The organism is Weissella viridescens, assembly GCF_003862435.1.
Classification (GTDB): domain Bacteria; phylum Bacillota; class Bacilli; order Lactobacillales; family Lactobacillaceae; genus Weissella; species Weissella viridescens_A.
In genome coordinates this window covers 1-57,671 of record NZ_RHGY01000008.1, presented here as the reverse complement: position 1 = coordinate 57,671, position 57,671 = coordinate 1, and the positions used below count along the sequence as shown (strand labels likewise).

The following is a 57,671-nucleotide window of genomic DNA, read 5'->3' as shown; positions in this document are numbered from 1 at the left end:
TCTGAGCTTTTTGGAGAATCTAAAGTCCGATGCACAGCAACAAGCCCGATGGACTGAACGATTAAGCAACCAAAAAAGTGCATTTTTGGCATTGCCTGAAACATTTGTGATTAGTCCTGATCATATGGAACCAGCGGTCCTTGCCTTAAATGCAACTAATTTTGAAACAACGGTGACGCAATTTGGACAAAAAAAGCATACTGAGTTTTCAGTAGGGGTTAGAATTGAAAAAGGGGATGCCCGGTTCGGAACACCAGCTTTGGATGACGCATTATGTGATGCGTTGAAACAGTTACAAACAGTATATGAACGTATACAAGCCGAACAAGAATAAACGAAAAGGATTGTGAAGATGCCTAAATACCTGATTTTGGCGGAAAAACCGTCAGCAGCTAAAAATTTTGCAAAGGCATTAGGCGGAACGTCAGGTCATTTTTCAGATTTTGATTATCGAATTATGAATTTACGAGGTCATCTGATGACCTTTCGTGAGCCCGATGAAATGGTTCCAGAAACATTGGCCAAAAAGTATAAATCGTGGAAGCTAGCCGACATGCCGTGGCGACTTAATGATTTGAATTGGCAAAGAACGTATATCCGCACGCGAACTAAAGGTGCAACAAATAAGCAGTTGCTTGATCAAATTAAATCAGAGCTCAAACAAGGTTATGATGGGATTATCATTGCGACTGATACAGATCCATCAGGTGAAGGCGATTTATTAGCGTTTGAAGCAATCGACGCGATGAAGTGGCAAGGCCCGGTTTTTCGCGCTAATTTTATGGATGAAACACCACAATCCATTCAGCAAGCGATGCGTCAGCTGGTGCCCATTGCCGATAAATGGCAATATGGCCCATACCTCAAAGGTGAGAGTCGCAGCCGGTGGGATTTTGCATCGATGCAGTTAACACGGATTGCGACCACTTTAGTTAAAGGGGCCGGCTATGCTGTGGTAGCCCGGGAAGGGCGTTTAAAATCGGTCATTATATGGAAGATTTATGAACAATGGCAGAAGATCAATGCCTATGTGCCAATACCATTTTATGAAGTGAAATTTAAAGATCCGGCTGGGCACGTTTTTGCACGTAAGGTTGATCCTAAAATTGAGGGGTTACCTTGGCGGCATGCGCAAAAATCAGCCGGGGAAGCAGATTTAGCGAACTATCATGAGAGCCCAGTGACCAACGAACAACACGTCACTAAGCGACAAGCACCACCTAAGTTAATTGATTTGGCTGGATTAGCTGCGCTTTTGGCGCCACAAGAGCTTTCGGCAAAACAAGTTTTAAGTACGTACCAAAAATTATATGAGGCACAGTATGTGTCATATCCACGAACAGAAGATCGTAATGTGACACCAGAACAATTTAATGAACTATTACCGGTAGTTGACCAAATTGCTGATTTGGTGCAAGTAAATCGACAATTACTGAGTCATCGCCAGCCGCGTAAAACGCACGTAAAACCGCAGGGAAGTCACGGAGCGAACCGTCCTGGAACCAAGGTGCCAGCATCATTGGATCAATTGGATAAGTATGGTCCTGGCGCACAGCAAATTTATACGACGCTTGCGAAAAATTATTTAGCGATGTTAGCAGAAGATTATGTTTATGACCATGTTACGGCTGAGTTGCTCGATTATCCTGACTTTAAGACAGCCTTCAATGTGCCAATCGCGTTGAACTACAAAGCGATCTTCAATGTGGAAACGGATGATACCGAGAGTCAGAGTGCAACACTTGGTCCAAAAGCACAGCCCGATTTAGCTGAAGGTAAAAATCCTAAGCCACAAACGCCGACAACCAAATGGATTATGGCTTATTTGGAAAAGCACAATGTTGGAACGGGGGCAACCCGGGTTTCGACCCTTTCGGATATGAGTCAAGGGACGAAGGGGATGCTCAAAGAAGCGCGGGGAAAACTAACCCCAACGCAAACCGGAAATATTTCTGCAATCATGGTAGAAAATACTTGGATTGCATCGCCCAAAATTACAAAACGGCTCTTTGAAATGATGGATGAGGTTGAACAGTTCAAAATGCCAATGCCGCAGCTATTGGATTCCGTAACGCAAGTAATTGCACATGATATGCCGCAAATGGAAGCGAACGTTGCCAATCTGAATCAACGCCTAGGTCCACCGCCAAAGAAACGTAAGGTTAAGGCAAAGCCAAAAGCTGAGCAAGTGACTGGCATGTTTAAAGGGCAAGAGATTCATTTTGCAAAAACCTGGGGTAACCATACATTTACGGATGCGGAAATTGCTGATTTATTGGCTGGTAAGACAATTACATTTGAAACAACAACTAAACAAAAAAAGCCGTTTACAGCGAAAGGTCAGCTAGGAAAAAGGACATTTCGTGGCAACGAATATGTTGGTTTTAAATTGATAAAAGGTTGAAGACAAAGCTCAAAGTGCTGATATATCAGCATTTTGGGTTTTTTGAAAATTTTATGATTGGCTTTATGAAAACGCTTGCATAAACAATTTTCATGTGCTAATATTATTCATGTACTAAAGAGAACGATTTATAAATTTTGAGGAGAAATGATTATGGCAATTTTAATTGCGTTGATTCCAGCATTGGCTTGGGGATCAACAGGTATTATTACAACAAAGATGGGTGGATCGGCCGCTCAAGGAACATTGGGAATGACTTTAGGGGCCTTGATTTTTGGTCTATCAACTTTGTTATTCTACGTGATTCCTACGGCGGGGCTTGATTTTGCCTTCAATCCTCGTATTTGGATTGTTGGATTTGTTTCAGGTTTGTTCTGGGCCATTGGAACTGCTGGACAGTTCGTTGCCTTTAAGAAGTTAGGGGTATCAGTTGGTAACCCGGTTTCTACTGCTAGCCAAATTGCATTAAATGCTTTGATGGCCGCTTCTGTTTTGGGCGAATGGACTAATGGTAAGATGTGGTTCTTTGGACTATTGGCCATCATTGCTGTGGTTATCGGTGCCGTTTTGACATCATTGCCTGATCCTAATTCAAAGGCTGCTCCAAATCCTGAAGCTGATCCTAAGGGTGGTTACATTGCCATTGCCATTTCATCATTAGGATTCATGATGTATTTCGTATTCCCAAACTTGTTGAACAAGTTTGGCTTCATTTCAGACGCGGTTCACGGCGCACCTCGTGGAAGTGGATTACACTACATGACTGCAATCGTGGGACCACAATCAATTGGTCAAGTTATCGGAGCCCTCATTATTGTGGTATTCGTTATGCACCAAGGTAAGACAATGTGGCAACCTGCAACATTCCGTAACATCCTTACTGGATTGGTTTGGGGTGTTGGTAACATCGCAATGTTCATCTCAGCTGCAAATCCACAAATTGGACAAGCAACTGCTGCAACTTTGTCACAACTTGGTATTATCGTGGGAACTTTTGGTGGAATTTACATCTTGCACGAAAAGAAGACATCACGTCAAATGCTTTATATCTCAATTGGAACAATCTTGGTTGTTGTTGGAGCCGTGATTATCTCAAACTTGAGTAGCTTAGCTTAAACGATTATGGAAGGTACTGAAAATTTTCAGTGCCTTTTTTATTATCCTGAGAATGGTTAGGAATGTGCTAAAATAAAGGATATAAATGGAATTTCTTAGAGGAAAACGGTTTCATTTTAATAAGAACATGTTATAATCGGTATATACCAATTTGAAAAGGAGTGTTAAGACAATATGACGACACTAAAATTTGATGCAAGCAAGTTATCAACCTTCGTAAACGATGATGAACTGCAATTGATTCAACCAATGGTTGATGCAGCTGATGGCCTACTACATAAGGGAACTGGCGCTGGTGCAGACTACTTAGGCTGGCTTGATTTGCCTGTTGATTACGATCAAGATGAATTTTTGCGCATTAAGCAAGCTGCACAAAAGATTCAATCAGATTCAGAAGTCTTGGTAGTGATTGGAATCGGTGGCTCATATCTTGGCGCTCGTGCCGCAAATGATTTTTTGAATGATTACTTTGATTCAGCTTATCCAGCTGACCAACGTAAGATGCCACAAATCGTTTTTGCTGGTAACTCAATTTCACCACAATATGTTAATTCATTAATTAAGTTGATTGGTGATCGTGACTTTTCAATTAACGTGATTTCAAAATCAGGAACAACAACAGAACCGGCAATTGCTTTCCGTGTATTTAAGGAACTGCTAGAAAAGAAGTACGGTGAAGAAGCAGCGCGTGAGCGTATTTATGCCACAACGGATGCCCACAAGGGTGCTTTGAAGCAAACAGCTGATGATGAAGGCTATGAAGAATTTGTTGTGCCAGATAGTGTTGGGGGACGTTTCTCAGTGCTTACTGCAGTTGGATTGCTACCAATTGCAGCAGCTGGACATGACATTGATCAATTAATGGCTGGAGCGGCGCAAGCGCGTGCTGACTACTCAGACACAGATGTTACGAAGAATGATGCCTATGCTTACGCCGCATACCGTAACATCCTTTACCGTAAGGGTTATACAACTGAATTGCTTGTCAACTATGAACCAACGTTGCAACAATTCAGCGAATGGTGGAAGCAGCTCCAAGGAGAGTCAGAAGGTAAGGACGGTAAGGGCATCTTCCCAGCATCTGGAAACTTCTCAACTGACCTACACTCATTTGGTCAATACATCCAAGACGGTCGTCGCAACTTATTTGAAACTTTGGTGCGTATCGACACACCAGTTTCAGATGTCACAATTCCAGTATCTGACGCCGACGACGGCTTGGGTTACCTAGAAGGTAAGACAATGTCATATGTCAATAAGACTGCTTCTGACGGAACGCTTTTGGCCCACGTTGATGGTGGTGTGCCCAATATGATTGTTGAATTAGATCAACAAAATGAGTTTGCACTCGGCTACATGATTTACTTCTTTGAATTAGCTGTTGGTATCTCAGGGTACTTGAATGGGATTAATCCATTCAACCAACCTGGGGTTGAAGCTTACAAGTCAAACATGTTTGCCTTGCTCGGTAAGCCTGGCTATGAAGAAAAGACAGCAGAACTACGTGCCCGTCTCTAAAGCTAAATTATTTGCTTAAACACCCGTTCCATTGGAAGGGGTGTTTATTCTTGATAAAAAATAAGTTCAGGCTGTTCCAAGAAGCACTAACTTATGGTAATATTAATCGAAAGACAAAAATTGAGGAGATTTCAATCATGGCAACTATTGGTATGAATGATTTAAAGACTGGTTTGACAATTTTGTACAACCAATCAATCTGGCGTGTGTTGGAGTTCCAACACGTTAAGCCTGGTAAGGGTGCAGCGTTCGTGCGTTCAAAGTTGAAGAACTTGCGTACTGGAGCTGTTAACGAAGTAACTTTCCGTCCTGGAGATAAGTTTGAAACAGCAAACATTGTTTCAGCTGATATGCAATATTTGTATGCTGAAGGTGATTCACACGTCTTCATGGATACAGAAACTTACGAACAAGTTGCAATTCCAGATGACAAGATTCAAGATGCATTGAAGTTCTTGCTTGAAAACATGGTTGTTCGTGTAACAACTTATGATGGCGAAATCTTAGATGTTGAAGTACCAAAAACAGTTGAATTGACTGTTGCTGAAACACAACCTGGTATCAAGGGTGCAACAGCAAACGGTGGCGGAAAGCCTGCAACAATGGAAACTGGTTTGGTTGTCACTGTACCTGATTTCATTAATGCTGGCGATAAGCTAATCATTAATACTGATGACGGTGGATCATATTCATCACGTGCTTAATTACTGCGGTAAGGTGTACTTGCCCAAAAGCTGAGTACATCGCTGTTGTATGATAAGTGATAGTGCCGACCGGTTGCCGGCCGGCACTTTTATGTTTTAAGGAGGAAATCCATGGCAGAAGAAACTATTGTATTAGACCAACCAACTGGCACTGAAGGAACGACCCGCGTTAACGTACGGGTCTTAGACATCATTGCCGCACTTGCAGCACAAGAAGTTGAAGGTGTTGCAAGTTTGCGTGGTTCATTTTCTGATCGTGCCCAAGAAGCCTTTGGTCGCCGCGTGCGTGGCAAGGGCGTTGAAGTGGTTCAAGACGAATCAGGATTAACAATTGATTTGTATGTGTACCTTACCTACGGGGTTAGCGTACCGAAGCTTGCCGTGCAGATTCAAGAGCGCGTTAAGATGCAAATTGCAGCAATGACTGAACTTAAGGTTAATGCTGTGAACGTACACGTGGAGGGGATGATTTCTCCAAAGACAGCCCGCACAATTGATCCAAATAACTTATTTGGTGAAGAAGATACGCCGGAGGATGGCCAATAGCATGACGACATTAAACCGACACCAAGCCCGTCAAGCGGCATTCCAAACTTTGTATAGCTTGGGAATTAATGCTGATGCAGATATCGATACGGTTCTACGTCAGGTATTATCAGGTGACCCAGAAGTTTTGTGGGAAGGTGATTTGCCACAGGACGTCGTTGACCTTGTTAGTGCTGTGCGCGACCATCAAGATGAACTTGATTTACAAATTTCAGACTACTTGGCTGATGGTTGGACAATTGATCGATTGAATGTTGTGGATCTTGCCTTGTTGCGTTTAGCGCTTTATGAAGGACAGTCAACGGATACGCCAAAGAGTGTTGCGATCAACGAAGCACTCCAGTTGGCGCATGATTTTACAAATGATGATTCACGTAAGTTTATTAATGCCGTCCTGAATAAAGCCTTGACGCAAGACGAATAATCATCTATAATCAATATTTGTTAAGAAATAAAGTAACGGCATCCCGCTGTTCACCTTGGTAAGCGTACTTATCGGGTTAATCATTTATAACTATTCTTAGTTTTGATGTTTACAGCGGGTTATCGTATGCAATATACGGTAAGCCGCTTTTATTATACATTTATTTCATGCCAAGTTTTATCGGAGGTAAGGACCATAGCAAACGCACGTCAACCACAACAACAGCAAAAAGATTTAATCAATGATCGTATTCGCGCTCATGAAGTTCGTTTAATTACGGATGATGGTGATCAAGGAGTTATTCCAAAGGATGAAGCTCAAAAGATGGCCGATGACGCAGAACTTGATTTAGTATTGGTGCAAGCAACTGCTAAGCCACCAGTTGCTAAAATCATGGATTACGGTAAGTTCAAGTTTGATTCTCAAAAGAAGCAACGTGAACAACGAAAGAATCAAAAAACTGTTAGTGTTAAAGAGATTCGTTTAAGTCCAACAATTGATGACAACGACTTTAATACCAAAGAAAAAGCTGCAACTAAGTTTTTGGAAAAGGGTAACAAGGTTAAGGTTTCAATTCGTTTCCGTGGGCGTGCCATCACCCACAAGGAAATCGGACGTGAAGTAATGAACCGATTTGCTGAAGACTTGCAAGGAATTGCAAAAGTTGAAGCAAGAGCAAAGATGGAAGGGCGCAGCATGTCTATGGTGCTTGCACCCAAAGAAACTAAGTAACTAGACCAGTTTGGAGGAAAAATACAATGCCAAAGTTTAAGACACACCGCGCTTCAGCAAAGCGTTTTAAGAAGACTGCTAATGGTGGTTTGAAGGGTGCCAACGCGTACACATCACACCGTTTCCACGGTAAGACAAAGAAGCAACGTCGTCAATTGCGTGGGACTTCAATGATGAACCACACAACTTTGAAGAACTACGTTCACATGATGGGACGTTAATCTGTACTTTTGTACATTTTCGAAATCTAAATTAGCTATTTTATAAAAAGAATTACTGGAGGAATTATCCATGCGAGTTAAAGGTGGAACAGTTACGCGCGCACGCCGTAAAAAGATGATCAAGTTGGCCAAGGGTTACCGTGGTCAACGTAGCATTAACTATCGAGTTGCCAAGGAACGTGTTTGGAAGGGTTGGACGTACGCTTTCCGTGATCGTAAGCAAACAAAGCGTAACTTCCGTAAGTTGTGGATTGCACGTATTAACGCTGCAGCCCGTATCAACGGTTTGTCATATTCAAACTTCATGCACGGTTTGGCTTTGATGGGTACAACTGTTAACCGTAAGATGCTTGCTGACCTTGCTATTACTGATCCTGAAGCATTTGCTGCTTTGGCTGAATCAGCTAAGAAGGCTTTGTCAGAAGCTGGTAAGCACGTTGCCACAAAGACACCTGCTACAACAGAAAAGACTGTTGCAATCAACGTAGCTGCTCCTAAGGCAGCTAAGAAGTCTTCTTCAGATGCAAAGCCATCAGACAAGAACACTGTTGCAGAAATCAAGGAATACTTGACTGCTAACGGTATCGACTTCCCAGCATCAGCTAAGAAGGCTGAATTGTTGGCATTGGTTTAATCAGTAATTAATACACTTACTTTCGAGTGAGTGTATTTTTTTATACATAAATGACGGTTAAGGCCCAACTGATGGATAAACTTGGGACAAACGGGGCTTGGCGTTCACGATAAAATAGGGCTTGTAGGGCAAGTTGAATGAGGCAAGCACAATTTAGCCAACTGAATCCAATGAGATTTGGTGTCAGACATAAACCGCAAGCCAGGACATCTAAATCACCGTTCCCAATCCAACGTTGCTGGTTTAGCTGATTGAGATAAAGGACACATAGATAACTGATCCCAATCAACAAGCAAGTTTGCCAATGAAGGACAGTCGCAATACACCAAAAAGGGAATAATAGAAAAGAATTTATTGATTTAGTTGATAAATCTTGTTGTCCTAAACAAATTAAGACCATTAAAAAGAGGTAAGTGATAAAAATGTACATGTCGCAACTCCTTTCTCGATGCAGATATAGACGGGATTTAGAGATGAAAGTTCATTTTTGACACGCCCGGGATTGTGGGCAAAATGAATGCCTTAACACCGCCTTTAAATTGCACAGAAAAAACTTGCATCTTGTTGGAATAGATGATATATTATTGATTGTGCTTTAAGTGAGCAAGGGTGTTTACGTGTTCAACGTGACGTGCTGAACTCTTAAACGAAAAGTACCATTTATGCATTATTACGTGTATTTAAGCGATACGCCTGGTAATGTGGACTAGACACTATATAGAAAAATTGAAAGGGGACTCTAGGACATGCCTACTATTAACCAATTGGTTCGTAAGTCTCGTAAGTCACAGAGCACAAAGTCAAAGTCACCAGCTTTGAACTTTGGTTATAACTCACAATTAAAGAAGGCCACTCGTGTTTCTTCTCCACAAAAGCGTGGGGTTGCAACTCGTGTTGGAACAATGACACCTAAGAAGCCTAATTCAGCTTTGCGTAAGTATGCACGTGTACGTCTATCAAACTTGATCGAAGTTACTGCATATATTCCTGGTATCGGTCACAATCTTCAAGAACACTCAGTTGTTTTGATTCGTGGTGGTCGTGTTAAGGACTTGCCTGGGGTACGTTACCACATCATTCGTGGTGCCCTTGATACAGCCGGTGTTGAAGGACGTATGACTTCACGTTCTAAGTATGGAACTAAGCGTCCAAAGAAATAAGGGGAGGACATAAATAATGCCACGTAAGAGTTATACAAAACAGGCTGAAGTTTTGCCTGATCCAATTTATAATTCAAAGCTTGTTTCACGTTTGATCAACCGTTTGATGATTGATGGTAAGCGTGGAACTGCTTCAACAATTTTGTACGATGCTTTTGATCGTATTAAGCAAGAAACTGGTGAAGAACCTTTGACAGTTTTCGAAGAGGCTATGAACAACATCATGCCTGTATTGGAAGTTAAGGCTCGCCGTATCGGTGGATCTAACTACCAAGTTCCAATCGAAGTTCGTCCAGAACGTCGAGTAACGCTTGGACTTCGTTGGTTGGTTCAATACGCACGTTCGCGTGGAGAGCACACAATGGACGAACGTCTAGCTAAGGAAATTATGGATGCTGCCAACAACACTGGTGCATCTGTTAAAAAGCGTGAAGACACGCACAAGATGGCTGAAGCCAACCGTGCCTTTGCACATTACCGTTGGTAATATTTCAAAATTTGGCTACAGCCCAACAAAGGCTATAGCCATTTTTGTGTATTTTGCGGTATAATTGTTATAAGACAGATTAACGTCGTGTTTTTGGCGTTGGTCGTTAAATTTAAGGAGATATTATACTCATGGCTAACAAGCGTGAATACCCACTTAACCGTACCCGTAATATCGGTATCATGGCCCACATCGATGCTGGTAAGACGACTACAACTGAGCGTATTTTGTACTACACAGGTAAGATTCATAAGATTGGTGAAACTCACGATGGAGCTTCACAAATGGACTTCATGGATCAAGAAAAGGAACGTGGAATCACGATCCAATCAGCCGCTACAACTGCTGTTTGGCATGGTTTCCATGACCAATACAAGAACGATCCATTCCGTATCAACATCATCGACACACCAGGTCACGTGGACTTCACTATCGAAGTTGAACGTTCATTGCGTGTGCTAGACGGTGCCGTTGCTGTTTTGGACGGTTCTGCTGGTGTTGAACCACAAACTGAAACTGTTTGGCGTCAGGCTGAAACTTATGATGTTCCTCGTATTGTTTTCGTTAACAAGATGGACAAGATGGGTGCCGACTTTGGTATGTCAGTTGATTCATTGAAGGATCGTTTGGATGCCAACGCTAAGGCTGTTCAATGGCCTATCGGTGCTGAAGACGACTTCGCAGGAATCATTGACTTGATTACTAAGGAAGCTTGGTACCCAACCACTGAACTTGGTGAAGAATGGGAAGTTCGCGACATGCCTGCTGACTATGCTGACCTTGTTGAAGAAAAGTACAACGAATTGGTTGAAGCCATCGCTGATGTTGATGATGAAATCATGGACAAGTACCTTGGTGGAGAAGAAATCTCTGCTGACGAATTGAAGGCTGCTATCCGTCGTGCAACTTTGAACTTGGAATTCTACCCTGTCTTTGCTGGATCAGCATATAAGGATAAGGGTGTCCAAATGGTATTGGACGGTGTCGTTGACTACCTACCATCACCTTTGGAAGTTAAGCCATATGTTGCCACAGATCCTAAGACTGGTGAAGAAGTTGACTTGATCGCTAACGACGAAGATCCATTCGCCGCTTTGGCCTTTAAGGTTATGACTGACCCATTCGTTGGACGTTTGACATTCTTGCGTGTCTACACTGGTAGTTTGGAAGCTGGTTCATACGTTATGAACACTTCACGTGACAAGCGTGAACGTGTTGGACGTTTGCTACAAATGCACGCTACTAGCCGTACTGAAATCCCTGAAGTATTCTCAGGTGATATCGCCGCTGCGATCGGTTTGAAGGCAACAACGACTGGTGATTCATTGACTTCACCAGACCGTCCATTGGTTCTTGAATCAATGGAATTCCCTGATCCCGTTATCCAATTGGCTATCGAACCTGCTACTAAGGCAGACCAAGATAAGATGTCAAACGCTTTGCAAAAGTTGGCCGAAGAAGATCCTTCATTCCGTGCTGAAACTAACGAAGAAACTGGTGACACTTTGATCTCGGGAATGGGAGAACTTCACTTGGATATCATCGTTGATCGTTTGAAGCGTGAATTCGGTGTTGACGCCAATGTTGGTGCACCTCAAGTTGCTTACCGTGAAGCCTTCACTAAGACTGTTCAAGCCCGTGGATACTTCAAGCGCCAATCTGGTGGTAAGGGACAATATGGTGATGTTTGGATTGAATTCTCACCTAACGAAGAAGGGGCTGGATTCGAATTCGAAGACGCCATCGTTGGTGGAGCTGTTCCTCGTGAATACATCCCTTCAGTTGAAGCTGGATTGCGCGATTCAATGAACGCTGGTCCTATCGCCGGATTCCCATTGGTTGATTTGAAGGCTAAGTTGTATGATGGATCATACCACGATGTCGACTCATCTGAAGCTGCCTTTAAGATTGCTGCTTCATTGGCATTGCGTGAAGCTGCCAAGACTGCTGGTGCCGTTATCTTGGAGCCAATCATGCGTGTTGATATTACTGTTCCTGAAGACAACTTAGGTGATGTTATGGGACACGTTTCAGCCCGTCGTGGTTTGCTTGAAGGTCAAGAACAACGTGGAAACTCAATGATTATCCACGCCAAGGTTCCTTTGTCAGAAATGTTCGGATATGCAACTACTTTGCGTTCATCAACGCAAGGTCGTGGAACTTTCCAAATGCAATTCGATCACTACGAAGCTGTTCCTAAGAACGTTCAAGACGAAATTGTTAAGAAGTATGGAAAGCATGACGAAGACTAAGCTTTAGCTTAGGGCTTCTCAGCTTTAGATAAAACCCCGTAAGGTTATGCCTTGCGGGGTTTTATTGTGTCTTAAAGTTAAAGCAATCATAATTTTTGCGCTGACGCGCATAAAAACATTTCACTGAAAATAGAATTTTTGTATAATTTAAGGCATGCAAAGAAAGGTGGTGGAGACAAGTGACTCAACCCATAATCGAGTTTAAAAATGTGGCCATGCAATATGGTGATACAACTGTTTTAAAATCCATTGATTTAGAAATTGAGCAAGGAAAATTTTATACTTTGCTTGGTTCATCAGGTTCAGGAAAGACAACAATTTTGCGCTTGATGGCTGGATTTTTAACACCGACTTCTGGTGATATCTACTTTAAGGGTCAACGCATTAACGATGTCCCACCGGAAAAACGGCAAATTAATACCGTTTTCCAAAACTATGCTTTATTCCCGAATATGAATGTTTTTGAAAATGTTTCTTTTGGAATGGTCTTAAAGGGGAAAAGCAAAAGTGATATTAAAGCAAAAGTGTCTGAAATGTTAGCGCTTGTTAAGCTTTCAGGGTACGAGGACCGTGAAATTTCAGAACTCTCCGGTGGGCAACAACAACGTGTGGCGATCGCACGTGCGCTCGCCAACGAACCTGAAGTGCTTGTACTTGATGAACCACTATCAGCGCTAGACTATAAGTTACGTAAAACGATGCAATACGAATTGCGTGATATTCAACAACGCCTAGGCATTACCTTTGTCTTTGTGACCCACGATCAAGAAGAAGCGTTGGCGATGTCTGATTGGATTTTTGTGATGCACGATGGGAAAATTTTGCAAAATGGCACACCAGTTGATATCTATGATGAACCCATCAATCATTACGTCGCTGAATTTATTGGTGAATCAAACATTGTGCCAGGGGTCATGCGTAAGGACTACGTGGTGTCATTTGCCGGTAAAGAATTTGAAAATGTGGATGCTGGTATGCGACCAAATGAACCCGTCGAAGTCGTTTTGCGTCCGGAAGATTTAGATTTGGTCGATGAAGCTGACGGTAAGTTATCTGTTACGATTGACGATGAGTCATTCCGGGGAGATTACTATGAAATCACTGCCCATGATGATGATCAAAATCCTTGGCAGATTCAAGCAACCAATTCGGCGACAATTGGAAAACGCTATGGACTATACTTTGATCCGGAAGATATTCATATTATGCGTTTGAATGAGTCTGAAGAGGACTTTGACGCGCGTTTAGAACACTATGATGAAGAGGAGGAGACAGCCGATGACTAAAAAACGGACGATTAATTTTAGTGTGCCATATTATCTTTGGCTCGTCCTCTTCGTGATTGCCCCAGTCATCTTACTCATTTTTGAATCATTTACAAACCTACATGGTCAATTTACCTTGGCTAATTACAAGAGTTATTTCGGTTCAGGGACGTATTTGCGCATGACGTTTAATTCGGTTTTTTTTGCGTTTATTGTAACTTTGATTACATTAGCAATTAGTTATCCGATGGCGTTTATCATGAGTCGCCTTAAACATGCACAATTCTGGTTAATGTTGGTGATTTTGCCAACTTGGGTCAACTTGCTTTTGAAAGCTTATGCCTTTATTGGTCTATTTGCACAAAAAGGAACGATTAATGATTTCTTGACCTTTGTGGGGATTGGACCACAACAAATCATGTTTACCAATGGTGCATTTATGGCGGTTGCGGCATACCTAGAAATTCCGTTTATGATTATGCCAATTTTTAATTCACTGGTGGAAATGGATCAATCCTTAGTCAATGCTGCGCGCGATTTAGGGGCGACCAAATGGCAAACGGTATGGCGTGTGATTGTCCCCTTATCAATGAATGGGGTTCGAGCTGGGGTGCAAGCTGTCTTTATTCCGACATTATCACTCTTTATGATTACTCGTTTGATTGGTGGAAATCGCGTTATCACATTAGGAACTGCCATTGAAGAACATTTCATGGTCACCCAAAACTGGGGCATGGGTTCCACAATCGGGGTTGTCTTGATTGTAGCGATGGCAATTACCATGTATGTTACCCGTGATCGTAAGGGAGGTGGTAAGGCATGAGTAAGTTAAAACCAAGCTATCTTTACTTAGTGTTTGTCTTTGCGTTGATGTATCTGCCTATTTTTTATCTGATGTTTTATTCTTTTAATTCGGGAAGTTACATGAATGACTTTGCTGGATTTTCACTTAAACATTACGGAACGTTATTCTCAGACTATCGTTTGATGGAGATTCTGGCTAATACCTTTATCATTGCGCTATTAGCGGGGCTGTTTGCGACACTAATTGGCACTTTTGGGGCTTTGGCAATCTATCGAACGCGACGCGTGGGGGTGAAGAATACCCTCTTGTCATTAAACAATATCTTAATTGTGTCACCTGATGTCATCATCGGGGCGAGTTTCTTGATTCTCTTTACCTTGATTGGCTTGAAGCTAGGCTTTTTCTCAGTGCTTTTGGCACACATTGCTTTTTCAATTCCGATTGTGGTCCTAATGGTGCTGCCGCGTCTAAATGAGATGAACCCAGCCTTAATTGATGCAGCACATGATTTAGGCGCAAGTGACTATCAGGTTTTGAGCCGAGTCGTTTTGCCATTTGCGTGGCCAGGGATCTTGGCAGGCTTCTTTATGGCGATTACGTATTCGTTGGATGATTTTGCCGTGACCTTTTTCGTGACAGGGAATGGCTTTTCAACGCTCTCGATTGAAATTTATTCACGTGCGCGTCAAGGAATCGACTTGTCAGTGAATGCCTTATCTACCATCATGTTTTTGATTTCACTGGGCTTAGTGGGGGTTTACTACGTGATTTCAACGCGGACCAGTCGAGATAGTAAGAAGAAACGTCAAATGCGAACGGCGGTGCGTTAAGATGAAAAAATTAATTCATTTAAGTTTAGCCATCCTAGTTGTCGTGGCAGCGTTGTTTGGGATGCGAGCATGGTTTACCCATTTGGAAAATAGATCCGTCGGTAATTCTGATCAACCACAGGGTAAGCGGACCTTAACCATTTATAACTGGGGTGATTATATTGATCCAAGTATCTTGAAGTCATTTCAGAAAGAAACGGGTTATCGCGTTGATTATGAGACGTTCGATTCCAATGAAGCGATGTATACGAAGATTAAGCAGGGTGGAACGCACTACGATATTGCCGTGCCATCTGAGTATATGGTGGAGAAGATGCGTCAAGATAATATGTTAGAACCACTTGACCACAGCAAACTCACCGGTCTTAAAAATTATAATCCAGCCTTTATGAATGAACCGTTTGATCCTAAAAACAAGTATTCGGTACCTTATTTTTGGGGGACCCTCGGCATTGTCTACAATGATAAATTTATTAAGCCGGGCGAAATCAAGTCTTGGAACGACTTATGGCGACCAGAGTATAAGCAACAAATTATGCTCGTGGATTCAGCACGTGATATTATGGGGATGACCTTGGCGTCAAATGGTAAATCAGTCAATACCAAGAACTTGCCTGATTTGGCTGCCGCACGCGGCAAGCTAACAACGTTGATGCCAAATGTGAAGGCAATTGTCGCTGATGAAATTAAAACGTATATGGCGCAAGATGAAGCGGCTTTGGCCGTTGATTATTCAGGGGATGCTGCTGAAATGATGAGTCGTAACTCACATTTACATTATGTCGTGCCAAATGATGGGGGAAATCTCTGGTTTGATAATCTGGTGATGCCTAAGACCGTTAAAAATAAAGCCGCGGCATATGCGTTTATGAATTATATGAGTCGGCCTGACATTGCGGCGAAGAATGCCGAATACGTCGGTTACGCCACACCAAATCAAGCTGCTTGGCAGCGTTTGCCTAAGGCAACACGTGATAATCCATCATGGTACCCACCCAAAGTTGTCTTATCAAAGCTTGAAACCTACCAAAACTTGGGACCCACTTGGACCCAACGCTATAATGACGATTTCTTAGAGTTTAAGATGACGAATCAATAAAAGTGAGACACATATGAAAAAAATAAAACCAGAAGTCTGGATTGCCGCCGGAGTGGTTATCATCATTGCCTTATTTATTGGCGTGAGTGCCTACCACAACCAGCAACAGGCCCAACAACAGAAACAAAGAAAGCAGTTATCAGCCAAACAAATCCGGGCCCAAAAGGCAAAGTTAGACAAATTAGCATTACCACAATTACAAGACGGTGTTGCTGAAAATGAATCGGAAGTACGCATTGAAACAACAGCCGGGGCCATTACGGTTAAATTGTTTAATCAAGAAGCGCCGCTAGCGGTTAAAAATTTCATCACCCATGCGCAAGATGGTTATTATGATGGCACTGCTTTTCATCGGGTGGTTAAAGACTTTATGATTCAAGGTGGTGACCCTAAGGGAACCGGTGCGGGTGGGCATTCCATCTGGTATCAAAAAGATCAAAAGCTTGATTCCGGGAATGGTTTTAAAAATGAAATTAGCCCCAAGTTATACAATATTCGCGGGGCGTTAGCCATGGCGAATGCTGGTCCTGATACGAATGGGTCACAATTTTTCATTGATCAAAATCACGATGATCAAATGAAGAAAATTGATCGAAATCAATACCCTGAGAAAATTTACAAGGCCTACCGTAAAGGTGGTAATCCAAGTTTAGATGGGAAGTATACGGTATTCGGTCAAGTTATGGATGGCATGTCCGTTGTTGATCAAATTGCTGCTGGAAAAGTGGAAATGAGTGAGTCAAATGAAAAATCAAAGCCAGTTAATCCAGTTAAAATTAAAACAGTGACTGTACTAAAAACTGCGAAATAGCGCCTGTTATTTACATTATTTAAAAAGCTACAACCTCCAATTAGGGGCTGTAGCTTTTTTTGTGATTATTTTGTGAAAAATGTTACAAAATAGATAGTTTTTTGGGCGTGCTTTGGCTATAATAAAAAGGTTGACGATATATTGATTAGAATAAAATGGTACGCAAAGTGCTAATAGGTATTATATAGGAGAGTATTTATGGAACATGCATTAACAGTCCGACTGTTTGCAGAATTTTTTGGGACGATGTTTTTGATTATTTTAGGTAATGGTGCCGTAGCCAATACTGAATTAAAGAACACAAAGGGAAACCACACCGGATGGCTAAACATTGCCATTGGATATGGTGCCGGGGTTGGGATTCCGGTGATTGCCTTTGGAACGATTTCAGCGCACATCAATCCGGCCTTTACTTTAGGCTTAGCGATGGTAGGCAGTTTTCCTTGGTCTGAAGTCGCCTTTTACATCGTAGCGCAATTAGCTGGGGCGATGATTGGGCAATTAATCATCGTTGGTGCTTATAAGCCGTACTTTGATGCAACGACTAATTCTGATGAAATCTTTGCGCCATTCTCAACGAATGATGCCGCTGGATCACGCTTGAATGGGTTGCTCAATGAAGGTTTTGGAACGTTCGTTCTTGTCTTTGCAGCGATGGCGATTGGTGCCGTACCACAAAATAAGCCAATTGAAGGACTTGCTTTGGGTATCTTGGTGGCAAGTTTGGTCACATCACTTGGTGGTGCTACTGGACCAGCTTTGAATCCAGCACGTGACTTAGGTCCTCGTTTGATTCACGCAATGCTCCCCTTAAAACATAAGGGTAGCTCACACTGGGATTATGCATGGGTTCCTGTTGTTGCACCAATTATTGGGGCAACAGCTGCCACAGTCTTATATACATTGATTTTTAAATAAAATAAAAAGTTCAGAATCCATGATTCTGAACTTTTTTTATGGGTTATTGTTGCGTCTGGTGCTCTGTTGCATAGGCTTCGGCAGTATTTTGCACTAACATCTGGAAGTAATTATCAAAACCAGGTTGGTTATAACTTTGCTTAAGCCCAATAATATCAGCTGCATGCCAAGCACTAATCACAATTGCGCCGTCATTATATTGCAATGAATGGGCGATGGCGCTTGACGCGTCAACGAGATAGTAGGTGTCATTGGTATCTAAATAGAGCAGACTTAATTGGGCGTAGGGATTCTTCACTAATGAAGATTTTGTGGGTAATATTCCAGAACGTTTGTCGCGAATGTTTTCGTGGCGAAATTTATGAATATTTTCCAAAGTGTTACCGATAACTTTCATACACGTGTCCTCACTTTTATTCGACTTAAGAAACATCTCATGCTTATTTAATAAAACATCATTAATAACTATAATAACATGTTTTTAAAAAAGAAACAGGGGGAGACAAGCAGATAATCCAGCCAGTTTTAATCTCGATGGGCTGAATAAAATCATTTGCAAGTTGTATAACAGTATGCTATATTAAGGTCATGCGATGAGTCGAGAGAATCTTCATTTAGAAGATTTTTACAAACGGCCTATATTAACAGCCGCATGCTGGTAGGTGATTAAACGTGTTGTGGAACACGTTGATCTGCACATGACTAACAGTTAGCAATAACTGGTGTACGTTGACTGATGGGTAACCATCACCTGCGTTAGGACAGGTCATTCCTAACATTGCCAAACTCAAAACGTCGATCTGTGATCGGCGTTTTTTGTATACATAAAGATATTTTGGCTAATGCCTTAAATATTGTTATAATAGGAATTAAAGTGGAGGGAAACGCATGAAAGTTTATACTGTGCGCCAACTTGGATTTTTCCAACGGTTGATTATCAACACGATTACTTTTCTGGCACTAGCCGGTCTATTGCCACAAGGTATCTATGTTAAGTCGGTTTGGACTGCCTTATTAGCAGCATTGCTGCTAGGATGTTTGAACGCATTAATCCGACCAATATTACAATTATTAGCATTACCGCTAACATTACTCACGTTTGGGCTATTTGGCTTCGTGGTGAACGCTGCGGTCTTATGGTTAACATCATGTATTATTGGAAGTGACTTTCACTTTTACGGATTTGGATGGGCGCTTTTGATCTCAATCATTATGTCGATTGTAAATCTAATTATTTCTAGTTTTTTGAATCGTGAGTAGCGATAGAATGCATTAATGGGGAAATAGACATGGCTAAAAGCATAACCGTAAAAGATTTATTGAGTAACACACATCTTCGGGTAGTGACGGGAGAGCAATATCTCCAACGTGTCATCAAGACTGAAGATATTTCACGTCCAGGTTTGGAAATGACCGGATACTTTAACTACTACGCAGCTGAACGCGTACAACTTATGGGAATTACGGAAACGTCATTTGCTAAGCGAATGTCGCATGATGAATTAATGATGGTAGCGCGCAAGATGATGCGACCTGAAACACCAGCATTTGTTGTGTCGACTGGTTTGGAATTGCCACAAGAATTTATGGACGTTGCAGCTGAAACGCATATTCCGGTTTTGGCGACTGAGTTGACGTCTTCTAAAATTTTGTCAAACATGACCTATTTCTTGAGTGGTAAGTTAGCTGAACGTCAATCTGTTCATGGTGTGTTAGTGGATATTTACGGGCTTGGGGTTTTGATTACTGGTGATTCTGGAGTTGGTAAGTCTGAAACGGCCCTTGAATTAGTTCAACGTGGTCACCGGTTAATCGCCGATGATCGTGTTGATGTGTACGCTCAAGATGAAGAACGTCTTGTTGGTGAACCACCTGCCATTTTGCGTAATTTGATGGAAATTCGTGGAATCGGGATTATTGATGTCTTGAATCTGTTCGGTGCCGGAGCGGTCCGTTCACATGCGACGATTGCTTTCAACTTACATTTGGCAAAATGGAAGGATGATCAAGATGTTGATCGTTTGGGAAATGGTGAAGACATTACCCGTATTCAAGGGGTCGACTTGCCACGCTTAGTTGTGCCAGTTCAAACTGGACGAAATCTAGCCGTTTTGATTGAAACTGCGGCTAAGAATTTCCGTGCCAAGAAGATGGGCTTTGATGCCACCGAAACATTTAATAATAATTTGAACCAATTAATTGAAGAAAACTCAGTGCACTCAGATGGTGCAACTGAGTCACAAGCGTAGGAGCGAAATAAAAGCATGACAAAAATAGCAATTTTGGGTGCAGGTTCATGGGGAACAGCATTGGCCACAGTTGTGGCTGAAAATGGGCACACCGTTGCCCTTTGGACCCATAAGCCAGCCCAAGCTGAATTAATTAATACTGAACACATTAATCCAGATTATTTAGGTGATAATGCCATTAATCTGGGTGTCGTGGCGACAGCAGATATGCTGGATGCTGTTTCAGGTGCCGATATTGTGGTTAGTGTCGTCCCAACCAAAGCAACCCGCGAAGTTGCCGCAAAATTAGCCGATGTTTTGGCGGAATTAGGTGATCAAAAAATCATCTTAGTTGGAGCGACTAAGGGATTGGAACCAGGCACGTTTAAACGCGTTTCAGAAATGCTCGCTGAAGAAGTGCCCGCACAATATCGCAATGGCGTAGCAGTCATTGAGGGACCTTCTCATGCTGAAGGGGTTGTTAAACATGATCCAACCCTTGTCACAGCTGTTAGCGAAGATTTAGCGGTGGCTGACGCCGTTCAGGATGCGTTTACGAACACACATTTCCGTGTGTACACTGGTTCAGATATGATCGGTGCGGAAGTGGGCGCAGCGTTGAAAAATGTGATTGCGATTGGTGCTGGTGCCTTAGATGGTCTGGGTTATGACTCAAATGCCAAAGCGGCATTATTCACGCGTGGTTTAGCAGAAATTACGCGCCTAGGGCAAGCCTTCGGTGCTAACCCACTCACCTTTATGGGCTTGTCAGGTGTCGGTGACTTATTTGTTACTGCCACATCAGTGCATTCACGTAATTTTAGAGCCGGGCAACAACTTGGTGAAGGTAGAACACTGCCAGAAATTGTGGAAAACATGGGCATGGTGATTGAAGGTATTTCAACCGCTAAGGTAGCGTATGAGCTTTCACAAGCCAAGCATGTTACAATGCCAATAACAGAATCAATTTATAAGGTCCTTTACGAGGGACTAGATATTCAAGTGGCGATTCAAGAATTGATGAGTCGACCAGTTAAACAGGAAGGAAAATAAAATCCAATGAAACGTGTTAGAAAAGCGATTATCCCTGCAGCGGGGTTAGGAACTCGATTCTTACCAGCAACGAAAGCATTAGCTAAGGAAATGTTACCAATTGTTGATAAGCCAACCATCCAATTTATTATCGAAGAAGCCTTGGCTTCAGGTATTGAAGAAATTTTGATTGTTGATGGTAAGTCAAAGCGTTCAATTGAAGACCATTTCGACTCAAATCCAGAGCTTGAAAATAACTTGCGCGAAAAGGGTAAGTTTGACTTGTTGAAGATGGTGGAAGAAACGACGGACATCAACTTGTACTTTATTCGTCAATCACACCCACGAGGACTTGGTGATGCCGTGCTAACTGGTAAGGCCTTCATTGGGGATGAACCATTCGTTGTGATGCTTGGTGATGACTTGATGCAAGATGAGGTTCCATTGACGAAGCAATTGATTGATCGCTACGAAGAAACGGGTGATTCAACCCTTGCTGTTATGGACGTGCCACATGATGAGGTATCTTCATATGGTGTGATCAATCCTCAAGAAGAACTTTCAGATGGCTTGTACCGTGTGTCAAACTTTGTGGAGAAGCCACAACCTGAAGATGCACCATCAGACCTTGCGATTATCGGTCGTTATCTTTTGACGCCAGAAATCTTTGAAGAACTTGAAAGTACAGAACCTGGTAAGGGTGGCGAAGTGCAATTGACTGACGCGATTGACAGTTTGAATAAGCGTCAACAAGTTGACGCCCACGAATTCAAGGGTCGTCGTTATGATATTGGATCAAAGATTGGTTTCTTGACGACTAACGTTGAATTTGGTTTGAAGCACCCACAAACTGGGGAAGCGCTTAAAGCGTATATCAAGGAACTTGCTAAAACATTAGATTAATCAAGCACAAAAGGCACCGCGGGTGTCTTTTTGTTTACAATAAACACGATATGACTTACAATAAGTAAGTGGTGGTGATAAGTGTGAACCCGTTTCTTTGCCATAGTAATTTTGCAAAGAAACGGTTAAAATAACATAAGGAAATGCACAAGGAGGAAGTACGATGACTGAAAAATTTGATGTAGTAATTATTGGGGCCGGACCAGGTGGAATGACGGCTGCGACGTACGCTTCACGTGCCAATTTATCTGTTGTTATGTTGGATCGCGGAATCTATGGTGGACAAATGAATAATACGGCTGAGGTTGAAAACTATCCTGGCTATAATTCAATCATGGGCGCTGATTTATCTGAGAAGATGTATGCTTCATCTACGCAATTCGGCGCTGAATATCAATTTGGAACCGTCCAACACATTGAAACGAATGCTGATAATACATGGCATGTTGTGACCGATATGAATGATTATCAAGCAAATTCAGTCATCGTTGCGACGGGGTCAGAATACAAAAAGCTTGGCGTACCAGGTGAACTAGACTATGCTGGCCGTGGCGTATCATACTGTGCCGTTTGTGATGGGGCTTTCTTTAAGGGCCAAGGGGTCGTTGTCGTTGGTGGTGGTGATTCAGCGATTGAAGAAGCAACGTACTTGGCTGGCATTGTTGACCATGTGACAGTTGTTCATCGTGGCGATACCCTTAAGGCACAACCAATTTTGCAAAAGCGTGCTTTTGATGCGGATAACATTGATTTTATCTGGAATACTGAAGTCCAGTCGATTAATGGTGACGGCACTAAGGTCACTTCTGTGACGCTTAAGAATAATGTGACTAATGAAACAGAAGACTTTGCGACGTCAGCGACCTTTATTTATATTGGTCTTTTGCCAGTTTCAGATTCAGTTGATGGTCTAGGCATCACAGATGAGCAAGGTTGGATTTTGACAAATGATCAAATGGAAACGACACAACCAGGTATTTTCGCAATTGGTGATGTTCGTCAAAAGCAACTCCGTCAAATTACAACGGCGGTTGGGGATGCTGCAATTGCTGGACAAAATGCGTATGCCTACAACGAAACATTGAAAGATGGAGTTGAATAGGGCATGGATTACAATCAAATTTTAGAGGATTTACGAACGGGTGAGCTGGAAGCGTATATTTTAGAGGCGGAACATTTCCCAGAATTTTTTGAAGTTTGGCGGAATTATCCATATCAAAGTGCGATTGTTGGCGAGGCTGGTCGAAAAGGGCAGGTAACCTATCGTAAACGCCCTGAAAATCAGGAATAGGATTTCCATGTAAGCGCTTGCCAAGTTACATGGAAGCTGATAAAATAACTAGTGTAGAAGAGGCATGGTGTTGCCTTTAGCCACCATGTGAAAACTCGATAAAATGACAGACATATAAGGAGATTTAATCATGGAATCACGCGACTTTAAGATCGTAGCAGAAGCAGGTATTCATGCACGTCCAGCAACTTTGTTAGTACAAACTGCCTCAAAGTTTTCTTCAAACATTACACTTTCATACCAAGGTAAGGAAGTTAATTTGAAGTCAATCATGGGTGTGATGTCACTTGGTGTTGGTCAAGGTGCCGATGTTACCATCACTGCTGATGGTGATGACGCTAGTGCAGCAATCGATGCAATTGCCGACACAATGGCATCAGAAGGTTTGACGAAGTAATTTTTCAAATCAACAACACAGTTGGGGCAGTGTGAGTTAATAATAAAACTTAATAATAAGTTGAACTTCGAGGGGAACGAACAGCTATGGCAAAACAAATCAATGGAATTGCAGCTTCAAATGGGGTTGCTATCGCAAAAGCTTACAAGCTGATTACTCCGGATTTGTCTTTTGATAAGCGAACGATCGATGATGTTCAAGTCGAAAAAAGTCGCTTACAGGCGGCTTTTTTGGCATCAAAGGCAGATTTAGAGAAAATCCGTGATAAAGCAGCAGCGTCAATGGGGGATGAAGCCGCCGAGGTTTTCACAGCGCATATCATGGTGCTGGAAGACCCTGAATTTACTGGGGGCATTGAACAAGCCATTGAGACCGATACAGTGAATGCAGAAGCGGCTTTGCAACAAGTTGCCGATATGTACATTGCATTATTTGAAGGAATGGCTGATACAAACGCCTATATGGCAGAACGAGCAGCCGATATTCGTGATGTCACAAAACGTATTTTGAGTCATCTGTTGGATAAGCGTTTGCCTAATCCAGCTTTGATTGACGAGGAAGTCATCATTGTTGCGCACGATATGACACCATCCGATACAGCACAACTTGATCGACGTTACGTCAAAGGCTTTGTCACTGATGTTGGGGGACGAACAGCGCACGCTGCTATTATGGCACGCACGTTGGAGATCCCAGCTGTAGTGGGAACTGAAACTGCCACTGAGTCGATTAACGAAGGGGATACTCTAGTCCTTGATGGGATGGATGGCGTCGTCATTCAAGATCCAAGTGATGATACAATCGCTGAGTATCAAGCTAAAGCGGATGCCTATGCCGAACAAAAAGTTGAGTGGGCCAAACTTAAGGACCAAAAGACGGTATCAGCTGATGGACAACATTTCACTTTGGCAGCCAACATTGGAACACCTAAAGATTTAACAGGGGTCCTAGAAAATGGTGCTGAAGGGATTGGACTTTATCGAACTGAATTCCTTTATATGGATTCACAAGAATTGCCAGATGAAGAGGCACAGTTTGAGGCGTATAAGTCGGTCTTAGAAGGTGTTGGACCTGATGAGAATGTGACAATCCGGACGATGGATATTGGTGGTGATAAGAAGTTGCCTTATTTGCCTTTGCCAGAAGAGGAAAATCCGTTCTTAGGTTATCGGGCCATTCGTCTGTCACTTGGTCGTTCTGATATTTTCCGAACGCAACTACGGGCATTAATTCGGGCATCAGCTTTTGGTAATTTATGGATTATGTTCCCAATGGTAGCAACATTGCCTGAATTTAGAGCCGCTCGCGATATCTTCAACGAAGAAAAAGCGAAGTTGATTGAGGAAGGTGTTGCGGTTAGCGATAACATTAAGCTAGGTATCATGATCGAAGTACCAGCGGCAGCTATTTTAGCGGATAAGTTCGCCCAAGAGGTTGATTTCTTCTCAATTGGAACCAATGATTTGATTGGTTACACCATGGCTGCTGATCGTGGGAATGATAAAGTATCTTATCTTTATCAACCTTACAATCCTTCAATCTTGCGAATCGTCGATAGCGTGATTAAGGCGGCCCACAAGTATGGTAAGGTGGCAGCGATGTGTGGTGAAATGGCTGGAGATCCGATTGCGGTACCGATTTTGATGGGCATGGGCCTTGATGAATTTTCAATGTCCGCAACCTCAGTCTTACCAACGCGTGCTTTGATGCGTCAGCTTGACGCCTCAAAGTTACAACAATTGGCAGAACAAGCCATCGAAGCCGAAACCAGCGAAGATGTCATCGCGTTAGTACATGCGAACGTTCCTGAAATTAAATAACCAAAAAACAGTTAAACCAAGGTTTAACTGTTTTTTTTGTATCCTCAAAATCAATGGTATAATGAAAGTACTACAAAAAAGAGGTGAAGCTATGGGACGCCGACCAATCGTAATGGCTAATTGGAAAATGAATAAACTCCCCGATGAAGCACGGGCTTACATTAAAGACGTCGCAGCAGTGGTGCGTGACTATCCAGATGTGGAACCCATTTTGGCGGGACAAGATGTTTTGTTGCAAACGATGGTGGATGCAGCGGAGGGAACACTCATTGAAATCGGTGCCGAGAATGTTTATTGGAAAGAAGAAGGGGCTTATACAGGTGAAACCAGTCCGAAAGTGGTGGCGAGTCTAGGGGTCCAGTATGTGATTATTGGGCATTCTGAACGCCGGCACTATTTCCGTGAAACTGACGAAATGGTCAATCTTAAAGCATTAGCGGCCTTGAAAAACAATCTAAGCCCCATCATCGCTTTAGATGAGTCAATTCAGATTGTTTCGCCCAATGCGCACATGCATTGGATCGTCAATCAGGTCATTGAAGCGCTAAAGGGAGTTGCGCCAGAACAAATGCATCAAGTTGTTTTGGCGTATGAACCTACGCAGGCGATTGGAAGTGGGATGGCAATGAACGCCGACCTCGCCCAAAAGGATTTGTATTTGATTCGCGAAACGGTTTCCGATATGTTCAATGCCGAGGTTGCAGATAATTTACGGATTTTATATGGTGGATCGGTTAAACCAGAAAATGTCTATGAAATTATGCGTCAGCCAGATATTGATGGCGTATTGGTTGGAAATTCAGCCTTAGATCCGGATAATTTTGCTGAATTAGTGAAACTAGCCCATCAGGCACAAAAGTTAAAATAAAATTAGCCCACATCGATGTTAAAAGCGTGCTCATAGTTCGTGATATATGTTACAATTAAACATGTAAAGGACCTAGTTAGGTTCTAAAATCTTTCGTAAAGAACAAGGAGAACAACAATGTCTGCAATTACTGATATTTATGCACGCGAAGTGTTGGATTCACGTGGAAATCCTACTGTTGAAGTTGAGGTTTATACTGAATTAGGTGGATTCGGTCGTGGAATCGTCCCATCTGGTGCTTCAACTGGTGAACACGAAGCTGTTGAATTGCGTGACGGTGATAAGAACCGTTTCGGTGGTAAGGGAACTTTGAAGGCCGTTGACAACGTCAACACTAAGCTTGCTGAAAAGCTTGTTGGCTTGGAAGTTACTGATCAAGTTGCCTTGGACCAAACAATGATCGCATTGGATGGTACTGAAAACAAGGGTAAGTTGGGAGCAAACGCTATTTTGGGTGTTTCAATCGCCGCTGCCCGTGCTGCTGCTGATGAATTGGAAACACCATTGTACAACTACTTGGGTGGATTCAATGCTAAGGTTTTGCCAACACCAATGATGAACGTTATCAACGGTGGTGCTCACGCAAGCAACGATGTTGACTTCCAAGAATTCATGATTATGCCTGTTGGTGCTAAGTCAATTGCTGAAGCTGTTCGTATGGGTTCAGAAACTTTCCACGCCTTGCAAGCTTTGTTGAAGGCCGCTGGTCACTCAACTGCTGTTGGTGATGAAGGTGGATTTGCGCCTGACTTCAAGTCAAACGCAGAACCATTCGAATTCTTGTTGAAGGCTATCGAAAAGGCCGGTTACAAGCCTGGTAAGGATATTGCCATCGCCTTTGACGTTGCTTCTTCAGAATTCTACGATGCAGATCGTGGTGTATACGTATTGGCAGGGGAACCTGACAAGAAGGAATACACAACTGACGAATTCATCGATTACTTGGAAGCTTTGATTAACAAGTACCCAATCATCTCTGTTGAAGATCCTTTGGATGAAAACGAATGGGATGCATGGGTTAAGTTGACAAACCGTCTTGGAAACCGTGTTCAAATCGTTGGTGACGACTTCTTCGTTACAAACACACAATACCTACAAAAGGGTATTGAGATGGGTGCCGCTAACTCAATCTTGATCAAGGTTAACCAAATCGGTACTTTGACTGAGACTATGGACGCCATCGAAATGGCTAAGGAAGCTGGATACACTGCCATCGTTTCACACCGTTCAGGTGAAACTGAAGACACAACTATCTCTGACTTAGTTGTTGCAACTAACGCCGGACAAATCAAGACTGGATCATTGTCACGTACTGACCGTATTGCTAAGTACAACCAATTGATGCGCATCGAAGACTTGTTGGGTGAAAACGTTGCACAATTCAAGGGAATCAACAGCTTCTACAACATTGATAAGGCTGCCCGCGAAGCAATTACTAACTACGTTGGTTAATTTCAAATAACAATTAATTAAAGAGTTCAGCATGTTCACATGCTGAACTCTTTTTTTATATCTTTGGGGTGAGTTGAGTTATCGCCTAAGATATGCTATCCTAGGTAAGTATATTTAATCGAAATTAATGAGTATTTAGAAAAATGGAGGCGCCAAGTATGTATAATATTTTGTTGATTGCAATGATTGTTGTTGGCTTTTTATTGATCGTTGCCGTATTGATGCAACCATCAAAGCAACAAGATGCTTTATCAGCACTTTCTGGTGGCGCAGGTGATTTATTTGCAACTCAAAAAGCACGTGGATTCGAAGCTGTGATGCAACGACTTACCGCGATTTTGGGTGCAATTTGGTTTATCTTAGGTTTGGCACTTGTCTACCTATCAGCACATTAGACCATTTATGAAAAGACCTCTCGTGATTTTTTATGCGGGAGGTCTTTCTTCGAATAGAGACAAATTAATACGGAACATAGAAAAGAGAGAGTTTTAATGGCAGAAAATAATTTACAAGACCAATTATATGGTTTTTTAAAGGCCAATCCTTCGCAAGCCTTTCCCGCCCAAACCTTGGTCGACGGATTGCACTTGCCAGGTGATAATGCCTTTACGAAAGTCGTCCAAGCCTTAGCTGCGCTTGAACGCGATGAAAAGATTAAAGTAAATGATGATGGCGCCTTCCAATACAATGCAAAAAAAGAAGGTGTTATTGGTGAATTCCGCGCAAATGAACGTGGATTTGGCTTTATTCGTTACGATGACAATGCTGATGACATTTTTGTAAACCCAGATAACACGATGTTAGCTTTACAAGGCGATCAAGTCCGCGTGAAGTTATTGAACAAGGGTGATGGCAATCGCGGTCCTGAAGGGCAAGTTGTTGAAATTATGCACCGCTCACGTGAACGCATGGTCGGGGAATTCAAGTTAGGGTCTGAATACACTGGTTATATCGGGCAAATTACACTAACTGACAAGAAGTTTGCGACCTATGAGTTCTTAATCAAAGAGGGTGGCATGGCAGCCTCAGATGGTGAAGTTGTTGTCGCAACAATCGATGCTTACCCAACAATTGATGCACCAAAGCAAATGACCGGAACCATCGTTCAAAAGATTGGTTATAAAGATGCCCCTGGTGTCGACATCATGCAAATTGTTTATAATCACGATGTGCCACACGTCTTTCCAGATGATGTGATGGAGCAAGCTGAAGCAATTCCTGATCACGTTTTGGATGAGGAACGTGAAGACCGCGAAGATATCACGGATCAACCACTTGTTACGATTGACTCAATCGAGTCAAAGGACTTGGATGATGCCGTGACCGTTTGGCGCATGGATAATGGAAACTTCCATCTTGGTGTGCATATTGCGGATGTTTCACATTACGTCCCTGAAGGCTCACCTTTGGATAAGGAAGCCTACAAGCGTGGAACTTCAGTTTATTTGACGGATCGTGTCATTCCAATGTTGCCACGTAATATCTCAAACGGGATTGCCTCATTGAATGAAGGGGTTGACCGTTTGGCAATGTCTGCTGAAATGGAATTCACACCGGATGGGACGTTGGTTAACCATCGTCTGCATAAGTCTGTGATGCGCTCACACGCCCGCATGACTTATATTGGTGTGAATGATATTTTGGCTGGTGATGAAGAAGCCCGCGAAAATTATCGTGAATTAGTTCCTATGTTTGAAGACATGCAATTGTTGCATAATGCCTTAGCTGAAAAGCGTAAGCAACGTGGGGCGATTGAGTTCGATGCACCTGAAGCAAAGGTGATTGTTGATCCACAAGGAAAGCCAGTTGATATTGAACTCCGTGAACGTGGTACTTCTGAACGTATGATTGAATCATTTATGTTGGCAGCCAATGAAACGGTTGCGATGCACTATGATTTGGCAAAGGTACCATTCTTGTACCGTATTCACGAAGCGCCTGATAGCGAACGCGTTGAAAAATTCTTCGACTTTGTTAAGGCGCTTGGTTGCCCAGTTAAAGCAGATCCAAACCATGTGAAGCCAGCTGATCTTCAAAATATTCACCAATACTTTGTGGGTAAGCCTGAAGAACAAATGGTTTCAACAATGATGTTGCGTTCAATGCAACAAGCTAAGTACTCAGACCAACCATTGGGGCACTTTGGAATTGGTGCTGACTACTACACGCACTTCACGTCACCAATTCGTCGTTACCCTGATTTGACGGTGCACCGTTTGATTAAGTGGTATGGACAAGCTGGCTTTGGTTCTGATGCTCAAGCTAAGTACCGTGATCAATTACCAGTCATTGCTGAAGATACATCAATTCGTGAACGTCGTGCGGTTGATACCGAACGTGATACTGATGCCATGAAGAAGGCGCAATACATGGAAGACAAGGTCGGACAAGAATTCGATGCTGTCGTCAATGGTGTCTTAAAGTTTGGTATGTTCGTGTCACTTGAAAACACAGTTGAAGGATTGATTCACACGTCAAACTTGACGGATGATTACTATGCGTATGATGAATCACATATGGCATTGATTGGACGTCGTTTCCACCATATTTATCAAATTGGACAACCTGTCCGCGTGAAGTTGATTCGTGTTGATACTGAGCAAAGTGCTTTGGACTTCATTTTGGTTGATCCAGATGCTGCGCCAATCACTGACATTAAGGTTGCTGATGACCGTCGGGGTTCATTTGGTGGTAAGGGTGGCAACCATAAGAAACCAGGTCAACAAGGCCGTGGCCGTCAGGGTGATAAGAATAAGCAGGCTGGTAAGCCTAAGGATCACCGTGCGCCAAAGCCACGTCAAAATGGCTCAGCACAAAAAGGTCAACACAAATAAGCTTGATTAATTGGAGGGACCAACATGCCCAAAAAGAAAAAAGTCGTCAATGATGCCTTAGCAACCAATCGAAAAGCACGCCATGACTATAATATTGGTGAAACGATGGAAGCTGGGTTGGAGTTGACGGGAACCGAAATTAAATCGATTCGAGCAGGGCGGATTACGATTGCGGACGGGTTTGTCCAAATCCGTAACGGCCAAGCTTGGTTGGATAATGTGAATATTAGTCCCTTTGAACAAGGTAACCAATTTAACCATGAACCATTACGTTCACGCCGGCTGTTGTTGCATAAGCAACAAATTCGCCAATTGGAAGCTGAAGTCGCACAAAAAGGGAAAACAATTATTCCATTAAAAGTGTATATTAAACGTGGTTTTGCCAAAGTTTTGATTGGCGTTGCCACAGGTAAACATAATTATGATAAACGCGAGACCTTGAAACGTCGTGACCAAGAACGCGACTTACAACGGGCATTAAAACGTTAAACTAAAAGACCACACTTAACCGTGTGGTCTTTTTTGATGTTAGGAAAGTTAACACAATTTTCCACAAAACTTTTTTTACAGTGTATGCTAATCAGGAAATGTGTAGAACACTTATCTCAGGAGGAAATGTCATGAATAAATGGCTAAAGGGTTTGGTTGCAACCGGTATCATGCTGTTAGGTTTGGTTGCGGTACCACACAGCATCTCTGCTGATGCGAAACCAAACTATACAATTGCAACGGATACGACTTATCCACCATTCGAATTCCAGACGCAAAATGGGACTTATCGTGGAATCGATATGGATATGTTAAAGGCGATCTCAAAAGAAGAGGGCTTTACCTATACGTTAAAGCCAATGAGTTTTAACGCGGGTGTACAAGCGGTCCAAGCGGGACAAGTAGATGGACTCTTAGCCGGTATGTCAATTACCCCTGAACGTAAACAATCATTTGACTTTAGTACACCGTACTATAAGACAGGTGTGGTTGTGGCCGTTGATGGTAAGAACAAGTCAATTAAGTCTTTAGATGATTTAAAAGGTAAGAAGGTTGCGGTTAAAACCGGAACTGCTGGTGCGCAATACGCGCAAAGCATTCAGAAAAAGTATCATTTGAAACTATCATTCTTCAATGATTCCAACACCATGTATAACGATGTGACGGTTGGAAACACAGTTGCGTGTTTTGAAGATCAACCCGTGATGGGTTATGCGATTAAGCAAGGAACAGATTTGAAGGTTATTACGAAGCCGGCTAACACTGGTGGTTACGGCTTTGGTGTGAAGAAGGGTCAAAACGCCAAGCTATTGAAGAGCTTTGATGATGGTTATGCCAAAATCGTGAAGTCTGGTGAATATGACAAAATTGTTAGTCATTATGTTGGTAAGGGTGCTTATAACTATAAGGCCAATGCCGCTAAGAATGAAAAGCCAACGATTTGGAATATTATTAAGGACAATAAAGATGCCTTGCGTGATGGATTGATTAAAACAATTGAATTGACTGTCTTTGGAATTTTACTTGCTGCCGTATGGGGACTCTTCTTGGGTGTCTTGGGTGTCATGCCAAGCAAGATTCTACGTGGGACATCAACGACGATTATCTATCTATTCCGTGGACTACCTATGTTGGTCCTAGCTTTCTTCATCTACATCGGTTTGCCAAACTTGACGGGCCAGAAGATTCCAGCCTTTACTGCCGGACTGATTACCTTAATCCTAAACGAAGGTGCCTACATTGGATCATTCATTAAGGGTGGGTTCTTGTCAGTTGATAAGGGTCAGTTGGAAGCCGCACGTTCATTGGGCTTGCCATATGGAAAAGCAATGCGGAAGGTCGTGATGCCACAAGGAATTCGTCTAACGATTCCAAGTTTCATTAACCAATTCATTATTACGTTGAAGGATACATCAATTCTTTCAGCGATTGGAATTGTCGAATTGACGCAAACTGGAACATTAATTATTGCTCGTAATCTCCAAGGATTCCGTGTTTGGTTGATTATTGGAGCAATGTACTTGATTGTAATCACGCTATTAACTTGGTTATCAAATTGGATTGAAAAGAGGATTAAGTAATGACAGCCATTGTCGACGTAACAGATGTGCATAAGAGCTATGGAAAAAATGAAGTCTTAAAGGGCATTGATTTACAAGTGCAAGAAGGCGAAGTTGTTGTTATGATCGGGCCATCGGGGTCTGGTAAGTCAACTTTCTTACGGACTTTGAATCATCTTGAACCAGCTGACAGTGGTAAAATTGTCATCAATGGTTGGGACATCAGTGATAAGAAAACGAATATCGATAAGACGCGTGAAACAATCGGGATGGTTTTCCAACACTTTAACCTCTTTCCACATCTAACTGTATTGGAAAATATGACATTAGCCCCAGTGCAACTGGGAAAGATGTCACAGGCAGAAGCGGATGAAAAGGGCTTGGCTTTGTTGGATCAAGTTGGACTTCGCGATAAGGCCGATGTAAAGCCAACAACTTTGTCTGGTGGACAAGAACAACGTGTGGCGATTGCTCGTGCATTGGAGATGAACCCAAAGATTATGTTGTTTGACGAACCGACTTCAGCGCTTGACCCAGAAATGGTTGGGGATGTTTTGCAAGTGATGAAGGACTTGGCTAAGGACGGCATGACAATGGTCGTGGTAACTCACGAAATGGGCTTTGCTAAGCAAGTAGCTGACCGGGTTGTTTTCTTTGCCGATGGAAAAATCCAAGAACAAGGAACACCAGAAGAAGTCTTCGAGCATCCACAAAATCCACGTACCCAAGATTTCTTGAACAAGATTTTGAATGCTTAATCATTTTTGAAAAGGTAATGCTACAATATGTAGGATTACCTTTTTTATTTTGGTTAGAAAATGAATGGAGCAAATATGGCAGATTTCTTTGACACAGATTGGGCAGCCCCACTAGTAGAAGCACTACCGAATGCCTATTTTGAAAAATTAAATACGTTCTTAACGGATGCTTATGCATCTGAAACGGTTTATCCGGCGCGTAAAAATGTTTTTGCAGCATTGGAAAATACTCCCTTGGCGCAAACAAAAGTTGTGATTCTAGGACAAGACCCTTATATTAATCCAGGGCAGGCGCAAGGGTTAAGTTTCTCAGTGCCAGCTGATTTTCCCTTGCCCCCCTCATTACGGAATATTTTTCAAGAACTTGCGGACGATTTACAAACCGAGCCACCAGCCAATGGTGATTTACACCCATGGGCCCAGCAAGGTGTGTTGCTCTTGAATGCCGTTTTGACCGTTCCGGCGGGTAAATCGAATGGGCATGCCGGTGAAATATGGGAGCCGTTTACCGACGAAGTCATGCGATTGGTAGCCGCACAGAATCAACCCGTTGTCTTTATTTTGTGGGGGAAGTTTGCGCAGAAAAAAGCACGGCTATTGGACGGACCAAATAATTTGATTTTAAAGGCACCGCATCCCAGTCCGTTATCGGCGTATCGAGGCTTTTTTGGATCAAAACCGTTCAGTCAAACAAACGCTTTTTTACAAACACATGCCGTGGCACCCATTAATTGGACTTTGTGAATAGATTAATTAATGGTAGCGTAAGCGCTATCAAGTATGCGATAATAGAGATATAAATTGTATATCAACAAATTTTTTGGAGGCTGACATAATGGAACTTTTTGAACAATTATCAGAAAAAATCAAAGGTCAAGGAAAGCGCATTGTTTTCCCTGAAGGAACTGATGCACGTGTCCTTGGTGCTGCAGTACGTTTAGCAGAAGAGGCCTTGGTTGAGGTAACGGTCCTTGGAAATAAGTCATCAATTGAAGAAGTTGCTGCCGCCAAGAATTATGATTTACAAACCGTCAAGATTCTCGATCCTGAAGATTGTGATGAAAACTTGATGAATATCATGATTGAAGAATTGGTCAAGCGCCGTAATGGTAAGACTGATGAAGCAACCGCTGAAAAGTGGTTGAAGGATGAAAACTACTTTGGAACAATGTTGGTTTACCTTGATCTTGCTGATGGTATGGTTTCTGGTGCAACTCACCCAACCGGTGATACAGTGCGTCCAGCCTTACAAATTATCAAGACAAAGCCAGGTTCTTCACGTATTTCAGGTGCCTTCGTGATGCAACGTGGTGAAGAACGCTATGTCTTTGCTGACTGTGCGATTAACATCGACTTGGATGCGCAAACGATGGCTGAAGTTGCGGTACAATCTGCTGAAACAGCCCAAGTCTTTGGGATTGATCCAAAGGTAGCAATGCTAAGTTTCTCAACTAAGGGTTCTGCCAAGGCGCCACAAGTTGAAAAGGTTGCTGAAGCAACTGAAATTGCTCACAAGTTAGCACCAGACCTAGCCGTTGATGGTGAACTACAATTTGATGCTGCTTTCGTTGAATCAGTTGCCGCCTCAAAGGCGCCAGATTCAGACGTTGCAGGACATGCCAATGTGTTTGTCTTCCCAGATTTACAATCAGGAAATATTGGTTACAAGATTGCGCAACGTTTGGGTGGTTTTGAAGCAATTGGTCCGGTTTTGCAAGGTCTTGCTAAGCCAATCTCAGACCTTTCACGTGGCTGCAACGAAGAAGATGTTTACAAGGTAGCCATTATTACAGCTGCACAAGCCCTTGATGCTGATAAGTAAACGTTCAAACTAGTGAAGCGAGGAATTGCTTTGCTAGTTTTTTTGTTGATGTCAGTGAAAATGGCGCTCAGTTTAGAAAAAAATGATATACTAAAAATTATGATAGTGAATAGTGAATCTGTCGAAACGACACAAAAATTAGCAAAAACATTAGCACAATTAGTGACGCCGGGAACGACCATCTTACTGCATGGTGATTTGGGCGCTGGTAAAACGACTTTTACGCAGGGGTTTGCCCGTGCGTTAGGGATTAAACGTCCCGTTAAAAGTCCGACGTTTACTTTAGTACGCGAGTATCAAACGCCGGAGTTCATGTTATATCACTTAGATGTTTATCGTTTGGGTGAAGAAGGTGGGGCCGATGATTTGGGATTAGCTGAATATTTTAACCCAGAGAGCGTTAGTTTAGTTGAATGGTCTGAATTTATTCAGCCTGATCTGCCAAGTGACGTTTTAAACGTGACCCTAACGCGGACTGATACGCACGATCAAATTGATCAAAGAAAGATTGAAGTGACTGCAACTGGGAGTCATTCACAACAAATTTTAAACCAGTTGGAGCAAACTTATGGAATTGATGATTAGGCTAGCCGAGCCGGAAGATAGTGCTAATTTATTAGCGTTATTACGCCAATTAGCACAAGAATCAGATACATTTTGTATTACGCAAGATCTTGATACGGTGGATGCCATTACGGAAGCCCAGAATATCACGGCGATTCAGCAAACGACAAATAATTTAATGTTAGTGGTTGCGGATGAGGCCAATCATTTATACGGAATTGCGACAGCCACAGCTTTATTGGATGATCCAAAGGTGGCCGAAGTGGGTGTTGCTGTGCTAAAGGCATATCAAGGCTACGGGTTAGCACAGGGGTTAGTTGCGGAACTGATTGATTGGGGTGTCACGTATAGTACGGTTAACCAATTAGGGTTAGTTGTGCAAAAACGTAATGCGGCAGCCATACATATCTACGAAAAGTTAGGTTTTTCAGTTGCTCCAAATGCGCAACAAGATGAACAAACGACGGCATGGCCAATACAAACCATGCAACTGGATGTGACAGAGGGGGATTAGCATATGAATTTTATTGCAATGGATTTTGAAACAGCCAGTGGGCAACGGCATAGTGCTGTTTCATTAGGAATCGCCGTGATTCGCGATAATCAGTTGGTGGATGAGTTTTATAGCCTGATTAAACCAGATGATGATGTGACGTTTGAACGGCGCAATATTCAAATTCATGGGATTCATCCGGAAGACGTGGCGGATGCACCAACATTTCCTGAGGTTTGGCAACAAATCAAACAATTTTATACACCAGAGCAATTAGTGATTGCGCATAATGCGCCCTTTGATAATGGGGTGTTAAAGGCGAGTTTGACCCATTATGGGATGCAACCAGCGCACTATCTTTCATTAGATACTGTTCGGACGTCGCGTAAACTTTATCCACAGTTACCTAATCATAAGTTAGATACTGTTTCGCAAGCCTTAGATATTGATTTGATGCATCATCACAATGCGTTAGATGATACTGTGGCGGCGGCACAAATTTTAGTACATGAAGCAAATGAATTTGGGGTTGATCAAATTAAGCCCCTTGTTAAAGTGATTTAAGAAAGGCTGTCTTATGCAAGAATTAAACTTAATTCGGGAGTTCCCAGGTTTTGATATTAAGCAAAATCAAGCTTTGTCAACATATACCAACACCCGTGTCGGAGGTCCTGCTGATTGGATTTTTTGGCCCCGTAACTTAAATGAATTACGTGATGTCACACGTTATGCGCAGAATCAAGGCGTCCCAATCACTGTTTTAGGAAATGCATCTAACTTGATTATTACTGACCAAGGGTTACGCGGTTTAGTGGTTTTCTTGACGCGTTTGACTGATATTACGGTTGATGAGACCACCGTTACAGCTGCCGCTGGAGCAGCGATTATTGATACTGCTCAAGTTGCTTGTGAACATGATTTAGCCGGACTAGAATGGGCAGCTGGAATTCCAGGGTCTGTTGGTGGTGCGGTGTATATGAACGCGGGAGCTTATGGTGGCCAGGTTGATGACTGCCTATTAGAGGCCGTGGTTTTGACGCCATCAGGGACTTTGAAGACATATACACGTCAAGAATTAGACTTTGGCTACCGCCATTCAGCCGTGCAAGGAACGGGTGAAATCATTGTCAGTGCCACATTTAAATTGATTCCAGATGCTAAAGCGAATATTGCGGAGCGCATGGAAGACTTTAATGATCGCCGTGCTAGCAAGCAGCCTTTAGAGTATCCATCATGTGGATCAGTCTTTAAGCGTCCTGAAGGATATTTTGCTGGAAAGTTAATCATGGATGCCGGGTTGCAAGGCTTTCAAGTTGGGGGCGCGCAAGTGTCAACTAAGCACGCTGGATTTATTGTGAACAAGGGTCAAGCAACTGGTTCGGATTATGTGGCAGTGATTAAGCACGTGCAAGATGTCGTCCATGAACAATATCAAGTTAACTTAGAACCAGAGGTACGCATTCTAGGCGAATAAGGTAAGGAGAGCTACTGTATGGCAATACTGGAGACAATTATTGGGTTAACCCTTTTAGTGCTGATTGGAAATGTACTTTCACATTTCTTAAAACGTGTTCCAGTCAGTTTGATTCAAATTGCACTGGGCTTGTTCATTGCGGTTTTCTTTGGGGTGAAAATCAACCTAGATAGTCATTGGTTTATGCTGTTATTTGTAGCGCCCTTACTATATTCGGACGCCTGGAATTTCCCAAAACGCGAGCTTTGGAATTTAAGAGGTCCCATTTTTGGAAATGCCATTTTATTGGTGTTCTTAACAACGATTATTGGTGGGTATGGTATTTATTGGTTGATTCCATCGATGCCGCTGTCAGTGGCCTTTGCGATTGCTGCAATTTTATCGCCAACTGATCCAGTCGCAGTCGCATCAATTGGACAAGAAACGAAATTACCACCGGCGTTAATGCACCTAGTTTCCGGCGAAAGTCTGATTAATGATGCGAGTGGGTTGGTGGCCTTTAAGTTCGCCATTGCCGCGACGGTGTCAGGGACATTTTCCTTGTTCCATGCGACATCTGATTTTCTGTATATGACTTTAATTGGCGCGTTGATTGGGATTGCCTTGGGGATGTTGATTACGCGCTTGCAGAATTGGTTAATGCAAGAGCAGGCAACGAATGCGGTCGTTAATGTGGTGACCAATATTTTGACGCCATTTTTGATTTACCAAATTGCTGAAGGGGTACATGCTTCTGGGGTTATTGCCGTAGTGATTGCGGCAATTGTCCAAAATCTGCAAGTTAAAGATAATCGTGCGACGAGCGGTGAGTACTATTTGGTCAACCGAACGACTTGGCAAGTATTTAGCTACCTGATGAATGGATTTATCTTTATTTTGCTCGGAATTGAATTACCGGTAGCCATTAATGTGCATGCGGATAATAATCAAGTTGTGCCAATTTCGATGTTATTCTTGTACGCCTTTCTAACTTGGTTCTTAATTTTTATGATTCGGGTCGTTTGGTCGTATTTGAACCAAATTTGGGAGAAACGGCGCGTTGAAAGTACCGTTTTGTCATGGAAGAATGCCTTTATGGCTGGACTAACTGGAGTTCGTGGTGCGGTGACAATGGCTGGGGTGCTCTCAGTACCTGCTGTATTGGATAGTGGCGCACCATTCCCTGATCGGAGCATGATGCTCTTTATTGCGGCAATGGTGATTGTCATCTCACTCTTGGCGGCGATTATTTTGTTACCGTTGTTGGCAAAACCCGCTAAACCTAAGAAAAAAATAACACCACCGCTAGATGTCGCAAAGCATATGTCAGAGTCGCGTGCGCATACATATGTTTTGCAAACCGCGGTTGGTGAATTAGAACATGAGTTGAAGACGAGTAATGCCAGCATTGTCTACGATGTCTTGAGTAGTTATTACACTAAGATTCGACGGATTCAGATGCATTCGTTGCAAGAGGATAAGTTACAAAAGATTTTGCGGACCGAATTGAAGTTCCGAATGATTGCGCTCAATGCGCAACGTGAAGCACTTACAAAATTGCAGGCAGACCATCAGATTAGCCCACTGGTCTACGATAGTGAAAGTCGCCGATTAGATCGGATTGAGGAGGATTTATCGGAGACTGTACGGGTGCGCTCACAGCGACAAAATAAGTTTAATTTAGAACATCTTTGGCGTAAGGCGATGCGAGCAATCCGAATTTGGGTGAGTCATAATGATTCAGACACACTTCGTGCTGAGTACGCTTTAGCCGCGCAGGCAACTGCACAGGCTGGTTTAGCAGCGATGACAGACTATGCTCAAGTTCATGCCGGTACGATGAATCGTACTGAAACCACAGCCATTAAACATCTCAAGGTCCTTTTCCATTCACGTTTAGCCAATCAGCATCGGAATGTAAAGACCGTCAACAAAAAGAGTGCCACAGCGTTACGGCGTGAGTTGGCGTTGAAAGGGTATACAGCCCAACGTTCAGCTTTGGAACATTTGTATGAAGCTGGGTTTATTGATGACAAAAGTGCCATCGACATTCGACAAAATATTAATTTAGATGAAGCGAGTTATTTAGCACAAGATAGCGAATAGGGGCAAAGAATGACGCAAATTATGAACTTTTTAAGTGAGATAAAGGTCACACAAATTGTTGATGTCTTAATCGTATGGTGGTTAATTTATCGACTTTTTATGATGATTCGTGGGACAAAAGCGATTACCTTGCTACGTGGTGTTGGGGTTGTGGTCGTGGTCAAGGTAGTGAGTTGGTACTTTGATTTAAGTACGATTTCATGGTTGACTGACCAAATTATTAATTGGGGTGTCATCGCGATGGTGGTGATTTTCCAACCTGAAATCCGACGTGGACTCGAACACCTAGGCCGTTCGGCTTTGTTCAAGAATCGTGCCAATGACAATGATGAACGTAATTTAATCACGGCACTTGATGAAGCCATACAATACATGTCAAAGCGACATATTGGGGCTTTAATAACGATTGAGATGGAGACTGGTCTTGAAGAATACATGGAGACCGGAATTAAGATTGATGGTGATCTGTCGAGCCAACTGCTAATTCAAACCTTTATTCCGAATACTCCTTTGCATGATGGAGCTGTCATCATTAAGGATTTACGTTTGGCAGTTGCTGCAGCGTACTTCCCGCTCTCTGACAACCCCATGATTCCAAAAGAGTTAGGAACCCGTCATCGAGCTGCGATGGGGATTTCTGAAGTGACGGATGCCTTAACGATTGTTGTTTCTGAAGAAACAGGTGGCGTCACAATCACGCGAAATGCTGAATTAATGCAAGATTTGTCACGTGAAGATTATATGAAGTATTTGGAACGTCAGTTGCTACCAAATCAAGATGATGAAAAGCAAACATGGCTTTCACACTTCTTGAATGGCTTTAAGCAGGGGGATTAGCGCATGAATTCGAAATTAAGTAAATTTGGCTATCTCATCACAAGTTTGATTTTGGCAATCTTGTTAGCAGCGTATGTTAACGGACAACATGATAGTAGTATCACGCGAAATGTACAGTCAACTGATAAAACGCCCAAGGGACTCAAAGATGGTGCAGTGGGGTTGATTTCTAAGAAACGGGAAACCTTCTCAGTACCTTTGCAATTGAATGGGATTAATACAGATGATTATTATGTTTCTGGTGCGCCGGAAACGGTGAAAATCTCGGTTGCTGGTTCACCAGCGTTAGTTACTTCAGCAAAAAACACTAAAAACTTTCAAGTTTATGCAGATCTGAAACATTTGAATGAGGGGCGCCATACGATTAAGTTAAAGGCTTCGGGCATCAGTAATGATTTAACGTATACGATTGAACCAGCTGATATTTCTGTAGACATTGCAAAAAAGGCCGTTTCAAATTATACTGTTCAAACTAAGTATGATAGCCAGGCGATTGCCAACGGCTATCATGTTGGTAAAGTTACTTCAAGTGTGCATAACGTTGAAGTGATGGGAACTACTGATGTTGTGCAGGCTGTTCAAAGTGTGGTTGCAGTTGTGAAAGTACCACGTGATACCAAGAAGAGTATTCATCAGGATGTAACTTTGCAAGCCTTAGATGAACATGGTAAGCCCGTTAACGTGGCAATTTCACCACAAGTCACAACGGTTGACTTACCAGTAATTGGAGGCGAAGGTAGCCGCCAAGTACCAATTAAATTCAACGTTGAAAACGGGGATGCTAAAGATTATGAGTTTTCGGCAAACGTGAATGAATTGACAATTAATGGTAAAATGAAAGATATCGAAGGAATCAAGTCAATTACGGTGCCAATTGATGTGAAAAATATTCACACTAAGCAATCCTTGACGGTTAAACCAACCGCAATCAAGAACGTTAAAATTGACCCAGAAAAAGTACAGGTGCAAGTGACACCTAAGGAGCAAAATTAATTATGGTAGATTTACATTATTTTGGAACAGATGGGGTACGTGGGATTGCCAATAAGGAACTCACACCAGAACTTGCCTTTCGACTTGGGCGCATGGGCGGTGCTGTCTTAACGCAACACGCACAAGATCGCCAAGCCCGTGTGATTGTCGGACGTGATACACGAATTTCAGGGGAAATGCTTGAGTCAGCCTTGGTTGCTGGATTGCTTTCAGTGGGAATTGAAATTCTACGTCTTGGTGTGATTTCAACACCAGGTGTGTCTTATCTTGTGCAGGCGCAACAAGCAGACGCTGGTGTCCAAATTACGGCTTCACACAACCCAGCTGAAGATAACGGAATCAAGTTTTTCGGTTCAGATGGTTTTAAGCTATCTGATGAAATTGAAGGCGAAATTGAAAAGCTATTGGATGCACCAGTTGATGACTTACCACGTCCTTCAGCTGAGGGGCTTGGATCTGTTTCAAACTTCCCTGAAGGTGCCGGTAAGTACTTGTCATACTTGCAAACAACAATTCCTGACAGCTTGGATGGTATGCACATTGCAATTGATGCTGCCAATGGAGCAACATCTGGACTTGTCACAAGTCTATTTGCTGACATGGGTGCAGAATTTGAGACAATGGCCACTAATCCTGATGGATTGAACATCAACGCTGGTGTTGGTTCAACCCATCCTGAAGCTATTTCAGCGTTTACCCTTGAAAAGGGTGCACAAGTAGGGTTGGCTTTTGATGGAGACGGTGATCGTTTGATTGCAGTTGATGAAAATGGTGAAATTGTTGACGGTGATAAGATTATGTTTATCATTGGAAAGTATCTTGACGAAAACGGTCGTTTGAAGAAGGATACGATTGTGACAACCATTATGTCTAATATTGGGATGTACAAAGCCATGGAAGAAAACGGTATCAAGTCAGTTAAAACTGATGTTGGTGACCGTTACGTGGTTGAAGAAATGGTGAAGTCAGGATACAACCTAGGTGGCGAACAATCTGGTCACGTTGTGTTCTTGGATTGGGCAAACACAGGGGATGGCCTATTGACCGCCTTGCAATTGTTGCATGTCATGAAGGCAACGGGTAAGCCATTGTCAGAATTGGCGGCACAAATGACCACGTACCCACAAGTTTTGATTAATGTCCGGGTTCAAGATAAGAAGGCTGCTTTGCAAAATGAAGAAATTCAAGCAAGTATTGCCGCTGTTGAACAAGACATGAACGGCAATGGACGTGTGCTTGTGCGCCCATCTGGAACCCAAGACTTGTTACGTGTGATGGTTGAAGCACCAACTGATGAAGCGGCCCAACAATACGCAGAACAAATTGTAGCGGTTGTTGAACAAACTGTTGGTGTTGCATAACCCCAATTGATTAAAAATAAAAGCTGAGTGCTTCTCAGCTTTTTTATTTAGAGTAGAAGAGGCAGAACATGACAAAAGCAGGTTTTCAAACTTTGGACATCATTGAAGAAATTACTCGCTTAGATGGGTCAAAGTATAAAGAAATTGGGAATCTATTGCATAACGGACAGGCTGAATATGCCGTTGAAGAGAAGATGATTCAAGAAGTCCGGATTCTAAAGTTAAATATTCCACATTCAAATAGTGTGCAACAATACGAAAAATACGTGAACGAACATTTTGAAATTCCAGCAGAAATCGCGATTGATCATTATGAAGAGTGGGAGCGCACACCAGAAATGGAGCAATTAGTACAACAAATTTTAATTGAAAACAAAGTTAGTTAAAATGTTTTACGTCTTAATTTTTTAGTGTTAAAACGTTTACTAATGTTGGTAAAGGTGTTATATTTAATACAACAACGATTGACCTTTTAATATCGAGTCCAGAGAGGCTAACAAGGGTTTGGTTTTTGAATCAATTGACATAAATAGTTCCCACATTACTGGGACATTTTTACTGCAATTATTGAAAAGTCCGGGAACTCTTATGTTCCCGGACTTTTTTGCATAGGAGGATACAGGATGCACGATTTTGTGAACTTAAATGATTTATCAACAGATGCGATTATGCGTCTCATTCAAAATGGATTGGCTTATAAGTCAGGCGAAGCGACGCCAACAGCACCAGCAAAATTGGTTGCAAACTTATTCTTTGAAAATTCAACGCGAACGCAATCAAGTTTTCAAGTTGCAGAAGTTAAAATGGGCTGGGAACGCATCATGATTGATCCTGGCAGCAGTTCAACGCAAAAGGGTGAAAGCCTCAGCGATACGTTGAAAACACTTGGCGCATTAGGGGTCGAAGTTGCCGTTATCCGACACAGTTTGAATGACTGGTACGAACCACTGCTAGCCGAGCATTCTGACCTGATGCCACATCTTGTGAATGCTGGAGATGGGAACGGACAACATCCTTCACAAAGTTTACTCGACCTCATGACCATTTATGAAGAGTTTGGACATTTTGATGGTTTGAAGGTCCGCATCATTGGTGATTTATCACATTCACGTGTCGCGCGTTCAAATGCTGAAATCTTACAACGCCTTGGCGCAATCATCACTTTCTCAGGTCCTGAAAACTGGTATCCAACTGAATTTGACCAATATGGGACATATGTTGGGATTGATGATGATTTAGATCAACAAGATGTCGTGATGTTCCTCCGTGTACAACATGAACGTATTGAAACGGTTGAAAACGCTGGGTTCTCAGCGATGAATTATCACTTTAACTATGGATTAACCAAAGACCGTTATGATCAATTAGCACCACAAGCCATCATCATGCATCCAGCTCCGGTAAACCGTGATGTTGAAATTGCCGATGAGTTGGTTGAATCAGATAAATCAAGAATTTTCGAGCAAATGCGCAACGGTGTGTACGCACGAATGGCAATCTTGAACGCAATTGGGGAGGATTAAAATGTCTAGCTTAAAAATTAAAAATGCACGTGTTGTGCTCCATGATAATGATTTAATTCAAACTGATGTTGTCATTCGCGATGGTAAAATTGCTGAGATGGCACCAAAGTTGATGGTAAAGACCGATCGCGTGATTGATGCGAAAGGCCAACTCTTAATGCCAGGGCTGGTTGATGTCCACGTTCATTTCCGTGAGCCTGGGTTTGAATATAAGGAAACCATTAAGACGGGGTCTCAAGCATCTGCGCGGGGCGGATTTACAACGGTTTTGGCTATGCCAAACTTAAACCCCGTGCCAAGTACAGTCGATACCTTCAATCAAGTGCAAGCCTTGAATCAACAAGATGGTGTCATTCACATTGACCAGTATGCTGCAATTTCCGCAGGGTTAACTTCTGAAGAAGTTGATGATATTCAAGCACTGGCTGATGCAGGTGCCGTTGCCTTCACGAATGATGGTAAAGGTGTACAAAACGCTAAGACGATGCGTGATGCGATGCGCGCTGCTGCGAGGGTTGATCGTCCATTAGTTGCCCATGTTGAAGATGAAAGTTTGATTGACGGTGGGGTGATGAACCTAGGTAAGCGTTCAGCGGAACTTGAATTACCTGGCATGGATCCACTTGGGGAATCTTCACAATTAGCCCGTGACTTAGTGATTGCTAAAGCCACAGGCGTACATTATCATGTTGCCCACCTCTCAACGAAGGAATCAGTTAACTTGGTCCGTATTGCCAAGCAAAACGGGGTGCATGTAACCGCGGAAGTCTCACCACATCACTTACTATTGGATGAAACTGATATTCAAGGTGATAACGCTTTGTATAAGATGAATCCGCCACTACGTGCACCACAAGATCGGATGGCGGTCATCGGCGGATTATTAGATGGCACAATTGACATGATTGCAACCGACCACGCACCACACGCTGTGGAAGAAAAGGATCGGACATTCATGGGGGCTGCGTTTGGTATCACAGGCATTGAAACGAGTTTCCAACTTATCTATACCCACTTGGTTCGTTCAGGTGTGGCGACATTGGAAGAGCTCACCACTTGGATGGTTAAAAATCCTGTTGAAGACTTCAACTTAGCTGCCCCAACTAAGGTAGCGGTTGGACAAACAGCCGACTTAGCATTATTTGATATTGACCACGAGCACACCATTCGTGCTGATGAATTCCTCTCAAAGGGTGTGAATTCACCATTTATTGGGGAAAACATCTACGGTCAAACAAGCATGACTTTCTTGAATGGGGAAGTTGTTTACGACGCAGCAAACGACAAATAAGGAGCAAACATGAAACGTTATCTCGTACTTGAAAATGGATCAATTTATGAAGGTGAAGGCTTTGGCTCAACCAAGCCCGTTGTTGGAGAATTAGTCTTCAACACTGGTATGTCTGGTTACCAAGAATCAATCACAGACTTGTCTTACCACGGTCAAATTTTGACATTTACTTACCCATTAATTGGAAACTACGGTATTAACCGCGATGATTTTGAATCATTTAAGCCCGCAGCTTCAGCGATTGTTACGCATGAAATTGCCCGTCGTCCATCGAACTGGCGTTCACAAATGTCAATTGCTGAATGGGCTGAACGTAATGACTTACCTGGAATTACAGGGGTCGACACACGTGCCTTAACTAAGGAACTACGTGACTATGGTGTGCTAAAAGCAACCATCGTTAGCGAAGTGAACGATGCAACTTTACTTGACTTGAAGTCAGCTGAATTGTCAAAGCACCAAGTGGCTGAAGTTGGTAGCAAGAGCATGTACGTAAATCCAACTGATGGCGTAACGATTGCATTGATTGACTTTGGATTGAAGAACTCAATTCTACGTTCATTGGCCCGTCGTAATGTTAACGTCTTGGTTTTCCCAGCAACAGTGGATGCCCAAACCATCTTAGATGCAAACCCAGATGGGGTTTTGCTTTCAAATGGACCTGGTGATCCAGAGTCAGTCGAAGGTATCTTGGACGTTATCCGTGAATTAGAAGAAAAATTACCTATCATGGGAATTTGTTTGGGACACCAACTCTTTGCTTTGGCCAACGGTGCCACAACTAAGAAGATGAAGTTTGGTCACCGTGGATTTAATCACGCGGTAAAGGACAACATCAGTGGTAAAACGAACTTTACGTCACAAAACCACGGTTATGTGGTTGATGGTGACTCTATTCCAGGGACAAACCTTGAAATTACCCAATATGAAATTAATGACGGTTCTGTTGAAGGACTACGCCTTAAGAATCACCAAGCCTTTTCGGTTCAATACCACCCAGATGCAGCACCTGGCCCACATGATGCCGAATACCTATTTGATGAATTCCTAGAAATGATTGCCGCTCACAAGGAGGAACAAACACATGCCTAAGCGCGATGATATTCACAAAATTTTAGTAATTGGTTCTGGACCAATTGTGATCGGACAAGCAGCTGAATTTGATTATTCAGGAACACAAGCAGCCATGTCTTTGAAAGAAGAAGGCTATGAAGTTGTCTTGGTTAACTCAAACCCAGCCACAATTATGACTGACACCGAAATGGCTGACCAAGTTTATATCGAACCATTAACATTGGAATTCTTAGAGCGCATTTTGCGTAAAGAACGTCCAGATGCCATTTTGCCAACGCTTGGTGGACAAACTGGTTTGAACATGGCGAAGGACCTAGCCGAAGCCGGTGTCTTGGATGAGTTAAGCATTGAACTTTTGGGAACAAAGCTTTCAGCGATTGAAGAAGCAGAAGACCGTGAAGAATTTAAAGCTTTGATGGAACGTTTGGATGAACCAGTTCCAGAATCAACGATTGCCACGACGGTTGATGAAGCGGTTGATTTTGCGGAAACCCACTCATACCCAGTTATCGTTCGTCCTGCCTATACATTAGGTGGAACGGGTGGTGGAATTGCCAACAACTACCAAGAATTAGTTGAAATTGCTGAAAACGGACTTGAATTATCACCAGTAACACAAGTATTGATTGAACGCTCAATCGCTGGATTTAAAGAAATTGAATTTGAAGTGATGCGTGATGCTGACGATAATGCATTGATTGTCGCTTCAATGGAAAACTTTGATCCCGTTGGTGTGCATACAGGGGACTCAATTGTTATGGCACCGGTCCAAACATTGTCAGACCGTGAATACCAAATGATGCGTGATGCTGCTTTGAAGATTATCCGTGCTTTGAACATCGAAGGTGGGGTTAATATTCAAATGGCTTTGGATCCAAAGTCATACAAGTATTACATCATCGAAGTGAACCCTCGTGTTTCACGTTCTTCAGCTTTGGCTTCAAAGGCAACAGGATACCCAATTGCCAAGATGGCTGCTAAGATTGCGGTTGGGTTGACATTGGATGAAATCACCAACCCAGTTACTGGAACGACAATGGCGGAATTCGAACCAGCTTTGGACTACGTTATCGTTAAAATTCCACGTTGGCCATTCGATAAGTTCGTGACGGCTGATCGTCGACTTGGAACCCAAATGAAGGCTACTGGTGAAGTTATGGCCATTGGACGTAACATTGAAGAAGCCATGAACAAGGCGGTTCGTTCACTTGAAATTGGGGTAACGGGCTTAGATGACATGCGCTTTGAAGGGACAACTGATGCAGATTTGTTGGATGCCTTGATGCCAGCTCGTGATGACCGTCTCTTCATGATTGCGGAACTTTTGCGTCGTGGTGTAACACCTGAAGCAATCCATGATCGTACTGAGATTGATTTGTTCTTCCTTGATAAGTTGCTCCACATTATTGAAATCGAACAAGAATTGCAAACGAGCGTTGGTGATGTTGCGGTTTTGGAACAAGCGAAGAAGAATGGATTTGCCGATAAGACGATTGCTGGACTTTGGGGCATGACTGAACACGAAGTAAAGACTTTGCGTGAACGGAATAATGTGACACCTGTTTATAAGATGGTTGATACGGTTGCGGCCGAATTCGAATCACAAACACCATACTTCTACTCAACGTATGAGAAGGTGAATGAATCAGAAAAGTCAGACCGCGAAAGCGTTTTGGTTTTGGGTTCAGGACCTATTCGTATCGGACAAGGTGTGGAATTCGATTATGCGACTGTGCATGCAGTTAAGGCGATTCAAGCTGAGGGTTATGAAGCCATTATCATGAATTCAAATCCTGAAACCGTTTCAACTGACTTCTCAGTTTCTGATAAGCTTTACTTTGAACCGCTAACACTTGAAGATGTTATGAACGTCATTGAACTTGAACAACCTAAGGGTGTTGTGGTGCAATTTGGTGGTCAAACGGCAATTAACTTGGCAGCACCGCTTGCGCAAAATGGCGTTAACATTTTGGGAACAACGGTTGCTGATTTGGATCGAGCTGAAGACCGTGAAGAATTTGACCAAGTGATTAAGTCATTGAACTTACCACAACCAGTTGGTAAGACAGCGACAACTGTGCCAGGTGCCTTAGCAGCAGCTGAAGAAATTGGTTACCCAGTCCTTGTCCGTCCATCATACGTTTTGGGGGGGCGTGCCATGGAAATTGTTGCTAATTCAGAAGAATTGGCAGATTACATGGACCGAGCTGTGCAAGTTTCAAATGATCACCCCGTATTGATTGACTCATACTTGGTTGGTCAAGAAGCAGAAGTGGATGTCTTGTCTGACGGTGAAACTGCAGTGATTCCTGGAATCATGGAACACATTGAACGTGCCGGAGTTCACTCAGGAGACTCAATGTCAGTTTACCCATCACAATCTTTGTCACAAAAGGTAAAGGATGAAATGACAGCTGCTTCAATTGCGTTGGCACGCTCATTGAACACAGTTGGCTTGATGAACGTCCAATTTGTTATCCATGATGATACAGCGTACGTGATCGAAGTGAACCCACGTGCTTCACGTACTGTGCCATTCATCTCAAAGGTGACACACTTGAAGTTAGCACAGTTAGCAACACGCGTGATGCTAGGTGAAAAATTGACGGACATGGGCTTTGAAACAGGCTTGATTCCAGAGACTGACGACGTGCACGTTAAGGCGCCAATCTTCTCATTCACGAAGTTGCCAATGGTGGATTCATTGCTTGGACCTGAAATGAAGTCAACTGGTGAAGTGATGGGATCAGATAAAACGTATGAAAAGGCTTTGTATAAGGCCTTTGAAGCCTCAAACATCAAGATTCCTGAATTTGGAACCGTGCTCTTCACAGTCGCAAATGACGATAAGCCAGAAGCTTTGGCTTTGGCTAAGCGTTTTGACCAATTAGGTTATATGTTGGTCGCAACTGAAGGAACAGGTAAGTTGTTCGCTGATAATGGTTTGCGCGTCCAAGTTTTGGACAAGATTTCTGAATCAGAAAACAACCCCGTTACTGCAATTCGCGATGGACGCTTGCAAATTGTGATTAACACAACACAAGCTGATGAATCAGCAGAAAATGATGGTCGTATGATTCGTAACACAGCGATTGAAAATGCAATCCCATTGTTTACGAACTTGGATACAGTTTCAGCCTTGTTGCGTGTGCTAGAAGCACGTTCATTCGACGTTGAATCTATGAAATAATGCTTAAAACCGCCGGTTTCGACCGGCATACATATCAAAAGAATGGAGCTTGCTGATGAATAACGTATTTATTGCCCTTGATTTCGAGAATGAAGCTTTAGCTTGGGATTTCTTAAACCAATTCCCTGATGATGTTCGCCCAGCTGTTAAAATTGGAATGGAACTCTTTTATCGTGAAGGCCCTGCGTTTGTAGAAGCTGTTAAAGCTGCTGGGTTCACCGTTTTCTTGGACTTGAAGTTGTATGATATCCCCAATACGGTTGGGCATGCTGCCCGAAACCTAGCCCGCTTAGATATTGACTACCTAACGATTCATACAGCAGGTGGGGTTGAAATGATGCAAGCTGCTGTTGCTGGTGCGGATGAGGGGGCTCAAGCAGTTGGTGTGCAAGCGCCTAAATTACTTGGCATTACCCAATTAACATCATTTTCAGAAGCTTCAATGCAAGCCACCCAGTTAGTGGAAGCATCCATGGCAGAGTCTGTTACGCATCTAGCTAAATTAGCTGACGAAGCTGGTTTAGCAGGGACGATTTCATCTGCTTTCGAATCACAAATGATTCACGATGCGACCCGTGCTGGTTTTCTATCAATCACGCCAGGAATTCGGTTAGCTGGCGATGCAGTTGGTGACCAGAGTCGCGTGGTGACACCAGGGCGTGCCCAGGCAATGGGGGCTGACGGGATTGTCGTTGGTCGTTCAATTACACAGGCTACCGATCCGGTTGCTGCCTATCAACAAGTTGTTTCGGAATTTACACAAGGAGCTTAATCATGACAAATTATAAAAAAGAAGTTGCACAAGCATTATTAGACATTCAAGCCGTTAAGTTACAACCAAATGATCCCTTTACTTGGGCATCAGGTTTGAAGAGCCCAATCTATACCGACAATCGTAAGACGATTAGTTTTCCTAAGGTGCGTCAATTGATTGCCAATGGATTAGCTGAATTGGTTAAAGAAAAGTACCCAAACGCGACAGTTATTGGTGGCGTTGCCACTGCTGGAATTCCGCACGCAGCGTGGGTAGCGGAAGTTTTGGACTTGCCAATGGTTTATGTTCGTTCAAAGCCAAAGGATCATGGCGCTGGTAAGCAAATCGAAGGGGTTCTTTCAGATCAAGATCAAGTTGTCTTGATTGATGATTTGATTTCAACTGGTGGATCAGTCCTTGGTGCCGTTGATGCTGTTCGTCGTGAAGGAAGTGAAGTTGCTGGGGTGCTGTCAATTTTCTCTTATGAATTGCCAGCTGCCGATAAGAACTTTGCTGCTGCTAAGACAGACTTTGCACCGTTGACAACTTATTCAGCCCTTTTGGAGGTTGAAAAGGCCTCAGGTCAAATGTCAGATGCTGATTTGGCAGTTTTGCAAGATTGGCGTGTTGATCCAAGTGCTTGGAGTGAAAAGCATTCAAATTAATGATTTATGCAGTTCTAGCAAGATGCTAGGGCTGTTTTTTTGTTTGGTCAGCATTGAGTAACTATACCTTTAGGGCATTTACTGTTAAAATAGAACAATGAATGAATTTTTGTGAAAGGTGATTGTGTATGAATATCGGATTATTCACGGATACTTATTTTCCGCAAGTTTCTGGGGTCGCAACTTCAATTAAAACCCTAAAAGAACAACTTGAAGCACAAGGGCATCAGGTGTATATTTTCACGTCGACCGACCCTAAAGTTTCAAAAAAAGCAAACGAACCGCATATTTATCGTTTTTCAAGTGTGCCATTTGTTTGGTTTAAAGATCGCCGAATGACTTATCGCGGAGGATTCCAAGCTCTTCAAATTGCAAAAGACTTAAAACTTGACATTGTCCATACCCAAACTGAGTTTTCTTTGGGGATGATTGGTAAATTTGTAGCCCGACAAATGAAGATTCCAATTGTACATACTTTTCATACAAATTATGAAGATTATTTGCACTATATTGCGAATGGTAAAATTATTAAGCCAGGTGGCGTTGCCGTCATTGCCCGGTACTTCATGCATGGCATGACGGGGATTGTATCACCGTCAAAGCAAACATATGACACGTTAAAACAATATAAGGTGGAAACCCCAATTGTGATTATTCCAACGGGGGTCCGCGTGGCGCATGCGCCTGACGAAGATCATAGTCAGGAGTTGTATGAACCACTCGGTCTTACGCCGGAAACCCCAATTGTCATGTCAATTGGACGTGTGGCCTTCGAAAAGGATATTGATGATGTCATCAACGCTTTTGCGAAAGTCTTAGAACAAATTCCTGAGGCTAAATTAGTGATAGTTGGTGAGGGACCTGCTCGTTCAGCACTAGAAAAGCAGACTGTCGACTTAGGCATTCAGGAGAGTGTTATTTTTGTGGGTGAAGTTAAGCATGAGGAAGTATATAGTTATTACCGCCTCGGCGATGTTTTTGCTTCAGCGTCAGTCTCTGAAACACAAGGAATTACCTTTATTGAATCAATTACAGCTGATACGCCGGTTGTTGCCATGCATAGTGACTATATGGATGGCATTGTCATTGACCCTAGTATTGGGACCTTAGTTGATAAGCCTAATCAGTTAGCAGAACCGATTGTTCGCTATTTAAATGCGAAAGCATCGGGTACTGTTATTGGTGATCCAAGTGAGCGTGATGCGATTCTCCATGAAATTGATGAGCGCACGTTCGGTCATCGAATGATTGATTTTTATCGCGAAGCTTTAACCATTTATCATGATGACGATGATGATGATACGGCAGAAAAAAATAACGCTGCCTATGTTCGTTCATTTTTGCATCCGTTTAGGAGAGATCAAGATGATTAAAATTACGATGTTTTCAGCAGCAGAAACGGTTCCTGGTCAAGGCGTCGGTTCTGCTTACCGTGAACTTGTTAATTTGTTGGAGGAAAAGTTCCCTAAAGAATTTGACCTTCGATTTAATAGTTATAAAAAGACAGATATTAGCCACTATCATACGATTAACCCGACCTATTTTATGAGTACATTTCTACCTGGTCGTGGTCGTAAGTTGGGCTACGTGCATTTTTTGCCCGAAACACTGGAAGACTCAATCAGTCTACCAGGACCAATTAAAAAGCTATTTTACTGGTATGTAATGACCTTTTATAAGCGCATGGACCACCTTGTGGTCGTAAATCCAACGTTTATTGATAAATTGGTCAACCTAGGTGTAAAGCGTGACAAAGTCACATACATTCCAAACTTCGTTTCAAAAGAGACCTTTTTCCCAATGCCAACAGCTGAGCGGGAGGCTTTACGTGAGAAGCAAGGCTACCAGCCGGATGATTTTGTGGTATTAGGCGTAGGACAAGTGCAAGAACGTAAAGGTGTGTTTGATTTTATTAAATTAGCTGAAGCGAACCCACAATGGCAATTTGTCTGGGTGGGCGGTTTTTCTTTTGGTGCAATGACCGCCGGTTACGAAGAATTGAAAAAAATTGTCGACAATCCACCAGCCAACTTGAAGTTTCCAGGTATTGTCGATCGCAGCGAAATGAATGGTTACTATAATTTGGCCGACGTCTTTTTGTTGCCTAGTTATACAGAACTGTTCCCAATGTCGGCATTAGAGGCATTTAGTACAGGCACGCCTACGGTTTTACGTGATTTAGATTTGTATAAAGCAATTATCGATGGATATTATTTGCCCGCCAAGGATCGTGCAGGAATGCAACAAGCGTTGCAAAACATTGCTTCTGATTCAGCATTACGTGAAAAGCTATCATCAGATGCTTTGGCAGCTTCTGAACGTTATTCTGCTGATAATGTTGCCAAGATTTGGGAAAAATTTTATACAGAACAGGCTGAGGTAAAGTAATGTCAAGAAAGAATGTCCTCGTTTTCTTTTGTATGTTAGCCCTAGGTGGGGTGATTTTTTGGTGGTCATTTCGTGATGTCAGCTGGGCTCAATTCGCTAGTAGTATTGCTGGTGCACATTGGGGTTGGCTGATTTTAGCGTTGGTGGCGATGATTGTTTATCTGCTATTGGAAGCAGTGGTTGTCAAAATTTTTGTTGACGATGCAGATGAGCAAATCACTTGGCGCGATGCGATTCGTGTGCCCTTAGTTGAACAGCTTGGTAATGGAATTACACCATTTGCTGCGGGGGGACAACCCATGCAATTGGTTGCGTTAGCCCAATCCGGGATTGATGTTGGCCGAGGTGGATCGATTTTAACAATGAAGTTCATTATTTATCAGGGGATGATTGTAATTAATTTCCTGATGGCATTATTAGTGGGGTATCAGTACCTGATTGATAAGATTCACGCATGGACAGTTGTCTTAATTTTAGGGTTCCTAATTCATCTCTTTGTCATTGTTGGCCTGTTGATGATTATGTACTGGCCGAAGTCAACGGATACGTTAGTTAAGCTATTTATTAAAATGGTACATCCTTTTTCACCTAAGAAGGCACAAGAATGGCAAGTTGTCCTAGAAGACAAAATTGCAAACTTCCACGAAGAAAGTGACTTAATGCGGAAGAATGTGAAACCTGTGATTCAAGCAATCTGTGTCACGTTTGTGCAATTGTTTGTGTACTATCTCATTCCGTACTTTATCTTGTTGGGATTAGGGGCAACCCATGTAAACATTGCCTTAGTGATGGCACTAAACGTGTTAATTGTGATGGTGATTTCATTGTTCCCAATTCCTGGTGGTGCTGGTGGTGCTGAAATTGGTTTTTCAGTCTTATTTAGTCAATTTCTACCAACCCACGCCCAACTTGTGATTGCCATGATTTTGTGGCGTCTGATTACCTACTACTTTGGTATGTTTGCGGGAATTTTTGCGTTCAGTATACCTGCAACGTCAAAAAAATTATCAAAGCATTAGGTTCTTTTAAAATAGTTTCCTTAAAGTGGTAAGTATTATTTATATTGAATGGAGCAAAGTAAACATGGAACGTGTTATACAAACCGCCAAAAAGGGTGGTGCATATCTATTTAATTCAACCATGGGCTTTTTCCTGTTAAACGTGTTCTTTGTTTGGCTTAAAACATACATGGTTTATCAGCACGACTTTAGTCTCGGGGCTAAAGGGCCGATGCAAGAATTTTTGTTGTTCTTTAATCCAATCCCAACTGCAATTATTTTATTGAGTATTGGGTTGTATTTTAAGGGACGCGCATCGTATTGGACGATGCTCTTTATGAATTTAGTGCAATCAATTTGGCTGTTTTCAAATATTTTGTACTATCGTGAATTCTCGGACTTCTTATCATTGAATATTATTAATTCTGGAAGTTCAGCCGGAAATAATTTGGGTAAGGCCCTTGGTGGGATTATTGACCCAACTGATTTCCTAGTATTCGCAGATATTATCATTCTGACTTTGCTGATTGTCTTTAAGCTTATCCACGTAAATCGTCATGTGGTACGCCGTTGGGTTGCCGGGTTGACGACTTTGTTGGGGGTCGCCCTTATGTTTGTAGGGTATGGACTCTCGGAAAGTGACCGTTCTGGTCTGTTAGTGCGAACTTTTGATAATAATTATATTGTTAAGTATCTGGGGTTAAACGAATATGCTGCTTATAATATCTATAAGACGCACAAGACGGCTGAAGTTAAAAAGCAGGCAACTCCTAAGAACCTTGAGAAAATCGAAAAATTCGTTAAATCAAATAACACAATGCCTAACGCCCAATACTATGGGACAGTTAAGGGTAAGAACGTGGTCATGTTCCACCTGGAGTCATTCCAACAATTCTTGATTGATTATAAAGTCGATGGAGAACCAGTAACGCCAAACATTAATCGTTTCTATCACGATCAAAACTCAATTTCATTCGATAATTTCTATAACCAAGTTGGTCAAGGTAAGACGGCTGATGCAGAAAATATGCTTGAAAACGGGTTATATGGAACTGCCTCTGGGGCAGCCATGGTTAACTATGGTTCAACAAATACGTATCAAGCAGTACCAAACATGCTTGATCAACGCGGATATACGACAGCTGCCTTCCATGGGGATGTCGCTAGTTTCTGGAATCGCGATAATACCTATAAGAACTGGGGTTACGATTATTTCTTTAGTAAGCCATTCTATAAGGGTGCTAATAAAGATGATTACAATATCGGTTATGGAATGAAGGATAAGATTTTCCTTAAGGATGCGTCTCAGTACCTTGATCAGTTGCCACAACCGTTCTATTCAAAGGTTATTACAGTGACGAACCACTATCCATACGATCTTGATAAGAAGAATGTTTCAATCAACAAGACTGATACTGGGGATAAGACTGTTGATGGATATGTCCAAACGGCACGTTATCTTGATCAAGCCTTTGGTGAATTCGAAAACTATTTGAAGAAGTCAGGGATGTATGACAATACTGTGATTGTCTTGTATGGGGATCACTATGGTATTTCTGAGAACCATCCTAAGGCCATTGCTAAGCTATTAGGTAAAGATTCAGTGACACCTTATGATCTTGCTAATTGGCAAAAGGTCCCATTGATTATTCATTCACCAGGTCTAAAGGGTGGTATTAACCATACCTATGGTGGTGAAATTGATGTTATGCCAACGTTGATGCACCTTTTGGGAATCTCAACAGCTAATAATATTCAATTTGGACAAGACCTATTGGCTAAGAATAATAAGCAGGTTGTGCCTTTCCGTAATGGTAACTTTGTCTCAAAGAATTACGTGAAGTATGGCGGGAATTACTATGTGACTTCAACGGGAACAAAAATTAACCCCAAGGAAGATCCACGTGCTCAAGTAATCATTGAGAGTGATCAAAACTATGTTAATGATAGTTTGACGTACTCGGATCAAGTCCAAACGGGAGATTTGTTACGTTTCCATAAGCTAGCAGGATATAAACAAGATGATCCTAAGGACTATTCTTATAAGAAGAATGATACCTTAAAGTCATTGAAGGATCTGGAAAAGAAAAAGCCAACTTCAGCTATGCAAAAGAATGGCGGCAAGATTCCGGAATACGATACAGATGCGCCAGAATTGGGTGGTAAGCCACAAACAATTCCTGAAGCCGTAGCAAGTAGCCGGTAAATTTAAAATGAAAAGCTCACACATTTAATGTGTGAGTTTTTTTTGTAAAAAAACAATTGACCTGAACGTAAGATTCGGGTATATTAATTGAGTTGGGTTTTTTGGTAACATCAATGCGAAGTGAGTTTCAAATTCCTTCTAAACTAGTGTTGACAAACAAATCAAACATGTGTAGTATAGTTTAAGTTGTCTGAGGGAAACAAATATTTCTTCTAAACAATAAGTAGATCATTGAAAACTGAATATCGTTTCGATATAAACAAATGTGTAGGGTCACCAAATTTATTTGGTGCAAACATTTGCGAAGTCAATTCGCTAGTAAATTCGTTTAACAATCTGTTAAACAACAAAAAGAAAAATTGAGTAATATCAAGCTTTTGAAACCTTTCTTCATAT

At 42.4% G+C, this 57,671-nt stretch carries 56 protein-coding genes and 1 pseudogene (1 of these 57 running past the window's edge); 56 read left to right on the top strand and 1 reads right to left on the bottom strand.

Going from position 1 to position 57,671, the window contains the following annotated elements:
* The 20 genes and pseudogenes from D3P96_RS07100 to D3P96_RS07010 all read left to right on the top strand — a co-directional run.
* Positions 1-334: the 3' portion of a DUF1054 family protein gene (locus D3P96_RS07100; RefSeq protein WP_124943680.1), read on the top strand. Its footprint begins 284 nt before the window's first position; the window shows 334 of its 618 coding nt (coding positions 285-618); its start codon lies beyond the left edge, outside the window; it ends in the stop codon at positions 332-334.
* An 18-nt stretch (positions 335-352) separates the two neighbouring features.
* Positions 353-2,404, top strand: a complete 2,052-nt coding sequence (locus D3P96_RS07095; RefSeq protein ID WP_124943679.1) for a DNA topoisomerase — start codon at positions 353-355, stop codon at positions 2,402-2,404.
* Between the two features lie 153 nt (positions 2,405-2,557).
* Positions 2,558-3,520, top strand: a complete 963-nt coding sequence (locus D3P96_RS07090) for a GRP family sugar transporter (RefSeq protein ID WP_185696119.1) — start codon at positions 2,558-2,560, stop codon at positions 3,518-3,520.
* Positions 3,521-3,694: 174 nt separating this feature from the next.
* Entirely contained in the window at positions 3,695-5,038 is a 1,344-nt protein-coding gene (locus D3P96_RS07085; protein WP_124943677.1) for a glucose-6-phosphate isomerase, read from the top strand.
* A 137-nt stretch (positions 5,039-5,175) separates the two neighbouring features.
* Positions 5,176-5,742 carry an elongation factor P gene (efp, locus tag D3P96_RS07080; RefSeq protein ID WP_057747013.1) on the top strand — a complete coding sequence of 189 codons (567 nt, stop codon included), beginning with the start codon at positions 5,176-5,178 and terminating at the stop codon, positions 5,740-5,742.
* A gap of 111 nt (positions 5,743-5,853) precedes the next feature.
* On the top strand, positions 5,854-6,288 hold the full coding sequence (locus D3P96_RS07075) for an Asp23/Gls24 family envelope stress response protein (protein ID WP_124943676.1): 435 nt from the start codon (positions 5,854-5,856) through the stop codon (positions 6,286-6,288).
* A gap of 1 nt (position 6,289) precedes the next feature.
* Positions 6,290-6,712, top strand: coding sequence for a transcription antitermination factor NusB (gene nusB, locus D3P96_RS07070; RefSeq protein WP_124943675.1), 423 nt, complete (start codon positions 6,290-6,292; stop codon positions 6,710-6,712).
* Between the two features lie 126 nt (positions 6,713-6,838).
* Complete coding sequence (infC, locus tag D3P96_RS07065; RefSeq protein WP_124943674.1) at positions 6,839-7,444, top strand: translation initiation factor IF-3; 606 nt, start codon at positions 6,839-6,841, stop codon at positions 7,442-7,444.
* A gap of 26 nt (positions 7,445-7,470) precedes the next feature.
* Positions 7,471-7,665 carry a 50S ribosomal protein L35 gene (gene rpmI / locus D3P96_RS07060; RefSeq protein ID WP_057747006.1) on the top strand — a complete coding sequence of 65 codons (195 nt, stop codon included), beginning with the start codon at positions 7,471-7,473 and terminating at the stop codon, positions 7,663-7,665.
* A gap of 70 nt (positions 7,666-7,735) precedes the next feature.
* A pseudogene (gene rplT / locus D3P96_RS08455) lies at positions 7,736-8,149 on the top strand (50S ribosomal protein L20); the annotation flags it as partial.
* Entirely contained in the window at positions 8,144-8,299 is a 156-nt protein-coding gene (locus tag D3P96_RS08475; protein WP_432422551.1) for a HeH/LEM domain-containing protein, read from the top strand. The pseudogene rplT and the gene D3P96_RS08475, both read left to right, overlap by 6 nt.
* A gap of 746 nt (positions 8,300-9,045) precedes the next feature.
* Positions 9,046-9,459 carry a 30S ribosomal protein S12 gene (gene rpsL, locus D3P96_RS07050; protein ID WP_057747000.1) on the top strand — a complete coding sequence of 138 codons (414 nt, stop codon included), beginning with the start codon at positions 9,046-9,048 and terminating at the stop codon, positions 9,457-9,459.
* A 16-nt stretch (positions 9,460-9,475) separates the two neighbouring features.
* Positions 9,476-9,946, top strand: a complete 471-nt coding sequence (gene rpsG, locus D3P96_RS07045) for a 30S ribosomal protein S7 (RefSeq protein WP_057746999.1) — start codon at positions 9,476-9,478, stop codon at positions 9,944-9,946.
* 131 nt (positions 9,947-10,077) lie between these two features.
* Positions 10,078-12,198 (top strand): elongation factor G, encoded by a 2,121-nt coding sequence (fusA, locus tag D3P96_RS07040; protein WP_124943672.1) that lies wholly within the window; start codon positions 10,078-10,080, stop codon positions 12,196-12,198.
* A gap of 215 nt (positions 12,199-12,413) precedes the next feature.
* Positions 12,414-13,484 carry an ABC transporter ATP-binding protein gene (locus D3P96_RS07035; protein WP_185696125.1) on the top strand — a complete coding sequence of 357 codons (1,071 nt, stop codon included), beginning with the start codon at positions 12,414-12,416 and terminating at the stop codon, positions 13,482-13,484.
* A complete protein-coding gene (locus D3P96_RS07030; protein ID WP_124943670.1) occupies positions 13,477-14,286 on the top strand; it encodes an ABC transporter permease in 810 nt (269 codons plus the stop codon). The genes D3P96_RS07035 and D3P96_RS07030 overlap by 8 nt, the downstream gene beginning before the upstream one ends.
* Positions 14,283-15,098, top strand: coding sequence for an ABC transporter permease (locus D3P96_RS07025; protein ID WP_124943669.1), 816 nt, complete (start codon positions 14,283-14,285; stop codon positions 15,096-15,098). The genes D3P96_RS07030 and D3P96_RS07025 overlap by 4 nt, the downstream gene beginning before the upstream one ends.
* Before the next feature lies 1 nt (position 15,099).
* The gene (locus D3P96_RS07020; protein WP_124943668.1) at positions 15,100-16,197 is read left to right on the top strand and encodes an ABC transporter substrate-binding protein; all 1,098 of its coding nucleotides are present in this window, start codon (positions 15,100-15,102) and stop codon (positions 16,195-16,197) included.
* Positions 16,198-16,210: 13 nt separating this feature from the next.
* The gene (locus D3P96_RS07015; RefSeq protein ID WP_124943667.1) at positions 16,211-17,008 is read left to right on the top strand and encodes a peptidylprolyl isomerase; all 798 of its coding nucleotides are present in this window, start codon (positions 16,211-16,213) and stop codon (positions 17,006-17,008) included.
* 198 nt (positions 17,009-17,206) lie between these two features.
* Positions 17,207-17,926 carry an MIP/aquaporin family protein gene (locus D3P96_RS07010; RefSeq protein WP_124943666.1) on the top strand — a complete coding sequence of 240 codons (720 nt, stop codon included), beginning with the start codon at positions 17,207-17,209 and terminating at the stop codon, positions 17,924-17,926.
* A gap of 43 nt (positions 17,927-17,969) precedes the next feature.
* On the opposite strand, the gene D3P96_RS07005 is transcribed toward D3P96_RS07010, so the two are convergent.
* Positions 17,970-18,323: a hypothetical protein gene (locus tag D3P96_RS07005; RefSeq protein ID WP_124943665.1), complete on the bottom strand. Its 354-nt coding sequence runs from the start codon at positions 18,321-18,323 to the stop codon at positions 17,970-17,972.
* A gap of 491 nt (positions 18,324-18,814) precedes the next feature.
* Between D3P96_RS07005 and D3P96_RS07000 the strand changes: the two genes are divergently transcribed.
* From D3P96_RS07000 to D3P96_RS06825, 36 genes are all read left to right on the top strand, one after another.
* Positions 18,815-19,186, top strand: a complete 372-nt coding sequence (locus D3P96_RS07000; RefSeq protein ID WP_124943664.1) for a phage holin family protein — start codon at positions 18,815-18,817, stop codon at positions 19,184-19,186.
* A gap of 29 nt (positions 19,187-19,215) precedes the next feature.
* Complete coding sequence (gene hprK / locus D3P96_RS06995; RefSeq protein ID WP_124943663.1) at positions 19,216-20,175, top strand: HPr(Ser) kinase/phosphatase; 960 nt, start codon at positions 19,216-19,218, stop codon at positions 20,173-20,175.
* Between the two features lie 15 nt (positions 20,176-20,190).
* Entirely contained in the window at positions 20,191-21,207 is a 1,017-nt protein-coding gene (locus tag D3P96_RS06990) for an NAD(P)H-dependent glycerol-3-phosphate dehydrogenase (protein WP_124943662.1), read from the top strand.
* A 6-nt stretch (positions 21,208-21,213) separates the two neighbouring features.
* Positions 21,214-22,089 carry a UTP--glucose-1-phosphate uridylyltransferase GalU gene (gene galU, locus D3P96_RS06985; protein ID WP_124943661.1) on the top strand — a complete coding sequence of 292 codons (876 nt, stop codon included), beginning with the start codon at positions 21,214-21,216 and terminating at the stop codon, positions 22,087-22,089.
* Between the two features lie 163 nt (positions 22,090-22,252).
* On the top strand, positions 22,253-23,191 hold the full coding sequence (trxB, locus tag D3P96_RS06980) for a thioredoxin-disulfide reductase (protein ID WP_124943660.1): 939 nt from the start codon (positions 22,253-22,255) through the stop codon (positions 23,189-23,191).
* A gap of 3 nt (positions 23,192-23,194) precedes the next feature.
* Positions 23,195-23,380, top strand: a complete 186-nt coding sequence (locus D3P96_RS06975; protein WP_124943659.1) for a hypothetical protein — start codon at positions 23,195-23,197, stop codon at positions 23,378-23,380.
* Positions 23,381-23,510: 130 nt separating this feature from the next.
* The gene (locus D3P96_RS06970) at positions 23,511-23,777 is read left to right on the top strand and encodes a phosphocarrier protein HPr (RefSeq protein ID WP_124943658.1); all 267 of its coding nucleotides are present in this window, start codon (positions 23,511-23,513) and stop codon (positions 23,775-23,777) included.
* Positions 23,778-23,863: 86 nt separating this feature from the next.
* Positions 23,864-25,597, top strand: coding sequence for a phosphoenolpyruvate--protein phosphotransferase (gene ptsP / locus D3P96_RS06965; RefSeq protein ID WP_124943657.1), 1,734 nt, complete (start codon positions 23,864-23,866; stop codon positions 25,595-25,597).
* Between the two features lie 91 nt (positions 25,598-25,688).
* Positions 25,689-26,465: a triose-phosphate isomerase gene (tpiA, locus tag D3P96_RS06960; protein ID WP_124943656.1), complete on the top strand. Its 777-nt coding sequence runs from the start codon at positions 25,689-25,691 to the stop codon at positions 26,463-26,465.
* A 117-nt stretch (positions 26,466-26,582) separates the two neighbouring features.
* Complete coding sequence (eno, locus tag D3P96_RS06955) at positions 26,583-27,917, top strand: phosphopyruvate hydratase (RefSeq protein WP_124943655.1); 1,335 nt, start codon at positions 26,583-26,585, stop codon at positions 27,915-27,917.
* A 158-nt stretch (positions 27,918-28,075) separates the two neighbouring features.
* Positions 28,076-28,312, top strand: coding sequence for a preprotein translocase subunit SecG (gene secG / locus D3P96_RS06950; protein ID WP_057746965.1), 237 nt, complete (start codon positions 28,076-28,078; stop codon positions 28,310-28,312).
* 96 nt (positions 28,313-28,408) lie between these two features.
* On the top strand, positions 28,409-30,751 hold the full coding sequence (rnr, locus tag D3P96_RS06945; RefSeq protein WP_124943654.1) for a ribonuclease R: 2,343 nt from the start codon (positions 28,409-28,411) through the stop codon (positions 30,749-30,751).
* Positions 30,752-30,775: 24 nt separating this feature from the next.
* Entirely contained in the window at positions 30,776-31,240 is a 465-nt protein-coding gene (smpB, locus tag D3P96_RS06940; RefSeq protein WP_124943653.1) for an SsrA-binding protein SmpB, read from the top strand.
* Between the two features lie 131 nt (positions 31,241-31,371).
* Positions 31,372-32,820, top strand: a complete 1,449-nt coding sequence (locus tag D3P96_RS06935) for an ABC transporter substrate-binding protein/permease (protein ID WP_124943652.1) — start codon at positions 31,372-31,374, stop codon at positions 32,818-32,820.
* Complete coding sequence (locus D3P96_RS06930) at positions 32,820-33,557, top strand: amino acid ABC transporter ATP-binding protein (RefSeq protein WP_124943651.1); 738 nt, start codon at positions 32,820-32,822, stop codon at positions 33,555-33,557. The genes D3P96_RS06935 and D3P96_RS06930 overlap by 1 nt, the downstream gene beginning before the upstream one ends.
* Positions 33,558-33,632: 75 nt before the next feature.
* Positions 33,633-34,301, top strand: coding sequence for a uracil-DNA glycosylase (locus D3P96_RS06925; protein ID WP_124943650.1), 669 nt, complete (start codon positions 33,633-33,635; stop codon positions 34,299-34,301).
* A 91-nt stretch (positions 34,302-34,392) separates the two neighbouring features.
* On the top strand, positions 34,393-35,379 hold the full coding sequence (gene pta, locus D3P96_RS06920; RefSeq protein ID WP_124943649.1) for a phosphate acetyltransferase: 987 nt from the start codon (positions 34,393-34,395) through the stop codon (positions 35,377-35,379).
* 99 nt (positions 35,380-35,478) lie between these two features.
* On the top strand, positions 35,479-35,964 hold the full coding sequence (gene tsaE / locus D3P96_RS06915) for a tRNA (adenosine(37)-N6)-threonylcarbamoyltransferase complex ATPase subunit type 1 TsaE (protein WP_124943648.1): 486 nt from the start codon (positions 35,479-35,481) through the stop codon (positions 35,962-35,964).
* Positions 35,948-36,457: a GNAT family N-acetyltransferase gene (locus tag D3P96_RS06910; protein WP_124943647.1), complete on the top strand. Its 510-nt coding sequence runs from the start codon at positions 35,948-35,950 to the stop codon at positions 36,455-36,457. The genes tsaE and D3P96_RS06910 overlap by 17 nt, the downstream gene beginning before the upstream one ends.
* 3 nt (positions 36,458-36,460) lie before the next feature.
* The gene (locus D3P96_RS06905; RefSeq protein WP_124943646.1) at positions 36,461-37,000 is read left to right on the top strand and encodes a 3'-5' exonuclease; all 540 of its coding nucleotides are present in this window, start codon (positions 36,461-36,463) and stop codon (positions 36,998-37,000) included.
* Positions 37,001-37,013: 13 nt separating this feature from the next.
* Positions 37,014-37,910: a UDP-N-acetylmuramate dehydrogenase gene (gene murB / locus D3P96_RS06900; RefSeq protein ID WP_124943645.1), complete on the top strand. Its 897-nt coding sequence runs from the start codon at positions 37,014-37,016 to the stop codon at positions 37,908-37,910.
* 18 nt (positions 37,911-37,928) lie between these two features.
* Entirely contained in the window at positions 37,929-39,995 is a 2,067-nt protein-coding gene (locus D3P96_RS06895; protein ID WP_124943644.1) for a Na+/H+ antiporter, read from the top strand.
* A gap of 9 nt (positions 39,996-40,004) precedes the next feature.
* A complete protein-coding gene (gene cdaA / locus D3P96_RS06890) occupies positions 40,005-40,832 on the top strand; it encodes a diadenylate cyclase CdaA (RefSeq protein ID WP_185696118.1) in 828 nt (275 codons plus the stop codon).
* Positions 40,833-40,835: 3 nt separating this feature from the next.
* The gene (locus D3P96_RS06885; RefSeq protein WP_124943643.1) at positions 40,836-41,825 is read left to right on the top strand and encodes a CdaR family protein; all 990 of its coding nucleotides are present in this window, start codon (positions 40,836-40,838) and stop codon (positions 41,823-41,825) included.
* A 2-nt stretch (positions 41,826-41,827) separates the two neighbouring features.
* A complete protein-coding gene (gene glmM, locus D3P96_RS06880) occupies positions 41,828-43,186 on the top strand; it encodes a phosphoglucosamine mutase (protein WP_124943642.1) in 1,359 nt (452 codons plus the stop codon).
* 68 nt (positions 43,187-43,254) lie between these two features.
* Positions 43,255-43,572: a hypothetical protein gene (locus D3P96_RS06875; RefSeq protein WP_124943641.1), complete on the top strand. Its 318-nt coding sequence runs from the start codon at positions 43,255-43,257 to the stop codon at positions 43,570-43,572.
* Between the two features lie 237 nt (positions 43,573-43,809).
* Positions 43,810-44,709, top strand: a complete 900-nt coding sequence (locus D3P96_RS06870) for an aspartate carbamoyltransferase catalytic subunit (RefSeq protein ID WP_124943640.1) — start codon at positions 43,810-43,812, stop codon at positions 44,707-44,709.
* A 1-nt stretch (position 44,710) separates the two neighbouring features.
* Positions 44,711-46,000, top strand: a complete 1,290-nt coding sequence (locus tag D3P96_RS06865) for a dihydroorotase (protein ID WP_124943639.1) — start codon at positions 44,711-44,713, stop codon at positions 45,998-46,000.
* A 9-nt stretch (positions 46,001-46,009) separates the two neighbouring features.
* Positions 46,010-47,092 carry a carbamoyl phosphate synthase small subunit gene (locus D3P96_RS06860; RefSeq protein WP_124943638.1) on the top strand — a complete coding sequence of 361 codons (1,083 nt, stop codon included), beginning with the start codon at positions 46,010-46,012 and terminating at the stop codon, positions 47,090-47,092.
* Entirely contained in the window at positions 47,085-50,264 is a 3,180-nt protein-coding gene (gene carB / locus D3P96_RS06855; RefSeq protein WP_124943637.1) for a carbamoyl-phosphate synthase large subunit, read from the top strand. The genes D3P96_RS06860 and carB overlap by 8 nt, the downstream gene beginning before the upstream one ends.
* Before the next feature lie 55 nt (positions 50,265-50,319).
* Positions 50,320-51,036, top strand: coding sequence for an orotidine-5'-phosphate decarboxylase (gene pyrF / locus D3P96_RS06850; protein ID WP_185696117.1), 717 nt, complete (start codon positions 50,320-50,322; stop codon positions 51,034-51,036).
* 2 nt (positions 51,037-51,038) lie between these two features.
* Entirely contained in the window at positions 51,039-51,683 is a 645-nt protein-coding gene (gene pyrE / locus D3P96_RS06845; protein WP_124943636.1) for an orotate phosphoribosyltransferase, read from the top strand.
* Positions 51,684-51,811: 128 nt separating this feature from the next.
* Positions 51,812-53,056 carry a glycosyltransferase gene (locus D3P96_RS06840; RefSeq protein ID WP_124943635.1) on the top strand — a complete coding sequence of 415 codons (1,245 nt, stop codon included), beginning with the start codon at positions 51,812-51,814 and terminating at the stop codon, positions 53,054-53,056.
* Entirely contained in the window at positions 53,049-54,071 is a 1,023-nt protein-coding gene (locus tag D3P96_RS06835) for a glycosyltransferase family 4 protein (RefSeq protein WP_124943634.1), read from the top strand. The genes D3P96_RS06840 and D3P96_RS06835 overlap by 8 nt, the downstream gene beginning before the upstream one ends.
* Positions 54,071-55,090 (top strand): lysylphosphatidylglycerol synthase transmembrane domain-containing protein, encoded by a 1,020-nt coding sequence (locus tag D3P96_RS06830; protein WP_124943633.1) that lies wholly within the window; start codon positions 54,071-54,073, stop codon positions 55,088-55,090. The genes D3P96_RS06835 and D3P96_RS06830 overlap by 1 nt, the downstream gene beginning before the upstream one ends.
* A gap of 64 nt (positions 55,091-55,154) precedes the next feature.
* Positions 55,155-57,275 (top strand): LTA synthase family protein, encoded by a 2,121-nt coding sequence (locus D3P96_RS06825; RefSeq protein WP_124943632.1) that lies wholly within the window; start codon positions 55,155-55,157, stop codon positions 57,273-57,275.
* Positions 57,276-57,671: the final 396 nt, after the last annotated feature.

Coding starts and splice junctions, on each gene's coding strand:
- D3P96_RS07095 (WP_124943679.1), top strand. CDS start 353: ATGCCTAAATACCTGATTTTGGCGGAAAAACCGTCAGCAGCTAAAAAT.
- D3P96_RS07090 (WP_185696119.1), top strand. CDS start 2,558: ATGGCAATTTTAATTGCGTTGATTCCAGCATTGGCTTGGGGATCAACA.
- D3P96_RS07085 (WP_124943677.1), top strand. CDS start 3,695: ATGACGACACTAAAATTTGATGCAAGCAAGTTATCAACCTTCGTAAAC.
- efp (WP_057747013.1), top strand. CDS start 5,176: ATGGCAACTATTGGTATGAATGATTTAAAGACTGGTTTGACAATTTTG.
- D3P96_RS07075 (WP_124943676.1), top strand. CDS start 5,854: ATGGCAGAAGAAACTATTGTATTAGACCAACCAACTGGCACTGAAGGA.
- nusB (WP_124943675.1), top strand. CDS start 6,290: ATGACGACATTAAACCGACACCAAGCCCGTCAAGCGGCATTCCAAACT.
- infC (WP_124943674.1), top strand. CDS start 6,839: ATGCAATATACGGTAAGCCGCTTTTATTATACATTTATTTCATGCCAA.
- rpmI (WP_057747006.1), top strand. CDS start 7,471: ATGCCAAAGTTTAAGACACACCGCGCTTCAGCAAAGCGTTTTAAGAAG.
- rpsL (WP_057747000.1), top strand. CDS start 9,046: ATGCCTACTATTAACCAATTGGTTCGTAAGTCTCGTAAGTCACAGAGC.
- rpsG (WP_057746999.1), top strand. CDS start 9,476: ATGCCACGTAAGAGTTATACAAAACAGGCTGAAGTTTTGCCTGATCCA.
- fusA (WP_124943672.1), top strand. CDS start 10,078: ATGGCTAACAAGCGTGAATACCCACTTAACCGTACCCGTAATATCGGT.
- D3P96_RS07035 (WP_185696125.1), top strand. CDS start 12,414: ATGCAATATGGTGATACAACTGTTTTAAAATCCATTGATTTAGAAATT.
- D3P96_RS07030 (WP_124943670.1), top strand. CDS start 13,477: ATGACTAAAAAACGGACGATTAATTTTAGTGTGCCATATTATCTTTGG.
- D3P96_RS07025 (WP_124943669.1), top strand. CDS start 14,283: ATGAGTAAGTTAAAACCAAGCTATCTTTACTTAGTGTTTGTCTTTGCG.
- D3P96_RS07020 (WP_124943668.1), top strand. CDS start 15,100: ATGAAAAAATTAATTCATTTAAGTTTAGCCATCCTAGTTGTCGTGGCA.
- D3P96_RS07015 (WP_124943667.1), top strand. CDS start 16,211: ATGAAAAAAATAAAACCAGAAGTCTGGATTGCCGCCGGAGTGGTTATC.
- D3P96_RS07010 (WP_124943666.1), top strand. CDS start 17,207: ATGGAACATGCATTAACAGTCCGACTGTTTGCAGAATTTTTTGGGACG.
- D3P96_RS07005 (WP_124943665.1), bottom strand. CDS start 18,323: ATGAAAGTTATCGGTAACACTTTGGAAAATATTCATAAATTTCGCCAC.
- D3P96_RS07000 (WP_124943664.1), top strand. CDS start 18,815: ATGAAAGTTTATACTGTGCGCCAACTTGGATTTTTCCAACGGTTGATT.
- hprK (WP_124943663.1), top strand. CDS start 19,216: ATGGCTAAAAGCATAACCGTAAAAGATTTATTGAGTAACACACATCTT.
- D3P96_RS06990 (WP_124943662.1), top strand. CDS start 20,191: ATGACAAAAATAGCAATTTTGGGTGCAGGTTCATGGGGAACAGCATTG.
- galU (WP_124943661.1), top strand. CDS start 21,214: ATGAAACGTGTTAGAAAAGCGATTATCCCTGCAGCGGGGTTAGGAACT.
- trxB (WP_124943660.1), top strand. CDS start 22,253: ATGACTGAAAAATTTGATGTAGTAATTATTGGGGCCGGACCAGGTGGA.
- D3P96_RS06975 (WP_124943659.1), top strand. CDS start 23,195: ATGGATTACAATCAAATTTTAGAGGATTTACGAACGGGTGAGCTGGAA.
- D3P96_RS06970 (WP_124943658.1), top strand. CDS start 23,511: ATGGAATCACGCGACTTTAAGATCGTAGCAGAAGCAGGTATTCATGCA.
- ptsP (WP_124943657.1), top strand. CDS start 23,864: ATGGCAAAACAAATCAATGGAATTGCAGCTTCAAATGGGGTTGCTATC.
- tpiA (WP_124943656.1), top strand. CDS start 25,689: ATGGGACGCCGACCAATCGTAATGGCTAATTGGAAAATGAATAAACTC.
- eno (WP_124943655.1), top strand. CDS start 26,583: ATGTCTGCAATTACTGATATTTATGCACGCGAAGTGTTGGATTCACGT.
- secG (WP_057746965.1), top strand. CDS start 28,076: ATGTATAATATTTTGTTGATTGCAATGATTGTTGTTGGCTTTTTATTG.
- rnr (WP_124943654.1), top strand. CDS start 28,409: ATGGCAGAAAATAATTTACAAGACCAATTATATGGTTTTTTAAAGGCC.
- smpB (WP_124943653.1), top strand. CDS start 30,776: ATGCCCAAAAAGAAAAAAGTCGTCAATGATGCCTTAGCAACCAATCGA.
- D3P96_RS06935 (WP_124943652.1), top strand. CDS start 31,372: ATGAATAAATGGCTAAAGGGTTTGGTTGCAACCGGTATCATGCTGTTA.
- D3P96_RS06930 (WP_124943651.1), top strand. CDS start 32,820: ATGACAGCCATTGTCGACGTAACAGATGTGCATAAGAGCTATGGAAAA.
- D3P96_RS06925 (WP_124943650.1), top strand. CDS start 33,633: ATGGCAGATTTCTTTGACACAGATTGGGCAGCCCCACTAGTAGAAGCA.
- pta (WP_124943649.1), top strand. CDS start 34,393: ATGGAACTTTTTGAACAATTATCAGAAAAAATCAAAGGTCAAGGAAAG.
- tsaE (WP_124943648.1), top strand. CDS start 35,479: ATGATAGTGAATAGTGAATCTGTCGAAACGACACAAAAATTAGCAAAA.
- D3P96_RS06910 (WP_124943647.1), top strand. CDS start 35,948: ATGGAATTGATGATTAGGCTAGCCGAGCCGGAAGATAGTGCTAATTTA.
- D3P96_RS06905 (WP_124943646.1), top strand. CDS start 36,461: ATGAATTTTATTGCAATGGATTTTGAAACAGCCAGTGGGCAACGGCAT.
- murB (WP_124943645.1), top strand. CDS start 37,014: ATGCAAGAATTAAACTTAATTCGGGAGTTCCCAGGTTTTGATATTAAG.
- D3P96_RS06895 (WP_124943644.1), top strand. CDS start 37,929: ATGGCAATACTGGAGACAATTATTGGGTTAACCCTTTTAGTGCTGATT.
- cdaA (WP_185696118.1), top strand. CDS start 40,005: ATGACGCAAATTATGAACTTTTTAAGTGAGATAAAGGTCACACAAATT.
- D3P96_RS06885 (WP_124943643.1), top strand. CDS start 40,836: ATGAATTCGAAATTAAGTAAATTTGGCTATCTCATCACAAGTTTGATT.
- glmM (WP_124943642.1), top strand. CDS start 41,828: ATGGTAGATTTACATTATTTTGGAACAGATGGGGTACGTGGGATTGCC.
- D3P96_RS06875 (WP_124943641.1), top strand. CDS start 43,255: ATGACAAAAGCAGGTTTTCAAACTTTGGACATCATTGAAGAAATTACT.
- D3P96_RS06870 (WP_124943640.1), top strand. CDS start 43,810: ATGCACGATTTTGTGAACTTAAATGATTTATCAACAGATGCGATTATG.
- D3P96_RS06865 (WP_124943639.1), top strand. CDS start 44,711: ATGTCTAGCTTAAAAATTAAAAATGCACGTGTTGTGCTCCATGATAAT.
- D3P96_RS06860 (WP_124943638.1), top strand. CDS start 46,010: ATGAAACGTTATCTCGTACTTGAAAATGGATCAATTTATGAAGGTGAA.
- carB (WP_124943637.1), top strand. CDS start 47,085: ATGCCTAAGCGCGATGATATTCACAAAATTTTAGTAATTGGTTCTGGA.
- pyrF (WP_185696117.1), top strand. CDS start 50,320: ATGAATAACGTATTTATTGCCCTTGATTTCGAGAATGAAGCTTTAGCT.
- pyrE (WP_124943636.1), top strand. CDS start 51,039: ATGACAAATTATAAAAAAGAAGTTGCACAAGCATTATTAGACATTCAA.
- D3P96_RS06840 (WP_124943635.1), top strand. CDS start 51,812: ATGAATATCGGATTATTCACGGATACTTATTTTCCGCAAGTTTCTGGG.
- D3P96_RS06835 (WP_124943634.1), top strand. CDS start 53,049: ATGATTAAAATTACGATGTTTTCAGCAGCAGAAACGGTTCCTGGTCAA.
- D3P96_RS06830 (WP_124943633.1), top strand. CDS start 54,071: ATGTCAAGAAAGAATGTCCTCGTTTTCTTTTGTATGTTAGCCCTAGGT.
- D3P96_RS06825 (WP_124943632.1), top strand. CDS start 55,155: ATGGAACGTGTTATACAAACCGCCAAAAAGGGTGGTGCATATCTATTT.